The following is a 56,416-nucleotide window of genomic DNA, read 5'->3' on the forward strand; positions in this document are numbered from 1 at the left end:
AAACGCCCGGTTACATTCCGAACCCGGAAGCTAAGCCTTACAGCGCCGATGGTACTGCAGGGGGGACCCTGTGGGAGAGTAGGACACCGCCGAACAATCTTTGGAGGACCCCTGGTCCCAGCGTTCAGCTGGGACCAGGGGTCCTTTTGTTTTTAGAATGCTTGCAGTACCGAAGACAGGAGTCACCATGTCCACCAACTCTCCCGACGACCGACCGGAGCGCGACCAGCGCCGACGGGACAGTGGTGACCGTGGCGAACGCGGCGGCTTCCGCCGCGACAACGACCGCGGTGGGAACGACCGTGGCGGCAATCGCGGTGGTGGTGACCGTGGTGACCGGGGTGGCTTCCGGCGCGACGACAACCGGGGCAGCAGCTACGCGCCGCGCCGTGATGACCGTGGTGGTGACAGCCGTGGTGGTGATCGCGGGGCTCGTCCTCCGTTCCGTCGCGATGACCGGCCGGCCGGGCCTCGTCGGGACGACCGTGACCGTGGGTTCAGGCGCGACGGCGACCGGCCCGCCTTCCGCCGTGACGACCGCGGCGAGCGCGGGGACCGTGGCGAGCGCGTAGAGCGCCGCGACGACAATCGTGGCGGCTTCCGCCGGGACGACAACCGTGGCAGCGGCTACGCGCCCCGCCGTGACGACCGCGGTGGTGACAACCGTGGTGGCTTCCGCCGTGACAACGACCGCCGCGATGACCGCCGTGACGACCGCCGCAGCGACGACCGCGGTGGCTTCCGGCGCGACGACAACCGCGGCGGCAGCTACGCGCCGCGCCGTGATGACCGTGGTGGTGACAGCCGTGGTGGTGATCGCGGGGCTCGTCCTCCGTTCCGTCGCGATGACCGGCCGGCCGGGCCTCGTCGGGACGACCGTGACCGTGGGTTCAGGCGCGACGGCGACCGGCCTGCCTTCCGCCGTGACGACCGCGGCGAGCGCGTAGAGCGCCGCGACGACAACCGCGGCGGCTTCCGCCGGGACGACAACCGCGGCAGCAGCTACGCGCCCCGCCGTGACGACCGCGGTGGTGACAGCCGTGGTGGCTTCCGCCGTGACAACGACCGCCGCGATGACCGCCGTGACGACCGCCGCAGCGACGACCGCGGTGGCTTCCGGCGCGACGACAACCGCAGTGCTGGTGGTGACCGTGGCGGCTTCCGGCGTGACGACAACCGCGGCAGCAGCTACGCGCCCCGCCGCGACGACCGTGGCCCCCGCAGGGATGACCGCGGTGGGCGGCCCGGTGGGTTCCGTGGACGGGACGACCGGCGCGGCGGCGACGACCGGCGGGGTGGAGGGCGTTTCCGTGACGAGCGGGACCGTGACCGCGAGCCGATCAAGCGGCTGCCGATCCCCGAGGACGTCACGGGCGACGAGATCGACAAGGACGTACGGCAGGAGCTGCAGAGCCTGCCGAAGGGGCTCGCGGAGGACGTCGCCAAGAACCTGGTGATGGTCGCCCGGCTCATCGACGAGGACCCCGAGGCCGCTTACGGCTACTCCAAGGTGGCCCTGCGCCTGGCTTCGCGTGTCGCCGCCGTACGGGAGGCGGCCGGGTTCGCGGCGTACGCCAGCCAGAAGTACAGCGAGGCGCTCGCCGAGTTCCGGGCCGCGCGGCGGATGACCGGGAACGTGGAGCTGTGGCCCGTCATGGCCGACTGCGAGCGTGGGCTCGGGCGGCCGGAGAAGGCGCTGGACATGGCCGGGGCGCCCGAGGTGCACAAGCTCGACAAGGCCGGGCAGGTGGAGATGCGACTCGTCGCGGCCGGTGCCCGGCGTGACATGGGGCAGCTGGACGCGGCGATCGTGACGCTGCAGAGCCCCGAGCTGGCCTCCAACTCCGTGCAGCCGTGGACCGCTCGACTGCGGTACGCCTACGCCGACGCACTGCTCGCCGCCGGGCGGGAGGGCGAGGCACGGGAGTGGTTCGCCAAGGCCGTGGAGTCCGACAAGGACGGCAGCACGGACGCCTCCGACCGGCTCGCCGAGCTGGACGGGGTCGAGTTCGTCGACGCCTTCGACGACGCCGAGGACGAGGCCGCCGAGAAGGTCGTAGAAGTCGTAGAAGTAGCAGAAGGAGAAGACGCGAAAGGCGAGGGCGTCGAGGACGACGAGGACGTCGAGGACGTCGAGGACGATGGCCTCAAGGACTGACACGCGCGAGCGGTAGCAAGGGGCGGGATCCCGGGATCCCGCCCCTTGTCGCGTTATACGTCCAGTGCGCGCAGGACGAGGCCCGACGCCGGTTTCGGGCCGAACGACGTCGACTTGCGGGGCATCGTGACGCCCTGGCGGGCGAGGTCGCGGACGACCTCCTCGCGGACCGGGTGCATCAGGACAGCCGTGCCGCCGTCGCGTTCGGCCTTCTCGACCGTGGCGGCAGTGTCGTGGATGTAGGCGATGCGGGCGGGGTCGTCCTCGGGGACGTGCCAGATGTGGGCGAGGAGCGTGGCGTGCAGGACCGTGGCGTCCAGGGTGCGCCAGGCGGCGGGGCGGTCCGTGGGGATCGTGCGCGACAGGAGGTCCCGGTCCGGGCGGTCCACGAGGTGGAAGGCGCCGTCGCCGGCCAGGAGGAAGCCGTTGCCCGCGCAGGCCGCGTCGGCGAGGGTGTCCAGGGCCTCGGGCAAGGGCACGTCGAGGCGTCGTACGCGGAAGAGGCCTTCGAGGAGTGCCAGGGAACGGGCCACCGGGATGCCGTGCAGGAGGCGGTGGATGGCTCGGACGCGCAAGGGGTAGCGGGCCGTGTCGACGAGGAGGACCAGGCCGTGGTCCCAGGGGCTGGGGGAGGGGTGCTCCGCGCGTAGACGGCGGTAGGTCGCCCAGCGGTGGTGGCCGTCGGCGATGAGGGCCTGGTGCTGGGCCAGGTCGGTCTGGATGCGGGCCACTTCGGCCGGGTCGGTGATCGACCACAGGCGGTGGCTGTAGCCGTCCTCGGTGGTGGTGGCGAGGAGCGGGGGCTGCTCGGCCGTGCGTTCGACCACGGTCGTGGTGATCGACTGTGAGCCGTTGCCGCGGTAGGTGAGGAGCAGCGGCTCCAGGTTCGCCGAGGTGGCGCGCATCAGGGCCGCACGGTCGGCGACCACATGCGGCATGACGTCCTCGTGGGGCAGGACCACACCCTCTGACGGCTCCGACAGGCGCAGGGTGCCGATGAGTCCGCGCTGGAGCAGGCCGGCGCCGTCGTGCTGTTCGTAGACGTACAGGCCGGGCTCGGGGTCGGCGGCCAGGATGCCCTCGGAGAGCCAGCCGCGCAGGGTGCGGGCCGCCTGTTCGTTGCGTTCGGCCGGAGTCGTCGCCTGCGGGAGGATCAGCCGGACGATGTTGTACGGGTCGTTGGACTGGAGCTGGTGCAGGCCGTCGGGGCGGACCACGACGTCGTACGGCGGTGATGTCACGGCGGCCAGGCTGCCGACCCGGTCGGGGTTGTAGCGCAGACCTCGGAACGGGGTGAGTTCCAGGCCTCGGCGCGCCGTTGCTTCCGGGTGACCTGCTGTGTTCATCCCGGCATCGTACGGGTGTCAGTGCCATGGGGGATGATCGGGGGAAAGCCGTCGAACGAGGAGCGATGCGGAATGAGCCAGGGCGCGAGGACGAGGCCCGAGGGTAGTGGGCAGGCCTTGAGCGAGGCGTACGACACCGCCCTGCTCGACCTCGACGGGGTGGTGTACGCGGGAGGGAGCGCGATCGCGCACGCCGTCGAGTCGCTGGCCACCGCGCGTGAGGGGGGCATGCACCTCGCCTACGTCACCAACAACGCGCTGCGGACGCCTGACACGGTGGCCGAGCACCTCACCGAGCTGGGGATACCGACGGGGGCCGATGACGTCATCACCTCCGCGCAGGCCGTCGCCCGGCTGATCAGCGAGCAGGTGCCGGCCGGGGCGCGGGTGCTCGTCATCGGGGGCGAAGGGCTGCGGGTGGCGCTGCGGGAGCGTGGTCTCGAGCCCGTGGAGTCCGCGGACGACGATCCGGCTGCGGTCGTGCAGGGCTTCGGTGGGCCGGATCTGCCCTGGGGGCGGTTCGCCGAGGCCAGTTACGCCGTCGCGCGTGGGGTGCCGTGGTTCGCGTCCAACACCGACCTGACGATTCCGAGCGGTCGCGGGATCGCGCCGGGCAACGGCGCGGCGGTGGAGGTCGTGCGGATAGCGACCGGTGCCGAGCCGCAGGTCGCTGGCAAGCCGTTGCCTCCCATGCACCGGGAGACGATCCTGCGGACCGGTGCGAAGCGGCCGTTGGTGGTCGGGGACCGGCTGGACACCGACATCGAGGGCGCGTTCAACGGCCAGGTGGACTCGCTGCTCGTGCTCACCGGCGTCACCGACGGCGCCCAGTTGCTGGCCGCGCCGCCGCAGCACCGGCCCACCTATGTGGACGCGGATCTGCGGGGAATGCTCACCGGTCAGCCCGAGGTCACCGAGGCGGGAGACGGCTTCCGGTGCGGGGGGTGGACCGCGAAGGCCGGGAAGGAGCGGCTGGAACTCGACGGTGACGGCGAGGCCCTGGACGGGCTGCGGGCGCTGTGCGCGGCGGCCTGGACGGCGGCCGGGGAAGGTGTGTGCGAGCTGGATGGGGGGAAGGCGCTGGCCAGGCTGGGGCTCTGAGGCGTCGGCCGCAAGGGGAGTCCTGAGTGTCCGCGGACATTCGGTCCTCGGCTTCCTGGCTGGTTGGCAGGGTAGGCTAACCTAACTGCGTGTTGGTCGACAGTCCTCCCGAACAGCGCGCGGAGACCGCCCCCGCGCCCCCAACCCGCCGGGCGATACGAGCTCTTGGGCTCCTCGTCTCCGTGGCGATCCTGTTGGCCGTCGCGGTGGCGAGCATCGCGATCGGTGCGAAGGGGCTGACCGTCGGGCAGGTCTGGCACGGTCTCTTCCACGACACGGGAACCTACGGCGACGTCGTGGTGGCCGACCGGTTGTCGCGGACGATCCTCGGGCTGCTCGCCGGCGCCGCGCTGGGCCTGTCCGGGGCGGTCCTCCAGGCGCTCACCCGCAATCCGCTGGCCGACCCGGGACTGCTCGGCATCAACGCGGGCGCGTCCGCCGCGGTGGTCACCGCGATCACCTTCTTCGGCGTCACCTCGCTCAGCGGCTATGTGTGGTTCGCCTTCCTCGGCGCCGCCACGGTGGGTGCCCTGGTCTGGTTCCTCGGCGGCAGCCGGGGCGCCACCCCGGTGCGGCTCGCGCTGGCCGGTACGGCGATCAGCGCGGCGCTGTACGGCTATCTCCAGGCCGTGATGATCACCGACGACCAGGCGCTCAACAAGATGCGCTTCTGGACGGTGGGTTCGCTGTCCTCGGCGAGCAACTCGACCATCATGCAGGTGCTGCCGTTCCTCGCGGCCGGCTCGCTTCTCGCCCTCGGGCTCGCCCGGCCGCTCAACGCGATGGAGATGGGCGACGACACCGCCAAGGCCCTCGGCGCCAACCTCAACCGCACCCGGGCGCTGGCCATGCTCTCGGCGACGGTGCTGTGCGGGGCCGCGACCGCCGCCTGCGGACCGATCGTCTTCGTCGGCCTGATGGTGCCGCACATCGTGCGCTCCTTCACCGGCCCCGACCTGCGCTGGATCCTGCCGTACGCGACCGTCCTGTCGCCCGTGCTGCTGCTCGGCTCCGACGTGATCGGGCGGATCGTGGCCAGGCCCGCGGAGCTCCAGGTCGGCATCGTCACCGCGATCATCGGCGGGCCGGTCTTCATCTTTCTCGTACGACGGCGGAGGACGGCCCAGCTGTGAGGACCAACCGTGCCATCAGGACCCCCGGCGGGCTCTCCGTCCGGCTGGACGTCCGGGCCACCGTCGTCGTCGCCCTGATCCTGCTCGCCGCGCTCACCGCGAGCGTGGTGCTGATCGGTACCGGCGACTTCCCGATCCCCGCCGGGGACGTGCTGAAGACGCTGCTCGGCAACGGCAACGCGGGGCAGGAGTTCATCGTCAACGAGCTGCGGCTGCCGCGGGTCCTCGTCGGGCTCCTGGTCGGTGCCTCGCTGGGGCTCGGGGGCGCGCTGTTCCAGGCCATCTCCCGCAACCCGCTGGGCAGTCCGGACGTGCTCGGGCTCAGCCAGGGCGCCACGGCCGGGGCGCTCACCATGATCGTGCTGTTCTCCGGGAGCGCGACCCAGATCACCCTCGGAGCGCTCGTGGGCGGACTCGTGACCGGGCTCGCCATCTATCTGCTCGCCTGGAAACAGGGGGTGCACGGGTACCGGCTCGTCCTGGTCGGCATCGGCGTCTCCGCGATCGTCACCGCGGTCAACGGCTATCTGCTGACCCGGTCCACGCTCACCGAGGCCGCCCAGGCCGTCGTATGGATGACCGGCTCCCTCAGCGGCCGGGACTGGACGCAGGTGTGGCCGCTGCTGTGGCTGTGCGCGGTCCTCGTCCCGCTCGTGCTCGCCAACGGGCGCGGCCTCAGGATGATGGAGATGGGCGACGACGTCTCCAACGCCCTGGGTGTGCGGGTCGAGCGCGTACGGCTGCTGCTCCTGGTCGCCGCCGTCCTGCTCACCGCCGCTGCCACCGCGGCCGCCGGACCGGTCAGCTTCGTCGCGCTCACCGCCCCGCAGCTGGCCCGCCGCCTCACCCGCTCGCCCGGTCCCAACCTGCTGCCGTCCCTGTGCATGGGCGCCACCCTCCTGGTCACCGCCGACTGGGTCTCGCAGAAGGTCTTCGGCGCCGACCAGCTGCCCGTCGGCGTGGTCACCGGAGTCCTCGGCGGGGTCTATCTGCTGTGGCTCCTGGTCACCGAGCGCAGGGCTGGCCGGATATGAGCGCCGAGACGACCCTCACCAGCGGACTGAACAACCCTAGGAGCACCGTGAACCGACTGTCCGCCGACGCCGTCACCCTCGCCTACGACCAGCGCGTCATCGCCGAGCAGTTGTCGGTGGAGATACCCGACCACTCCTTCACGGTGATCGTCGGCCCCAACGCGTGCGGCAAGTCCACCCTCCTGCGGGCCCTCTCGCGCATGCTCAAGCCCAGCCAGGGCAGGGTGCTGCTCGACGGGCAGGTCATCCAGTCGATGCCGGCGAAGAAGGTCGCCCGGACCCTCGGCCTGCTCCCGCAGTCGTCGATCGCGCCCGACGGGATCACCGTCGCCGACCTGGTCGGCCGCGGCCGCTACCCGCACCAGGGCATCCTGCGCCAGTGGTCCACCGAGGACGAGCGGGTCGTCCAGGAGTCCATGCGGCAGACCGGGGTCGCGGAACTCGCCGAGCGGTACGTCGACGAGCTGTCCGGCGGCCAGCGGCAGCGGGTGTGGATCGCGATGGCGCTCGCCCAGCAGACCCCGCTGCTGCTCCTGGACGAGCCCACGACCTACCTCGACATCCAGCACCAGATCGACGTCCTCGACCTCTGCGCCGAGCTGCACGAGGAGCAGGGCCGCACCCTGGTCGCCGTCCTGCACGACCTCAACCACGCGGCCCGGTACGCCACGCATCTCATCGCGCTGAAGAGCGGGAGGATCATCGCCGAGGGCGCCCCGAACGACATCGTCACGGCCGAGCTGGTCGAGGAGGTCTTCGGGCTGCGCTGCCAGGTCATCGACGACCCGGAGACGGGGACGCCGCTGGTGGTGCCGGCCGCGCGCAAGGCACGCACGCGCGTGGAGGCCGGCGGCGAGACCGAGACGGTGGGCGCTACAGAAGCTTCCTGAGCTGGAGCAGGTCGCGCAGGCCCGCCTCCAGCTTCACCCGGCCCGAGCCCCAGGCCTTGGCGAAGTTCAGTTCGCCGTTCACCAGGGCCACCAGGTCGTCGCCTGCCATGGTCAGCCTGATCTGGGCCTTCTCCTTCGGAGGGCCTTGCAGGGTGTCGTGCACCACGATCCGGCCGCCGGTCATGCGGCCGACGAAGGTGACGTCGAGGTCGGTGATACGGCAGCTCACCGAGCGGTCCATGGACGCCGCCGCGGCGACGTCCCCCTCGGCGTTGCGCATGTTGTCGGAGAGCTTCTCGAGTGCGGCGCGGCACTCCTCTGTCGTGGCCATCGCGATCGACGGTACCCCAGCGGTTCGGGGTAGCGTCTGGGCATGAGCGACGCTGTTCCAGAGCCTTCACATGAGGCCGTGGCCGGATCCGAGTACGACCCGGCCGCCCCCGCGCCTCTCACCGTGCCCCGCACCCCCACCGGCAACGCCGAGGTCGACGCCCACCTGGAGCGGCTGGGCGACGCCGACCACCTCGCCACGGACGGGCACATCGAGGTGTACGAGGATGTACACCGGGGGCTGCGCGACGCGCTCACCGCGCTCGACGCCCGCCCGGGACCTCCGGCGCCCTCACCCTCGTACGACCAGAGGGCGCCCTCACCCTCGTATGGCACTAGGAGCTGAACCGAACGTGGCAGGAGTCGCACGCCGTCGGCTGGACGCGGAGCTGGTCCGGCGGAAGCTGGCGCGCTCGCGTGAGCATGCCGGGCAGCTGATCGCGGCCGGACGGGTCACCGTCGGCAAGACCGTCGCGACCAAGTCCGCCACCCAGGTGGAGACCGCGGCCGCGATCGTGGTGCAGAGCGACGACAGCGATCCCGACTACGTGTCCCGCGGCGGGCACAAGCTCGCGGGCGCCCTTCAGGTGTTCGTGCCGCAGGGGCTGGCCGTCGAGGGGCGGCGGGCGCTGGACGCCGGGGCCTCCACCGGCGGTTTCACCGATGTGCTGCTGCGGGCGGGGGTCGCGCACGTGGTCGCCGTCGACGTCGGTTACGGACAACTCGCGTGGTCTCTCCAGAGCGATGAACGCGTCACCGTCAAGGACCGTACGAACGTACGCGAGTTGACGCTCGAAGCGATCGATGGGGAACCAGTGGATCTTGTCGTGGGGGATCTGTCCTTCATCCCGCTCGGACTGGTACTGCCCGCCCTGGTGCGGTGCGTGAAGCCGGACGCCGATCTGGTGATGATGGTGAAACCGCAGTTCGAGGTGGGGAAGGAACGGCTGGGCAGCGGGGGAGTCGTACGGAGCACGCAGCTGCGGGCGGAGGCCGTGCGGGGAGTGGCCGAGAAGGCGGGGGAACTCGGACTCGGGGTGAAAGGCGTGACGGCAAGCCCGTTGCCCGGACCCTCGGGCAATGTCGAATACTTTCTGTGGCTGCGTGCCGGGGCGCCCGCCCTGGACCCGGCCGACGTCGACCGTGCAGTGGCGGAGGGGCCCCGTTGAGCCAGAACCGAGCTCGTACTGTTTTCCTGCTCGCCCACACCGGGCGGCCCGCGGCCATTCGCAGTGCCGAGCTCGTGGTGAAGGGGCTCCTGAGCTCCGGCATCGTCGTGCGCGTACTGGAGTACGAGGCGGCCGACCTGCCGCTGCCGCCCGAGGTGGAGCTCGTCAAGGAGGCGACACCGCAGTGCCTCGAAGGGTGCGAGCTGCTCATCGTGCTCGGCGGTGACGGGACGCTGCTGCGCGGCGCCGAGTTCGCCCGGGCGTCCGGGGTGCCGATGCTCGGCGTCAACCTGGGCAGTGTCGGATTCCTCGCGGAGGCCGAGCGGGACGACCTCGACAAGGTCGTCGACCGGGTGGTGACCAAGTCGTACGAGGTCGAGGAGCGGATGACGGTCGATGTCGTCGTTCACCGGAACGGGGACATCGTCCACACCGACTGGGCGCTGAACGAAGCGGCTGTGCAGAAGGCGGGCGCGGAGAAGCTCCTCGAGGTCGTACTGGAGATCGACGGACGGCCGGTCACGGGGTTCGGGTGTGACGGGATCGTGCTGTCCACGCCCACCGGGTCGACGGCGTACGCGTTCTCCGCGGGCGGGCCTGTGGTGTGGCCCGAGGTGGAGGCGCTGTTGATGGTGCCCATCTCCGCGCATGCGCTGTTCGCGAAGCCGTTGGTGACCTCGCCGAACTCTGTGCTGGCGGTGGAGTTGTTGCCGCATATCCCGCCGGGGGTGTTGTGGTGTGACGGGCGGCGGACCTTTGAGTTGCCGCCGGGGGCGCGGGTGGAGGTGCGGAGGGGGGCTGTGCCGGTGCGGTTGGCTCGGCTGCACCATGCGTCGTTCACAGACCGGCTTGTGGCGAAGTTCGCGTTGCCGGTTTCCGGGTGGCGGGGGGCGCCTCACTAGCCAGCTGTGGGGGCTGGTTGCGGAGCGTCGGCGGGTGCGGGTGGTTTGTGGTTGCTCGCGCAGTTCCCCGCGCCCCTGAAGGCCTGACACTCCCCCGGGTGACAAGGGCACCTCGCACTCGGCCGCCCCGACCTCGTAAGGTCTTCACCGTGCTGGAAGAGATGCGGATACGGTCGCTCGGAGTCATCGATGACGCCGTTGTCGAGCTGTCGCCCGGGTTCACCGCTGTCACGGGTGAGACGGGCGCGGGCAAGACCATGGTGGTCACCAGCCTGGGGCTGCTGCTCGGTGGGCGGGCGGACGCGGCGCTCGTGCGGATCGGGGCCGAGAAGGCGGTCGTGGAGGGGCGCATCACCGTGTCCCCGGGCGACTCCGTCGTCGTACGCGCCGAGGAGGCCGGGGCCGAGCTCGACGACGGGGCGTTGCTGATCAGCCGTACCGTTTCCGCCGAAGGGCGCTCCCGGGCGCATCTGGGCGGGCGGTCGGTGCCCGTGGGGGTGCTCGCCGAGCTCGCCGACGAGCTGGTCGCCGTCCACGGGCAGACCGATCAGCAGGGGCTGCTCAAGCTGAACAGGCAGCGGCAGGCGCTCGACCGGTACGCGGGGGACGCCGTCGCCGTGCCGCTGACCAAGTACACCGAGGCCTACCGGCGGCTGCGGGCCGTCTCCGCCGAGCTCGACGAGATCGTCACGCGCGCGCGTGAGCGGGCCCAGGAAGCCGACATGCTCCGGTACGGGCTCGACGAGATCGCCGGCGTGGAGCCGCGGGCCGGTGAGGACGTCGAGCTGGCGGAGGAGGCGGAGCGGCTCGGGCATGCCGAGGCCCTGGCATCCGCCGCTACGGCCGCACACGCCGCCCTTGCCGGGAACCCCGAGGATCCCGAGGGCATCGACGCCGCGACGCTCGTGGCGGGCGCTCAGCGGGCTCTGGAGGCGGTGCGGTCGTACGACCCCGCCCTGGCCGCGCTCGCCGACCGGATCGGGGAGATCGGGATCCTGCTGGGCGACGTGGCCGGGGAGCTGGCGGGATACGCCGACGACCTGGACGCCGATCCGCTGCGGCTGTCGGCCGTCGAGGAGCGGCGGGCCGCGCTCACCGCGCTGACGCGCAAGTACGGCGAGGACGTGGCCGCCGTGCTCACGTGGGCCGAGCAGAGCGCCGCGCGGCTCACCCAGCTCGACGGCGACGACGAGCGGATCGGTGAGCTGACCGCCGAGCGGGACGCACTCAGGGCCGAACTGGGCGGGTTGGCGCAGGCCTTGTCGGACGCGCGAACCGAGGCCGCGGAGAGGTTCGCGGCGGCGGTGACGGCAGAGCTGGCCTCGCTGGCGATGCCCCACGCGCGCGTGTCCTTCGCCATCCGGCAGACCGAGGACCCGGACGGCGTGGAGGTCGGCGGGCGCGCGGTCGCCTACGGCCCGGCCGGTGTCGACGAGGTCGAGCTGCTGCTCGCCCCGCACCCGGGCGCCCCGGCGCGGCCCATCGCCAAGGGTGCGTCCGGTGGTGAGCTCTCGCGCGTGATGCTGGCCGTCGAGGTCGTGTTCGCGGGGACCGACCCCGTGCCGACGTACCTCTTCGACGAGGTCGACGCCGGCGTCGGCGGCAAGGCGGCGGTCGAGATCGGGCGGCGCCTCGCGCGGCTCGCGAAGACCGCGCAGGTCGTCGTGGTGACGCACCTGCCGCAGGTCGCGGCGTTCGCGGACCGGCAGTTGCTGGTCGAGAAGACGAACGACGGGTCCGTCACCCGGTCCGGTGTGAAGGTGCTGGAGGGCGAGGACCGGGTGCGGGAGCTGTCCCGGATGCTCGCCGGGCAGGAGGACTCGGAGACGGCCCGGGCGCACGCGGAGGAGTTGCTGGCGACGGCTCGGGCGGACGCGTGAGGGGTGCGTCCCCGGGGCTCGCCGCATCGCTCGGGCTCGCCGTGTCGCTGGGGCTCACAGCGGCCCTGACACGCGCCGGTACAGCCGTCCTTCGCGCCGAGGCGCCGGGCGGCCGGGAGCGGTGGGAGCGGACGAACTACGCCGGGCGGACGGTCGAGTTGTACGCCGGGCCCGCGTGTGCGCTGGCCGCTTCGGCCGGGGCTTGGCGGGTCCGGCCCGCCGCGGGGGTGGCCGTCGCCGTCGCCGGGCTCTGCGGGGCGTACGACGACCTCGCGGGGGACCATCGGCGGGGGTTCCGGGCGCATATGGCGGCGCTGCGGGAGGGTGAAGTCACCAGCGGTGCCGTCAAGTTGTTCGGGATCTCGGCCGCTGGGCTGGTCGCGGGCGCGCTGATGAAGGAGCGGGCCGTCGACAGGGTGCTGGCGGGTGTCGTCATCGCCGGGGCCGCGCATGTCGTCAACCTCGTGGACGTACGGCCCGGTCGGGCGGCCGGTGCGGTGGTCGCGCTCGGGGTGCCGGGGATGGTGCGGTCGGAGTTGGCCGCGGTGGCTGTGGGTGCGGCGGCAGCCGTGTTGCCGGATGACTTCTCCGAGCGCGTGATGATCGGGGACGTGGGGGCGCATGCGGTGGGGGCGGCGCTGGGAGCCGCTGTCGTCGAAGGGAACGGGAGGGCCGGGCTCCTCGCGCACGCGGCCGCGGTGGTGGCTGCGGCTGTCTGCGGGGACCAGGTGAGTCGTATGTCGGCCGCGGGCCGGTGGGGCTTCTCGCGCCCACGCGGCGGTAGCCGCACATACGGCACAGCCCCGCGCCCCTTCAGGTCGGGCACCGCCAGGCCGGAAGAAGGGTCACGTCACTCTTGTGAGTGACCCCGACTCGCCGCGCACGCCGTTCCCCCGTTCTCCGCATGCGCGGAACACCCGTGCGTGCTGGCATCCTTGGCAGAGAACCCATCACGCGTAGGAAGCGCGCGGTACACCCCTCCGCTCGATACCTTCTGTACGTTTCCTCGTGACCGTCCGACCCGAAGCAGGAGCCCCGGCCACGTGACCCCCGTGAGCAGCCACTCACCGCACGGCCAGTCGCCGCTGCGCACCGTGCAGGTGCTGGGCGGAGGCAATGCCGGCAGCAGCGCGCATGTGCGCTCCCTGACCTCGGGGCTTGTCGCGAGGGGCGTGCGGGTCACGGTGTGCGCCCCCGCCGAGGCGGATCGCGCCTACGACTTCTCCGGGGCCGGCGCCGAACACGTGCACGTGCCGCGCAGCAGTGATCCCACCTCCGTGGCCGTGCTGCGGGCCGCGTGTGCGGACGCCGACCTGGTCCACGCGCACGGGCTGCACGCCTCGTTCCGCGCGGTGCTGGCGCTCAGCGGGCGGCGCACACCGCTGGTCGTGACCTGGCACGACCGGGCGTACGCCGAGGGCGCGCGGGCTCATTTCGTGCGCCTTCTGGAACGCCGGGTTGTCAAGGCCGCTTCGGTGGTGCTCGGGTCGACCTCGGCACTCGTGGACCGCGCGCGCAGGACCGGTGCCCGGGACGCCCGCCTCGCCGCCGTGGCCCTGCCCGGGCCGCGCGGGGTCGTCGAGCAGGACGATCCCGACCGGATGCGGCCCAAGGTGCGGGCCGAACTCGGCGCCACCGGGCGCCCGTTGCTGATGGCGGTCGGCGCCCTGGAGCGGCACAAGGGCTACGAGACGCTGCTGGACGCCACTCGCGCGTGGCGTCTCCTCGACCCCGTGCCGCTGGTCGTCGTCGCGGGGGAGGGACCGCTGCGGGCGGTCCTGCAGAGCCGTATCGAGGAGGAAGGGCTGCCCGTTCGCCTGCTCGGGCGGCGTGACGACCTCCCCGAACTGCTCGCCGCCGCCGATCTCGCGCTCCTGCCCAGCCGTTGGGAGGCGCGCTCGGTGCTCGCCCAGGAAGCCCTCCACGCGCGTGTGCCGCTCGTCGCGACCGAGGTCGGCGGCGTCCCCGAACTCGTCGGCGACGCGGCCGAACTCGTCCCGTACGGCGACCCGGAGGCCCTCGCCGAAGCCGTCGTAAGGCTGCTCGGTGATCCCGAGCGGCAGGAGCTGCTGAGGGAGCGGGGTGTGCGGCAGGCGGCCACTTGGCCCACGGAGGACGAGACCGTGGCGCAAGTGCTCAGCGTCTATGACGAGTTGACCCAGCCCCGGCCCCTCATCTGACAGCTACGGCACGTGTCTGCGTGCGCGCAGGGCCAGGCTCAACGCCAGTACCGTCTGCGGGTCGTCGAGGTCGGTGCCCAGCAACTCGCCGATGCGGGCGAGGCGGTTGTAGAGGGTCTGCCGGTTGAGGTGGAGTTCGCGCGCCGTCTCCGCCTTGCGGCCCGCGTGCGCCAGGTAGGTCTCCAGGGTCGGCAGCAGGGGCGGCTTGGAGCGGTTGTCGTGGGCGCGCAGCGGGCCGATGGCGCGGTCCACGAACGCGGCGAGGTCCGGGTGGTCGCGCAGCCGCCACAGCAGCAGGTCGATGTCGAGGCGGCGGGCGTCGTACCAGGGGCGGTCCGACAGGCCCTGCGCCGCCGTCGCCGTCTCCGCCGCGTGCCGCAGGCCCGCCGAGGCGGCCGCCCAGCCGCCGGCGACCGCGACGACCACCACCGGCGGCTGGGCGCCCGGGCGTTGCATCCCGGCCCGCTCCACGCCCGCCCGCAGGGCCGCCGCGACCCGGTCCGCGACCGCCGCCCGCTCCGACTCCGCGCGCAGCCCGAGCAGGACGAGCACACGGCCCTCGACGGGCCGTACGCCGAGCAGGACGGGCACGCCGACCGAGGCCAGCTCCTCGGAGACCGCACGGGCGAGCACCGCCCAGCCGCCGCCCGAGGAGCCGAGGTGCATCACCACGGGCAGCAGCGGGCCGGTGCCCGGCCGGAAGCCCAGCACGCGCGCCTGTGCGGGGGCGTCGCCGGCGGTGATGCGACCCTCGGCGAGGTCGGTGAGGAAGTCGCCGCGGCCACGTGCCGCGAGCTCCTCCTCCTGGCGGGCCTGCATCAGGACGACGGCCAGGATGCCCGCCGCGCGTTCGGCCGCCATCCGGTGCACGGGCGCGAGCGGGGCCCGTACGGGAAGCAGGACCAGCCGCGCCCGTACCGAACCCGCGCCCGGCCCGCCCCCGGGGACGTCCACGAGGACCGAGCCGGACGGCGGGGTGTCCTTGTGCTGGCCGCGCAGCCCCTCCCACACCTGGAGCGGGTCGGCGCCCTCGGGGCCCTCCCCGGCGGCGTACAGGAGACGGCCGTCCGTGGTCTCCAGGAAGACCGGGTTGCCGCCGAAGTCGGCCAGGATGCCGAGGACCTGCGGGACCCCGCCGCCGCCCAGCAGGGCCTCGGTGCAGCGTCGGTGCACCTCCTCGGCCCGTTGGAGCAGCGCGTAGTGGCCGTTGACGATCTCGGTGTGGATCTCCTCGGTGACCGCCACGAACGCCACCTCGCGGTGCAGCTGGACCAGCGGGAGGCCGGTCGCGCGGGCCGTGTCCACGAGGGCCGCGGGGAGGCGGGTGAAGCGCGGGCCGAGCTCGACGACCAGGGCCGCGATCCCGCGCTCGGCCAGGGTGCGCACGAACGCGCGCTGTTCGGCCGGGCGGGTGCCGAGCCCGTAGCCGGTGGTCAGCAGCAGCTCCCCGCCCTTCAGCAGGGAGGCGATGTGCGGCACCTCGCCCGCGTGCACCCAGCGCACGGTCCGGTGCAGCCGGTCCGCGCCCGCCAGGATCTCCGGGAGCCCGCTGCGCAGACCGGGCAGCTCCAGCGCGCGCTGCACGGTGATCCCGGCGCCCTGGGTGTCGAAACCGCTGTTCGTAGCGCTGTCCATGAGCCGGACGCTACCCGAGGCGTGCCCGGTGCCGTGCCGGGGTAACGGCCGGGACATGGACGTCAGCGTGGTGGCCGTGGCCAGGGAGGACGACAGCCCCGTCGAGGAGCCGGTACGGGTGGCGGTGGCCGCCGACCGGCTCGGGTACCGGGAGGTGTGGGCGGGGGAGGGCCCGACGTGGGACGCCTTCGTCCTCGCCACCGCGATAGGGCGGGCCACTGAGCGGGTCGCGCTGGCGGCGGGGCCGGTCCCGGTGAACGTGCGCGACGCGTACACCACGGCCCGGGGCGCCGCGTCGGTCGCGGCCCTTGTCGGCCGCCGGGTCGGGGTGGCCCTCGGCACGTCCAGCAAGCGGGTGGTGGAGGGCGTGCACGACCGGCCCCGGGTGCGGCCCGCCGCCGTACTGGAGGAGCAGGCGGCTGCTCTACGACGGCTCCTGCACGCTTCCCCGGGCGAACCGGTCGTGCCCGGCAGCGCCTTCCGCCGGCGTCTGCCGCCGCCCGGCGGGCCCCTCACGGTGGCCGCGTTCGGGCCGCGCGCGATCGCCACGGCCGCCGCGCACGCCGACCGCATGCTGCTGGACGTGGTCTCCCCGGACCAGGTGCGGGCGCTCCGCGCGGAGCTGGACGGGGCGGCCCGGAAGGCGGGCCGTACGCCGCCCGCGCTCGCCGCCTGGCTGCCGGCCGCCGTCGACCCCGACCCGCGGTCGCTCGCGCAGGTGCTGGGCAGCATCGCCGGATACCTGACCGTGCCCGGCTACCGCGAGGTGTTCACCGAGGCGGGGTTCGAGGAGGCGGTGCACCTCGCCGCGAGCGGGGCGGACCGGGAGGCCCTGGTGCGCGCCCTGCCCGCGGCGGCCGCCGGCACGGTCGGGCTGGTGGGCGACCTGGACGCCGTACGGGCGCGGATCGGCGAGTACGCCGACGCCGGTCTCGACGAGATCGCCCTGGTGCCGGCCACGGCCGGGGACCCGGGCGGCGAACGGACGCTGACCGCGCTCAGGCCGGCCTGATGTTGACGCCGAAGTTCCCGCCGCCGCCGTGCAGACCCCAGAACAGCTCGGGGTACCGTCGGCGGTGACCAGCTCGGCGCCGAGGAGGTTGTCCACGGCCGGCCCGCACGAGCGTCATAGCCAGCCGCTGCCGCCGCCCAGGACGAAGCCGCCCACCCCGGTCGTGGCGGGGCCGTACGGCTCGCAGGTGCGGTCCAGGTCGCTCATCGTGGCGCCGCCCGCGACGCGTACCGCCCGGGCGTCCGGATCCACGGTGACCGCGCGCATGTGACGCAGGTCGACGACCACTCCGCCGTCGTTCAGCGCCATGCCCGCCACGCAGTGCCCGCCGCCGCGCACCGCGATCGGCAGGTCTGCCCGGATCGTCGGGGCGAACACGTCGCCGGCCAGATCCTCGCGCGGCGCGGAGAGTGCCGCGCCCGCCTCCGACGGGGATGCCATGGGTCGCCCCCTTCCGTGCAGGGGCTGTGGGATCCCAGCCTGGGCGGGCGTGGCGCTCAGGTCCTGTTCCGCCGCCGGTCGTCACCAACCGGTAGGACTCAGCCTCCGTACGCCCCGGACGCCGTCAGACGCAGGGCGGTGTCGATGAGCGGGACGTGGCTGAAGGCCTGCGGGAAGTTCCCGACCTGGCGCTTGAGGCGCGGGTCCCACTCCTCGGCGAGCAGACCGAGGTCGTTGCGGAGCGAGAGGAGCTTCTCGAAGAGCTTCCTCGCCTCGTCAACCCGGCCGATCATCGCGAGGTCGTCCGCCATCCAGAACGAGCAGGCCAGGAAGGCCCCTTCGTCGCCGGGGAGGCCGTCGACGTTCTCCTCACCGCTGGAGGTCGGGTAGCGCAGGATGAAGCCGTCCGGGGTGGACAGCTCGCGCTGGATCGCCTCGATGGTGCCGATCACGCGCTTGTCGTCCGGCGGCAGGAAGCCCATCTGCGGGATCAGCAGCAGGGAGGCGTCCAGCTCCTTCGAGCCGTAGGACTGCGTGAAGGTGTTGCGCTCCTTGTCGTAGCCCTTCTCGCACACGTCCCGGTGGATGTCGTCGCGCAGTTCGCGCCACTTCTCCAGCGGGCCGTCCGCGTCACCGGACTCGATGAGCTTGATGGTGCGGTCCACGGCGACCCAGGCCATCACCTTGGAGTGCACGAAGTGGCGGCGCGGGCCGCGCACCTCCCAGATGCCCTCGTCCGGCTCGTCCCAGTGGTCCTCCAGGTAGCGGATCAGCTTGAGCTGGAGCAGGGAGGCGTAGTCGTTGCGGGACAGGCCCGTCATGTGGGCCAGGTGCAGGGCCTCGGTGACCTCGCCGTACACGTCGAGCTGGAGCTGGTGCGCGGCGCCGTTGCCGACCCGGACCGGGGCGGAGTTCTCGTAGCCGGGCAGCCAGTCCAGCTCGGCCTCGCCCAACTCCCGTTCGCCCGCGATGCCGTACATGATCTGCAGGTTCTCGGGGTCGCCCGCGACCGCTCTGAGCAGCCACTCGCGCCAGGCGCGGGCCTCCTCGCGGTAACCGGTGCGCAGCAGCGAGGACAGGGTGATGGCCGCGTCACGCAGCCAGGTGTAGCGGTAGTCCCAGTTGCGGACGCCGCCGATGTCCTCGGGCAGCGAGGTCGTCGGGGCCGCCACGATGCCGCCGGTGGGGGCGTACGTCAGCGCCTTGAGGGTGATCAGCGAGCGGATCACCGCCTCGCGGTAGGGGCCGTGGTACGTGCAGTGCTCGACCCACTCGCGCCAGAAGTCCTCGGTGGCCTCCAGCGACTGCTCGGGCTCCGGCAGCGGGGGCGGCTGCTTGTGCGAGGGCTCCCAGGAGATGGTGAAGGCGATCCGGTCACCCGGGGCGACCGTGAAGTCCGAGTACGTCGTCAGGGACTTGCCGTACGTCTCGCAGTCGGTGTCGAACCACACCGAGTCCGGGCCCGCCACGGCGACCGTGCGCCCCTCGTGCTTGTGGACCCACGGGACGACCCGGCCGTACGAGAAACGCATCCGGAGGGCCGAGCGCATGGGCACGCGGCCCGAGACGCCCTCCACGATCCGGATCAGCTGCGGGGCGCCGTCACGCGGGGGCATGAAATCGGTCACCCGGACCGTGCCGCGTGAGGTGTCCCACTCCGATTCCAGGATCAGGGAGTCGCCGCGGTAGGTGCGCCGGGCCGCGGTGGGGGGCTCGGCGTCGGCCGCGTGGGCGGGGCCCAGGCGCCAGAAACCGTGCTCCTCGGTGCCCAGCAGGCCGGCGAAGATGGCATGCGAGTCGAAGCGGGGCAGGCACAGCCAGTCCACCGTGCCGTCCCGGCAGACCAGGGCTGCGGTCTGCATGTCTCCGATGAGTGCGTAGTCTTCGATGCGCCCGGCCACGTGCAACTCCAGTCGAACGGCCACGTCACCCCCTCAGGGAAAAAGGGGGCTGTCGCTTGGTGCGGTCAAGGGGGTCGTTGTAAAGCGTCGTTGAGCGGTGAAGCAAAACAGTCCTGCTGCTGTGAGGCAAAACGACAACTGTTGCTCAACGAACTGACGAGCTCTCGTTGTTCCGGGGCCTACGGGTGGGGTGGTCCCGTGTTTCCGGCCTGGCTCGGCAGTGAGTGTCCGAGCAGGATACGACGCACGTAGATGATCTGTGTGCCGCTCCGGGCAACGCGGCTGGGCCGAACGGGTGAGCAACGGGTGAGAAACAGGTGTCCTCGTGTGCGTCCGTGTCGGCGTGTGTGCGGAGCGTGGCCGGAAGCCATCTCCCCGAGGCGCTGATACCCTGGTAGCCCGTGGACCGGTGGGCGTCTGACCCCCGAACCGCACCTCAAGATCGCGACCACGGGAGCCCCCTCTTGGCCATGACCGCTGCTTTTCGAAACAGCACAGCCACGACGACCAAGCACATCTTCGTCACTGGGGGTGTCGCCTCCTCGCTCGGCAAGGGACTGACGGCCTCCAGCCTCGGCATGCTGCTCAAGGCGCGGGGCCTGCGCGTCGTGATGCAGAAACTCGACCCGTACCTCAACGTCGACCCGGGCACGATGAACCCCTTCCAGCACGGTGAGGTGTTCGTCACCAACGACGGCGCCGAGACCGACCTGGACATCGGCCACTACGAGCGTTTCCTCGACCGTGACCTCGACGGCTCCGCCAACGTCACCACCGGCCAGGTCTACAACACGGTGATCGCCAAGGAGCGCCGCGGCGAGTACCTGGGCGACACCGTGCAGGTCATCCCGCACATCACCAACGAGATCAAGCACCGCATCCGGCGTATGGCGACCGACGAGGTCGATGTCGTCATCACGGAGGTCGGCGGCACGGTCGGCGACATCGAGTCGCTGCCGTTCCTGGAGACGGTCCGCCAGGTCCGTCACGAGGTCGGCCGTGACAACGTCTTCGTCGTCCATATCTCGCTCCTGCCGTACATCGGCCCCTCGGGAGAGCTGAAGACGAAGCCGACCCAGCACTCGGTTGCGGCCCTGCGCAACATCGGTATCCAGCCGGACGCCATCGTGCTGCGGTCCGACCGCGAAGTACCGACCGCCATCAAGCGCAAGATCTCGCTGATGTGCGACGTCGACGAGGCCGCCGTGGTCGCCTGTCCCGACGCCCGCTCGATCTACGACATCCCCAAGACCGTGCACAGCGAGGGCCTGGACGCCTATGTCGTCCGCAAGCTGGACCTGCCGTTCCGGGACGTGGACTGGACGACCTGGGACGACCTGCTCGACCGCGTCCACAACCCCGACCACGAGATCACCCTCGCCCTGGTCGGCAAGTACATCGACCTGCCCGACGCCTACCTCTCGGTCACCGAGGCGCTGCGCGCGGGCGGCTTCGCCAACAAGGCCCGCGTCAAGATCAAGTGGGTCACCTCCGACGACTGCAAGACCCCGGCCGGCGCGAAGGCGCAGCTCGAGGACGTCGACGGCATCTGCATCCCGGGCGGCTTCGGCGACCGCGGTGTGCTCGGCAAGGTGGGCGCGATCAAGTACGCCCGCGAGAACAAGATCCCGCTGCTCGGTCTCTGCCTGGGCCTGCAGTGCATCGTGATCGAGGCCGCGCGCAACCTCGCCGACATCCCGGACGCCAACTCCACCGAGTTCGACTCGGCCACCGGCCACCCGGTCATCTCCACCATGGCCGAGCAGCTCGACATCGTCGCCGGTGAGGGTGACATGGGCGGCACCATGCGGCTCGGCATGTACCCGGCCAAGCTCGCCGAGGGCTCCATCGTCCGCGAGGTGTACGACGGCAAGGAGTACGTCGAGGAGCGGCACCGGCACCGCTACGAGGTGAACAACGCCTACCGCGCGGAGCTTGAAAAGAAGGCGGGCATCCTGTTTTCCGGCACCTCGCCGGACGGCAAACTCGTCGAGTACGTCGAGTACCCGCGCGACGTCCACCCGTACCTGGTCGCCACGCAGGCCCACCCCGAGCTGCGCTCGCGTCCGACCAGGCCGCACCCGCTGTTCGCCGGCCTGGTGAAGGCGGCGGTGGAGCGGCAGAGTTCCAAGTAGCACGACAGTTGTACGGTGGCCGGGGCGCGCGCATTCAAAGGCGGGTGCCCCGGCTTCTTTTATGCACGTGGGGAAGGACAGGGCATGACGATCAAGGACGCTCCCGAGGAGTGGGAGATCCGGGCGACGAAGACCCCCTTCGTGGGCAACAAGACCTCCGTGCGCACGGACGAGGTGGTCATGCCCGACGGCTCGGTGGTCGGCCGCGACTACCAGGTCCACCCCGGGTCCGTGGCCGTCCTCGCCCTCGACGACGAGGACCGGGTCCTGCTCATCCGTCAGTACCGGCATCCCGTACGGCAGAAGCTGTGGGAGATCCCGGCGGGGCTCCTCGACGTGCCGGGGGAGAACCCGCTGCACGCGGCCCAGCGGGAGCTGTACGAGGAGGCGCACGTCAAGGCGGAGGACTGGCGGGTGCTGACGGACGTCTACACCTCGCCCGGTGGCTGTGACGAGGCGATCCGGATCTTCCTCGCCCGGGGACTGTCCGAGGCGGACGGCGAGCGCTTCGAGGTCGAGCACGAGGAGATCGACCTGGAGTACGCGCGCGTGTCCGTGCCCGAGCTTGTGCGGGGGGTTCTGGCGGGGGAACTCCACAACAACTGCCTGGTGGTGGGGGTTCTGTCGTTGGTCGCGGCGCGGGCCTCCGGCGGGTTGGACGGGTTGCGGCCGGCTGAGGCGGAGTGGCCTGCGCGGCCGTTCGAGGCGTGACCGTTGCTCGGGTCGCGCCGTTGCTCTTGCGGTTCGTCGCGGGGTGACGGTCGCGTTGTGGCTCGTCGCGCAGTTCCCCGCGCCCCTGAGTAGGTCCTACGATCTGTTGATCCGATCAGGGGACTCTGTACCCGTCACCGCCGCGCTCTGCCAGGAACGTTGCACAGGGTGAACTAGGCTCTGAAAGGCCCGAACCGGGGTCACCGGCGGGCTTTGCGCGTGCGGTGGGACGGGAGTGTGGCCCGTGACGGATCAGGCGGTGGACGCAGGCGGCGTACGGCTGTCCGGCGAAGGCCAGTTCCTGGGGCGGACGCGGGAGTTGAAGGAACTGCTCGCCGACATCGAGCGGGCGGGACTGGACACGCTCTCCGGCCGGAAGGCACCCCGCGCGCGTGTGCTGCTCATCGCGGGGCGCCCCGGCTCCGGCCGGACCGCGCTCGCCGAGGAACTCGTCCGGACGGTCGCTGAGCGTTACGACGACGGGGTGCTGCGCGTCCGGCTGAGCGAGCCCGACGGCACCCCCGTACCGGTCGCGGACGCCGCCCGTGAACTGCTCGCCGCACTCGACGTGCCGGCACCCGCCGGAGCCGCCGAGGACGACCTCACGGCGGTGCTGCGCGAGGCCCTGGCCGACCGGCGCGCCCTCGTCCTGCTCGACGACGCGGTGGCCGCGGAACAGGTGGACGCCCTGCTTCCGGATACCCCGGAGTGCCTGGTCGTGGCCGTTTCGGGAGGTCCGCTGACCGGGATCACGGACGTCCGGCCGTGCACGCTCGGCGGGCTGGACACCAAGTCCGCGCTGGAGCTGCTGACCCGGCACACCGGGTCGGTCCGCATCACCGTCGACCCGCGTGCCGCCGAGAGTCTCGTCGAGGAGTGCCAGGGACACACCGCCGCGCTGATGCTGGCCGGGGGCTGGCTCGCCGCCCGTCCCCAGGCGGCCGTCGCCGATCTGGGCAAGCAGCTGCATGCGGAGAGTGACGAGACCGGCCCGCTCAGCCGGGTCTTCAAGCTCGTCTACGCCTCTCTGCCCACCCCTGCCGCCCGGATGCTGCGCCTGCTCTCCCTCGCGCCGGCCGGCCTCGTCGACCCGCACACCGCCTCCGCGCTCGCCGGCTGCTCGGTGGACGGCGCCCGCTCCACCCTGGACGACTTCGTCGCCCTCGGCCTGCTGCACGCCGTGGACTCACCGCTGCCGCAGTACGAGGTCCCGGGCTGCCTGTACCCCCTGCTCAAGGCCCTCGCGGACACCCAGGACCGGCCGGCCGAACTCCAGCTGGCCCGCGCCCGCATGCTGGAGCGGACCGTACGGCTGCTCCAGTCCTCGCGCGCGATCACCGAGACCGACAGCCCCGACGCCCGCGAGAAGCTCCAGGGCATGCCGCCCTCCGTGCGCTTCCCGACCCCCCGGGCCGCCGAGGACTGGCTGCGCATCCGCAGGCCGGCCCTGCTCGCGGCGGCCCGCCTCGCGGTCGCCGACGGGGAGCTGGACACCCTCGCCCGGCGCCTGATGTCGCAGCTCGTGCGGACGATGGTGGCCCACTTCGGCATGAAGGCCGCCGCCCCCGACCTCTACGGCATCCACGGCCTCGTCCTCGACGTGGCCGAGCGGCGCGCCCTGCCCCGGGAGAAGGCCGCCGCCCTGCTGAACCTCGCCGACCTGGACGCCCAGACCGGCCGCACCCGGGAGGCGCTGGCCCGCTACCGGGCGGCCCTGGACGCGGGACGGGAGGCGAACGACCCGTATGCGGCCGCCCGCGCGATGGAATCCGTAGGCGGCGCGCATCTGGAGCTCGGGGACTACGACCGGGCCGCCGACTGGTTCGGCCGGGCCCTCGCCCAGCGGCTTGCCCGGGACGAGCGTGCCGAGGCCGCCCGGCTGTACGGCCGTATCGCCGCCGCGCACACCTACGCCGGCCGCTACGGCGAGGCGGTGAGGAACTGGCGGGCCGCCCTCGCCGGGCACCGCAAGAACGGTGATGTCGGGGCGCACGCACGGGCGTTGAGCGAGCTCGCCCGGGTCCAGGAGTACGCCGGACGCCCGGAGGAGTGCCTGCGCACCTGCCAGGAGGCCGTGGACTGGGCGAGGCGCGCCGAGGACGTCCGGTTGCAGGCCGCGCTCCAGTTGCGGCTCGCGGACACGCTGGACCGCCTGGGCGATCCCGCCGCCGCCCAGCTGCACCGCGGCGCCGCCGAGCGGCTGCTGGGGGAGGAGCTTTCCCAGGAGGAACCCGGGGCGGAGCAGGCCGAAGACCCGAAACACGATGCTGACGCCTGCGAAATCCGTAGTACACCCGCTGAAGATTGATGCAATGAAAGGCTAGACAGCGGGAACACCTTCATTAGACTGGCTCTGCCGCACCTTCTCCTGCGGTGTCTCCTGGTGTGCTCACGCATGCCCGGGTATGTGTTGTATTGCCCCACACACTCTGAGCCAAGGACCGTGATCCACGTGAAGGTCGGCATCCCCCGCGAGGTCAAGAACAACGAGTTCCGGGTGGCCATCACCCCCGCCGGTGTGCACGAGCTGGTGCGCCACGGCCACCAGGTCGTCATCGAGCGGGGCGCCGGCGTCGGCTCCTCCATCCCGGACGAGGAGTACGTCGCCGAGGGCGCTCAGATCCTGGACACCGCCGACGAGGTGTGGGCCACCGCCGACCTGCTGCTGAAGGTCAAGGAGCCCGTCGCCGAGGAGTACCACCGCCTCCGCAAGGACCAGACGCTCTTCACCTACCTGCACCTGGCCGCCTCCAAGGAGTGCACCGACGCGCTCATCGAGTCGGGCACCACCGCGATCGCCTACGAGACGGTCGAGCTGCCCTCCCGCGCGCTCCCGCTGCTCGCCCCGATGTCCGAGGTCGCGGGCCGGCTCGCCCCGCAGGTCGGCGCCTACCACCTGATGCGCTCGGTCGGCGGCCGCGGTGTCCTGCCCGGCGGCGTCCCCGGCACCCAGCCCGCGCGGGCCGTCGTCATCGGCGGCGGTGTCTCCGGCTGGAACGCCACGCAGATCGCCGTCGGCATGGGCTTCCACGTCACGCTGCTCGACCGCGACATCAACAAGCTCCGCGAGGCCGACAAGGTGTTCGGCACCAAGGTCCGGGCGATCATGTCCAACGCCTTCGAGTTGGAGAAGGCCGTCCTGGATGCCGACCTCGTGATCGGCGCGGTGCTCATCCCGGGCGCCAAGGCCCCGAAGCTGGTCACCAACGAGCTCGTCTCCCGGATGAAGCCCGGAAGTGTCCTTGTCGACATCGCGATCGACCAGGGCGGCTGCTTCGAGGACTCCCGGCCGACCACCCACGCCGAGCCGACCTTCCAGGTGCACGACTCGGTCTTCTACTGCGTCGCCAACATGCCGGGCGCGGTCCCCAACACCTCCACCTACGCGCTCACCAACGCGACCCTGCCCTACATCGTCGAACTCGCCGACCGGGGCTGGGTGGAGGCGCTGCGCCGCGACCCCGCGCTGGCGAAGGGCCTCAACACCCATGACGGCAAGGTCGTTTACCGGGAGGTCGCGGAGGCGCACGGTCTGGAGCACACCGAGCTCGAGACGCTGCTCGGCTGAGTCCGTGACCTGGGCTGATAGCTAAGTCACCTTTTCGTAAAGGCGATACGTCAACAAGGCGCGTCAACGAGGCACATGCGGCCGGACCTTGCCCCACAAGGTCCGGCCGGATGTGTGTATGGTCACTTTGCGACTCTCGGTCAACTCGCGTCGAACGTAACCCTTGAGCCGATTCGTACACCGGCGAAACCTGCCGTGCGACTGCCGTACGCCCTTGACAGCGGGATGTTTCATTGCCGACACATCCTGCCGGGTCCGGCGGATTGTGTTGCTGTGAACACCCGACACGCCATAGAGTCGCCAACCGTCGGCACGGTGCCACGCTGACCTTGTCTAGAAGTTTCCTGGTCACCAAGGAGGTAAGACGACTTGTGAATGAGTCGACATTTTCTCCCGGGGGTGGTCAACCAGGAATGCCTGCCGGGGCCCAGAGCCCCGCAGGGTTCGAGGCTGTCGGCTCCGTCGCGGTGCGCACCTTCGCAGCCCACCAGAGTCCGCAGACCGTGCGGACAGCACACCACAGCATGGATGGCCATCACGTGAACGCCATGGCCGGCGACGGAAGTGGCGCGCCCCACAACCACTTCGCCGACTACGACGAACTGCCCGAGGGGCACTTCTACGACCCCGACGCCGAGTACGAGCCGGATCCGGAGTACGCGGCCACGCTCGCGCCCGACGCGGCCCGCCAGCGCCGTGAGCGCGTGGGCCCGACCGGACGCCCGCTGCCGTACTTCCCGATCCCGGGCCCGCTGACCGATCACGGCCCCGCGAAGATCATCGCGATGTGCAACCAGAAGGGCGGCGTGGGCAAGACGACGTCGACCATCAACCTGGGTGCCGCGCTCGCGGAGTACGGCCGGCGTGTGCTGCTCGTGGACTTCGACCCGCAGGGCGCGCTGTCGGTGGGTCTCGGTGTCAACCCGATGGAGCTCGACCTCACCGTCTACAACCTGCTCATGGAGCGGGGCATGGCGGCCGACGAGGTCCTGCTGAAGACCGCGGTCCCCAACATGGACCTGCTGCCCAGCAATATCGACTTGTCGGCGGCGGAGGTCCAGCTGGTCTCCGAGGTCGCCCGCGAGTCGACATTGCAGCGGGCCCTGAAGCCGCTCATGGCCGACTACGACTACATCGTGATCGACTGTCAGCCCTCGCTCGGCCTGCTCACGGTCAACGCCCTGACGGCCGCGCACAAGGTGATAGTGCCTCTGGAGTGCGAGTTCTTCGCCCTGCGTGGTGTCGCACTGCTGACGGAGACCATCGAGAAGGTCCAGGAGCGGCTCAACCCTGAGCTGGAGCTCGACGGGATCCTCGCCACGATGTACGACTCTCGCACGGTCCACAGCCGTGAGGTCCTGGCCCGTGTGGTCGAGGCGTTCGACGACCACGTCTACCACACGGTCATCGGACGCACGGTGCGCTTCCCGGAGACCACGGTCGCCGGTGAGCCGATCACCACGTACGCCTCCAACTCCGTCGGTGCCGCCGCCTATCGCCAGCTCGCCAGGGAGGTGCTCGCCCGGTGTCACGCCGAGTGAGTCTGCCGGGGGCCGACGAACTGTTCCGTACGACAGGGGGGATGGCGCTCCAGGCGTCCACTCCCCGGCGGGGGGCCAACGGCGAGGCCCGGGTGCCGGCTCCCGCGGGGGAGTCCGACGCGGTGGCGGCCGAGGACGCGCCGCAGTCCGTGCCCGCACAGGGCGGGGACGGCGACGGCGCCGAACATGTGGCGGCCGACGCCGACGGCTCCGAGGAGGGCGAGTCCCGCAGCCGGGCCGCGGAGCGCTCCGCGCGTGGTCGAGGGGCGCAGGAAGGTTCTGCCTCCGAAGCCGGGCAACCCCGGGGCAAGCGCGGACGCTCTCCCTCGCGGCGGCCCAGTGGGCGGGAGCGGCACGACGAGAAGATCACCGTGTACGTCTCGGCCGAGGAGCTCATGGATCTGGAGCACGCGCGCCTGGTGCTCCGGGGTGAGCACGGGCTGGCGGTGGACCGCGGGCGGATCGTGCGCGAGGCGGTCGCCGTGGTGCTGGCGGATCTGGAGTCCCGCGGGGACGCGAGCATCCTCGTACGCCGACTGCGTGGGCGGTAGCGGTAGCCTGCGAGGGCTATGACCTCGAACGACGTTCCCCCCGGCCCCGGCGCTGCTGCCGGCCGCCGGCGTGTGCTGGGGCGGGGCGCTCCGCGGGTCGAGCCGGTCACGGAGGCGGAGGTCGAGGCCGGGCCGGTCTCGGAGCAGCCGGAGATCGAGGCCGCGGAGATTGAGGGCGCCGAAGCCGAGGTCGTGGTGGCTGAGGTTGCGGAGACCGAGTTCGCGGGAGCGGCGGCTGGGGTCGCGGGCATCGGGGTCGCGGAGACCGAGGGCGCGAATGCCGAGGTCGCGGAGGCTGAGGGCTCGGAGGTCGAGGCCGCAGAGACCAAGCTCGCGGGTACCGAGTCCGCGGAGGCTGGGGTCGCGGAGGTCGAGCCCGCGGATATCGAGTCGGCGGAAGGCGCAGCCGCTTTGGCTGAGTCCGCGTTGTCTGGGGTCGCGGAGACCAAGCTCGCGGGTACCGAGTCCGCGGAGGCTGGGGTCGCGGAGACCAAGCTCGCGGGTACCGAGTCCGCGGATATCGAGTCGGCGGAAGTCGCAGCCGCTTTGGCTGAGTCCGCGTTGTCTGGGGTCGCGGAGACCAAGCTCGCGGGTACCGAGTCCGCGGAGGCTGGGGTCGCGGAGACCGAGCCCGCAGAGACCAAGCTCGCGGGTACCGAGTCCGCGGAAGCTGGGGGCGCGGAGGTCGAGTGCGCGGAAGCCGAGGTCGCGTCGGCCGCGGGTGCGGAGACCGAGCCTGCGGGGAGCGAGCCTGCGGGTACCGAGTCCGCGGCGGCTGCGGGCGCAGAGATCAAGGCCGCGAGAGCCGCAGCCGCGTTCGCTGAGGTTGCGGAAGCCGAGGCTGGCGGCGCGGAGGGCGAAGCTGCGGAGGCAGGGACGATTCCACCGGAGGACAGCGAGTCCGGCGGGGTGTTCAAGGTTCGGCTCGCCAACTTCGAGGGGCCCTTCGATCTGCTCCTCCAGCTGATCTCCAAGCACAAGCTGGATGTGACCGAGGTCGCGCTCTCCAAGGTCACCGACGAGTTCATGGCGTACATCCGGGCCATGGGGCCGGACTGGGACCTGGACGAGACGACCGAGTTCCTCGTCGTGGCCGCCACCCTCCTCGATCTCAAGGCGGCTCGGCTGCTGCCCGCCGCGCAGGTGGAGGACGAGGCCGACCTGGCGCTCCTCGAAGCCCGGGACCTGCTCTTCGCGCGGCTGCTCCAGTACCGCGCGTACAAACAGATCGCCGACATCTTCAACCGGCGGCTCGACGAGGAGGCCCGGCGTTACCCCCGTACCGTCGGACTGGAACCGCACCACGCCGAGCTGCTGCCCGAGGTCGTCATCAGCATCGGGCCCGAGGGGTTCGCGAAGCTCGCCGTGAAGGCGATGCAGCCCAAGCCCAAGCCGCAGGTGTACGTCGACCACATCCACGCGCCTCTGGTCAGCGTCCAGGAGCAGGCGGGGATCGTGGTCGCACGGCTCAGGGAGCTCGGTGAGGCCAGCTTCCGCCTGCTGGTGGAGGACGCCGACGGCACCCTGACCGTCGTGGCCAGGTTTCTCGCGCTGCTCGAGCTGTACCGGGAGAAGGCCGTGGCGCTGGACCAGGAGACCGCGCTCGGGGAGCTGATGGTGCGGTGGACCGGTGGCGCGGGCGAGGCCGAGCCGATGGTGACCGACGAGTTCGACCGAGCGCCAGAGCCGCCCAAGGAGGACAAGGCGTGAGCGAGGAGACCACCGAGGTCCCGGCGGGGCTGCCGAGCGTCGCCGACCTCGAACTGAAGCCGGCCCTGGAGGCCGTCCTGATGGTCGTGGATGAGCCCGCGACCGAGGAGCACCTGGCGAAGATCCTGGAGCGGCCCAAGCGGCAGGTCACCAGGGCGCTCAGGGAGCTGGCGGGCGAGTACGCCGCTCAGGGGCGCGGTTTCGAGCTGCGGCACGTCGCGAACGGCTGGCGTTTCTACTCCCGGGCCGCGTACGCCCCGGCCGTGGAGCGGTTCGTCCTGGACGGGCAGCAGGCCCGGCTCACCCAGGCGGCGCTCGAGACGCTCGCGGTGGTCGCCTACCGCCAGCCGGTCAGCCGAAGCCGGGTCTCCGCGGTGCGCGGAGTGAACTGTGACGGTGTGATGCGCACCCTCCTCCAGCGGGGTCTGGTGGCGGAGGCGGGCACGGAACCCGAAACAGGTGCGATCCTGTACGTGACGACGAACTACTTCCTGGAGCGGATGGGCCTGCGCGGTCTGGACGAGCTCCCGGAGCTCGCGCCCTTCCTCCCTGAGGCGGAGGCGATCGAGGCCGAGACCCAGGAAGCCGTACCGTCGTTCGATCCGGACGCTCCGGATTCCGAGGACACAGACGACGACTAGACGGAAACTTGATGCGAAGCAGCAGCGGCAGGAACAGCAGCGGAAACAACGGCGGGAGCCGTGGTGGCAACAGCGGCGGCCGCGGCGGGAGCAGCGGTGGGCGTGGCGGCAGCACCGGTGGTCGCGGTAATTACCGCGGTGCCGGCAACGACCGCGACGACAAGCAGGGCGGCCGGCCGAAGAAGCCCCGCCCCGAGGAGCGCCGCTACGACGTGGGCCCCGGCGGCACCCACGAAGGACCCAAGTCCGGGCGTGGTGCCTCCGCGCGGGGCGGCGCCAAGGGCGGCCCGAAGCAGGGCCAGGGCACCGGGCGCGGACGTACGGCGCCGGCGAGTTCCCGTGAGTACGACGCCCGCGCCGAGGAGCGCAACCGGGAGCGGTACGCCGGCAAGAAGGACGTGAAGCTCCCCAAGACCTTCCCGGGCGCCGAGCAGGAGGGCGAGCGGCTCCAGAAGATCCTCGCGCGCGCGGGCTACGGCTCGCGGCGGGCCTGCGAGGAGCTCATCGAGCAGGCGCGGGTCGAGGTCAACGGCGAGATCGTGCTGGAGCAGGGCAAGCGGGTCGACCCGGAGAAGGACGAGGTCAAGGTCGACGGCCTGACGGTCGCGACGCAGTCGTACCAGTTCTTCTCGCTGAACAAGCCCGCCGGTGTCGTCTCCACGATGGAGGACAACGAGGGCCGGCAGTGCCTCGGGGACTACGTCACCAACCGGGAGACGCGGCTCTTCCACGTGGGGCGGCTCGACACCGAGACCGAGGGCGTCATCCTGCTCACCAACCACGGTGAGCTGGCCCACCGGCTGACCCACCCCAAGTACGGCGTGAAGAAGGTCTACCTCGCGCACATCGTGGGCCCGATCCCGCGTGACCTGGGCAAGCAGCTCAAGGACGGCATCCAGCTGGAGGACGGGTACGCGCGCGCGGACCACTTCCGGGTCGTCGAGCAGACCGGCAAGAACTACCTCGTCGAGGTCACCCTCCACGAGGGGCGCAAGCACATCGTCCGCCGGATGCTCGCCGAGGCCGGCTTCCCGGTCGACAAGCTGGTGCGGGTCGCCTTCGGCCCCATCACCCTGGGCGACCAGAAGTCGGGCTGGCTGCGGCGGCTGTCCAACACCGAGGTCGGCATGCTGATGAAGGAAGTCGACCTGTAGTCCCGCCTCCCTACGCGTGTGCGTGCGGCCGGTTCCGGAGTTCTCCGGAACCGGCCGATGCGTTTTCGCCCTCCCGGCGGTCTGTCTCCGTGACGGAGGGAGTGGGGATGGACGCGAGAACCGGGATCGGTGAGCAGAGGCGTTCGGCAGCGCTGGAGGGCCCTGTGCGGCCTTCGCGGCCCATCGGGGCCCCCGGGGCCCGGGAGGTCCCCGCGAGGCCGCCGAGGGGCCTCTGCGGCGGTCCGGCGGCGGTGCTGTCGTGAGCGCGGGGGAGCTGCTGGAGCGCTCGCTCGCCTACGCGCTGGGCAGTGTGGCGGAGGCGCGGGAGGTGGGCCTCGGCAGGGGCACCCCATGCGGCGAGTGGAATCTGGGCGAGCTGCTCGGTCATCTCGACGACTCCCTGGACGCGCTGTACGAGGGGCTGAGCGGCGGCCGGATCGGGCTGCTCCCGCACACCGACCGGGTCTGCGGCTTCCGTACGCGCGCGCGTGCCGTGCTCGGCGCCTGGGCCGCCGGGCCGCCCGAGGACGTGCTGGTGGGTGAACGCCCGCTGGACGTGCGGGTGATGGCCGCGGTCGGCGCGGTCGAGATCACCGTGCACGGGTGGGACGTGGCCCGGTCCTGCGGACGGCCCCGGCCCGTTCCGGACGGCCTCGCGGCCGAACTCCTCGCCGTCGCCCGGTGCGTGGTGGGCGAGGAGGACCGGGGCGTGCGGTTCGCCGAGCCGGTCGCCGTGCCGTCCCGTGCGCCCGACGGGACCCGGCTGCTCGCCTTCCTGGGCCGGCGCCTCTGAAGACTTGTGGAACACTGGCGCGCTCTTTATAGTCGTCATGACTATTAGTCCTGGCGACCATGAAGGGGGCGAGTGCGGTGGATTACGACAAGTACGCCCACGAACCCTTCGCCGTCACGGTCGACCTCGCCGTCCTCACCGTCGACGAAGGCGCCCTGCGTGTGCTGCTCGTGGAGCGGGGGCAGGAGCCGTACGCCGGACGCTGGGCACTGCCCGGCGGCTTCCTGCACCCGGACGAGTCCGCGGAGACCGCGGCCCGGCGCGAACTCGCCGAGGAGACCGGGCTGCCGGACCTCTCCGGGCTGCATCTGGAGCAGCTGCGGACCTACAGCGAGCCCGACCGCGACCCCCGGATGCGGGTCGTCTCCGTCGCGTTCGCCGCACTGCTGCCCGACCCTCCCCGGCCGCACGGCGGCGGCGACGCGGCCGACGCCCGCTGGGTGCCGTACGACCAGGCGGGACCGCTCGCCTTCGACCACGACCGCATCCTGGCCGACGCCCACGAACGCGTCGGCGCCAAGCTCGAGTACAGCTGCCTGGCCACCGCCTTCTGCCCGCCCGAGTTCACCCTCGGCGAGCTCCAGCAGGTGTACGAGACCGTCTGGGGCACCGCCCTCGACCGGCCCAACTTCCGCCGCAAGGTGCTCGCCACGCCCGGCTTCGTCGAGGCCGTCCCCGGCGCCGCGCGGCTGACCGGAGGCCGCGGCAAACCGGCCGCGCTCTACCGTGCGGGACCCGCCACCACCCTGCACCCCCCTCTCCTTCGACCGTCCCCGGAAGGACGCCCCGCATGACCACCATCGCGACCCAACGCGCCGCAACCGGAACGCTCGTCGGCCTCGCCCTCGGGGACGCCCTCGGTTTCCCGACCGAGTTCAACGACGTGCCGTCGATCCTCGCCAAGTGCGGCCCCTGGCGGGAGATGGAGCTGCGCACGCCCGCCGTCGTCAGCGACGACACCCAGATGACGCTGGCCGTGGGCAGAGGGCTGCGGGCGGCGATGGACCGGGGGGTGCTGGGGCCCGAGATGGCGGAGCCGCTGCGGCGGGAGTTCATCGCGTGGAACCGCTCCCCGGAGAACAACCGGGCCCCCGGCAACACCTGCCTGCGGGCCTGCGACCTGCTGGAGCGCACCGATCTGGCCTGGCAGCAGGCCAGTCAGATCGGCTCCAAGGGCTGTGGCGCCAACATGCGCGTCGCGCCCGTCGGGCTCGTCCCCGGGCTCAGCGACGAACAGCGCGCGGGCGCCGCCCAGTTGCAGTCCGCGCTCACCCACGGCCATCCGACGGCGCTCGCCGCGTCCGACCTCACCGCGCGTGCCGTACGGCTGCTCGCGCAAGGTGCCGGAGCGGGCGAACTGGTCGGGCTGCTGCGGTCGTACGCCGTGGTGAACCGGGGCCGCTACCACGACCGCTGGCTCGGCGACCTGTGGACGCGCAGCCAGGACGCGACGCCCGGGCAGTTCATGGCGCGTGGCTGGGACGAGTGCCTGGCGGTCCTCGACCGGCTCGACGACGCCGTGCGCACCGCCTCGCCGGAGGAGGACCCGTGTCTGGCCACCGGGGCCGGCTGGATCGCCGAAGAGGCCCTGGCGACCGGGCTGTTGTGCTTCCTGCAGTTCCCCGAGGAGCCGCTGACGGCCCTGCGGCGGGCCGCGTGCAGCTCCGGCGACTCCGACTCGATCGCCTGTCTGACGGGCGCCTTCGCGGGCGCCCACCTGGGCGCGGACGCCTGGCCGGTCGAGTGGGCCGACCGGATCGAGTACGGCAGCGAGCTGGTGACGCTCGGGGCGCTCTGGGACGCCTAGGCGAGCTCGATCGAGTCCCCGCTGACCTTGATCCGCTGCTCCGGCAGCGGTTCGGCGGCCGGCGGGTTGGCCACCGAGCCGTCCGTGATGTTGAACTTGCTGCCGTGGCACGGGCAGTTGATGGTGCCGCCGGACACGCTCGTCACCGCACAGCCCTGGTGGGTGCAGATGTTCGAGAAGGCCTTGAACTCACCCTTCTTCGGCTGGGTGACGACGACCTTCTCGTCCTTGAAGATCTTCCCGCCGCCGACCGGGATCTCGCTCGTCTTCGCCAACTCGGTGCCGGCCGAGGCCTCCACCGAGCTGGACCCGGAGTCGCCGCTGTCGCCGTACTTGCTGCAGCCGACGGTCAGCGGGACCGCGCCCGTCGCGAGAAGGAGCGTGCGCCGCGTCGGGCTGTGCGTCATGTCGTGACTCCGAAGGTGCGGAAGAACCAGAGGGCGGAGGTCAGCCAGAGGATCGTGAGCGCGGTGAAGACGAGCCCACCGACGATCGGCAGCAGCCACCCCGGAAGGCGCTCCGAACGGAGCAGCAGCATCTTGGCACTGAAGGCACCGAAGAAGAAACAACCGAAGAGCGAGTGCCACAGAACGCGTGATGCGTACGACTGGAAGCCCAGCGCGTACAGACAGTGCACCGCGACCGGGACCGCCACCAGGAAGGCCGCACGGCCGGACCAGCGGTGCAGGGTGGACGACCAGCGCGGGCCCGGCAGCTTGCCGTACACCATCAGGGCCGAGACGAGCTGCACGAGCGCGAAGAAGAACGCGACCGTCGCGAGCCAGGACTTCACCGCGCCGGTGCTGCTGAAGCCGGCCAGATTGAAGGCCGTCCCGGCCGGGTCGTGGATCTTGCCGTAGGCGCCCAGGGCGACCGCCACCGCGGCGGCGACCAGGGCCGGGATCAGGAAGCGGGCCGGGCCTGGGCCGCGCTCGGGTTCGGGGGAGGGCCAGCTCTGGGTGGCCGCGTTCGGGTCGACGGTCATGATCGGCTCCCTCGGGCGGAGGTCAGGGGGTTACCGGGCGGGCCGTGAGCCGCTGTCCGTCGACCGTCACCGCACCGGTCTCCGGGTCGATCACGGGCGCGGGGGAGGGCTTGCCGTCGCGCTTGAGGATGCCGACCTGCTCGCCGTCCGGAAGGACGATCCAGCCGCCCTCGATCCTCGCGCCGGCCACCGTGCTGTTCGCCCGGTAGAGCCCGGACGACTTCTTCGACTTGCCGATGGTGAAGGCGTAGCCCCCGCTGCCGACATGGGCCGTGCCGCGGATCTCCTTGGTCCCCTCGACCCTGCCGTCCAGGCTCGCGCCGCCCTTTCCGGTGAGCCGCAGACTGCCGTCGGCCTTCACATCGCCCTGAAGCCACGACTCGATGTTGTGGCCGTCGCAGACGTACGCGATCGCCTTGTCGTCCCGCACTGTGATCGCGACCGCGGACGAGTCGTCGTCGGTACGGCCCGTGTAGACGCCCTCGGGCACGGGCGTCGCCGACGGTGTGGGGCTGGGTGGCGGGGTCGTCCGCGTGGGCGCCGTGCTCGGTGACGCCTTGGTGCTCGGCGACTGCTTCACGTAGGACGACGTGGGCTTCTCACCCGTGGTGGCGTTGAGCGACAGCATGAACAGGCCGACCAGCAATCCCGCGAGCAGTGTCAGCAGCGGTCCGGAACGCTTCATGTAAGGGGCCTCCCCCGAGGCGGGTTTCCTGCCATCACAGCGGACCCGGGGCCCCGAGTCCAGAGGCGCACGGGTGTGTTTTCACCCCAAGTAGCGGGACTGTGACATTCGGGTGACATTGGCACGGTCTGGGAAGCCATCTCACGGGACGGGCGCCGCGCCCCCGGCCAGGACGGGCTGACTAGGCTGGTCGTGCACAGAGCCGGGCAGTACATCAGCAAGGAGCATGTCGTGGCGGTACGAGCGGTCCGGGGCGCCGTCCAACTCGAACAGGACGAGGCCGGCCACATGGACGAGCAGGTCGGAGCGCTGCTCACCGCCATCATGGAGCGGAACGAGCTGACCGCGGACGACCTGATCAGCATCTGGTTCACGGCCACACCCGACCTGCACAGCGACTTCCCGGCCGCCGCCGCCCGCAAGCTCGGCATCGTCGACGTCCCCCTGATCTGCGCCCAGGAGCTCGACATCGAGGGCGCCATGCCACGGGTCGTCCGGGTTCTCGCGCACATCGAGTCCGACCGGCCCCGCGCCGACATCGCGCACGTCTACCTCGGTGCCGCGGCCGCCCTCCGCAAGGACATCGCCCAGTGAGGACCGCACTCGTCATCGGGACCGGGCTCATCGGGACGTCCGCCGCGCTCGCGCTCGCGGGGCGCGGAGTCGCCGTGCACCTCGCCGACCACGACCCCGAGCAGGCCCGTACGGCCGCCGCGCTCGGCGCGGGCACGGACGAGGCGCCCGCCGGACCCGTGGACCTCGCGATCGTCGCCGCGCCGCCCGCGCACGTGGCCGGGGTGCTCGCCGACGCCATGCGCCGGGGTGTCGCTCGCGGGTACATCGACGTGGCCAGCGTGAAGGGCGGGCCCCGGCGGGAACTGGAGGCGCTGGGACTCGACCTCTCCTCGTACATCGGTACGCATCCGATGTCCGGGCGGGAGAAGTCCGGCCCGCTGGCCGCCACCGCGGACCTCTTCGAGGGGCGGCCGTGGGTGCTGACCCCCACCCGGGACACCGACACCGAGGTGCTGAACCTCGCCCTGGAACTGGTCTCGCACTGCCGCGCGGTGCCGGTGGTCATGGACGCCGACGCCCACGACCGTGCCGTGGCGCTCGTCTCGCACATGCCCCACCTCGTCTCCAGCATGGTCGCCGCGCGTCTGGAGCACGCCGAGGAGGCCGCCGTACGACTGTGCGGGCAGGGCATCCGGGACGTGACCCGGATCGCCGCGTCCGACCCTGCGATGTGGATCGACATCCTCTCCGCGAATCCGGGGCCGGTGGCCGACCTGCTGACCGATGTCGCCGGGGACCTGGAGGAGACCGTGCGGGCGCTGCGGGCGTTGCAGTCGGCCGACGAGGCCAAGCGGCTCGAGGGCACCTCCGGGATCGAGGACATGCTGCGGCGCGGGAACGCCGGGCAGGTGCGGGTGCCGGGGAAGCACGGGTCCGCTCCCCGGGCGTACGAGGTCGTGGCCGTGCTCATCGACGACCAGCCGGGACAGCTCGCCCGGATCTTCGCGGACGCGGGGCGGGCCGGGGTCAACATCGAGGACGTACGGATCGAGCACGCGACCGGGCAGCAGGCGGGTCTGGTGCAGCTGATGGTGGAGCCGTCGGCCGCGCCGGTGCTGTCGGCGTCGCTGCGGGAGCGGGGCTGGGCGATCAGGCAGTGATCCGCCGGATCATCCGTCTGTAAGACGGGGTCCGGGGAGCCAGTAACCTTGTCCGGGGCACAGTCGCGCCCCCACACCACTCGCCAGACCGCACCCGAAAGGTGTCCCCCCGTGGAAAACGGCGCCGCCCAGCCCGTGATTGTCGCCATCGACGGCCCCTCCGGCACGGGCAAGTCGAGCACCTCGAAGGCTGTCGCCGCGCAGCTGGGGCTGAGCTACCTGGACACCGGGGCCCAGTACCGGGCGATCACCTGGTGGATGGTGACCAACGGGATCGACATCGACGACCCGACCGCGATCGCCGCCGTCGCGGGGAAGGCGGAGATCGTCTCCGGCACCGACCCCGAGAACCCGACGATCACGGTCGACGGGACCGACGTGGCCGGCCCGATCCGGACCCAGGAGGTCACCTCCAAGGTCAGCGCCGTGAGCGCCGTACCCGAGGTGCGGGCCCGGATCACCGAGCTCCAGCGGTCGCTCGCCGCCTCCGCCGAGAAGGGCATCGTCGTCGAGGGGCGAGACATCGGCACGACCGTGCTGCCCGACGCCGACCTCAAGATCTTCCTCACCGCCTCGCCGGAGGCCCGCGCCGCCCGTCGCAGCGGTGAGCTCAAGAGCGCCGACGTCCAGGCCACCCGCGAGGCGCTGATCAAGCGGGACGCGGCCGACTCCAGCCGGAAGACCTCGCCGCTCGCCAAGGCGGACGACGCGGTCGAGGTGGACACCACCGAGCTCACCCTCGCGCAGGTCATCGAGTGCGTCGTGACCCTTGTCGAGGAGAAGCGGGCCGGGAAGTGAGCGAGCTGCCTTCGGGGCGGGGTGCCGAGGTCGGGCGGCGGATCGGCGTCGGGCTGATGTACGGGCTGTGGAAGCCGCGGGTGCTCGGCGCCTGGCGGATGCCCGCGACCGGGCCCGCGATCCTCGCCGTCAACCACTCCCACATGATCGACGGCCCGATGGTCATGGGCGTGTCACCCCGGCCGACGCACTTCCTGATCAAGAAGGAGGCGTTCGTCGGGCCGCTGGATCCCTTCCTGACCGCCATCGGGCAGGTCAAGGTGGACCGCTCCGGCGCCGACCGCGGCGCGATCACCCGGGCGCTCGACGTCCTCAAGGCCGGCGGGGTTCTCGGTATCTTCCCGGAGGGCACCCGGGGCGAGGGCGACTTCGCCTCCCTGCGGGCCGGGCTCGCGTACTTCGCGGTGCGCAGCGGGGCGCCGGTCGTCCCGGTCGCGGTGCTGGGAAGCTCCGAGAAGCCGGGCCGGTTGATAAAGGGGCTGCCTCCGCTGCGCAGCCGGGTCGACGTCGTCTACGGCGACCCCTTCGAGGCGGGCGACGGCAGCGGACGGCGCACCCGCAAGGCGCTGGACGAGGCGACCGAGCGCATCCAGAAGCAGCTGAGCAGTCACCTGGAAAACGCCAGGCGCCTGACCGGGCGCTAGGCGACACTGAGTAGTGGATCAAACCGGACACACCGGAGACTCCACCGATCACCACGATGAACGAGGTACGGACTTCATGAACGACCACATCCACTCCGAGGGCTCGGGCGAGGAGCACGACCACGGGGCGCTTGGCGATGCCGAGTACGCGGAGTTCATGGAGCTCGCCGCGGAAGAGGGCTTCGACGTCGAGGACGTCGAGGGTGCCATCGAGGCGGCCGGCCACGGTCCGCTGCCCGTGCTCGCCGTCGTCGGCCGCCCCAATGTCGGCAAGTCGACTCTGGTGAACCGCATCATCGGGCGCCGCGAGGCCGTCGTCGAGGACAAGCCCGGCGTCACCCGCGACCGGGTCACCTACGAGGCCGAGTGGGCGGGGCGCCGCTTCAAGGTCGTGGACACCGGGGGCTGGGAGCAGGACGTCCTCGGCATCGACGCCTCCGTCGCCGCGCAGGCCGAGTACGCGATCGAGGCCGCCGACGCCGTCGTGTTCGTCGTGGACGCCAAGGTGGGTGCCACCGACACCGACGAGGCGGTCGTACGGCTGCTGCGCAAGGCCGGCAAGCCCGTGGTGCTGTGCGCCAACAAGGTCGACGGGCCGAGCGGTGAGGCGGACGCCTCCTACCTCTGGTCCCTCGGGCTCGGCGAGCCGTACCCCGTCTCCGCGCTGCACGGCCGGGGTACCGGCGACATGCTCGACGCCGTCCTGGAGGCGCTGCCGGAGGCGCCCGAGCAGAGCTTCGGCACCGGGATCGGCGGCCCCCGCCGGATCGCGCTGATCGGCCGCCCGAACGTCGGCAAGTCCTCGCTGCTGAACAAGGTGGCCGGTGAGGAGCGCGTCGTCGTCAACGAGATGGCCGGCACCACCCGCGACCCGGTCGACGAGCTGATCGAACTCGGCGGTGTCACCTGGAAGTTCGTCGACACCGCCGGTATCCGCAAGCGGGTCCACCTCCAGCAGGGCGCCGACTACTACGCCTCGCTGCGCACCGCCGCCGCCGTCGAGAAGGCCGAGGTGGCGGTCATCCTGATCGACGGCTCCGAGTCCATCTCGGTGCAGGACCAGCGGATCGTCACGATGGCCGTGGACGCGGGCCGCGCGATCGTCCTCGCCTACAACAAGTGGGACACCCTCGACGAGGAGCGCCGCTACTACCTGGAGCGGGAGATCGAGACCGAGCTCGGCCAGGTCGCCTGGGCGCCCCGGGTCAACGTCTCCGCGCGCACCGGCCGGCACATGGAGAAGCTGGTCCCGGCGATCGAGACGGCACTGGCCGGCTGGGAGACGCGGGTCCCCACCGGCCGGCTCAACGCCTTCCTCGGTGAGCTCGTCGCCGCCCACCCGCACCCGATCCGGGGCGGCAAGCAGCCGCGCATCCTCTTCGGCACCCAGGCCGGCACCAAGCCGCCGCGGTTCGTGCTCTTCGCCTCCGGGTTCATCGAGGCGGGCTACCGCCGCTTCATCGAGCGCCGGCTGCGCGAGGAGTTCGGCTTCGAGGGCACACCGATCCATATCTCGGTGCGGGTGCGCGAGAAGCGCGGCGCGAAGAAGAAGTGACGCACGCATGAGGAAGGGCGGCCCCGAGCGGGGCCGCCCTTCCTCATGTCCCGGAACCTCTGCTCTCAGTTCCCTCTGCGGGGGCCGGGGGGCAGCGCGGCCGGGACGTGGTGCATCCCGGTGTGCTGCTGCCCGATGTGTCCCACCCGCTGCCACTGCGACTGCTGGCGGGCGCTGAACGCCCCGGCGCTGTAGGCGCTGTACGAGCTGCTGAACGAGCCCGAGGCGTGCGGGGTGTTCCCGAACGCGGTGAAGCCCAGCTCCTCCTCGCCGCTGCGGTCACCCGGCAGCGAGCGGAAGGTCTTGACGTACTCGGAGTAGAGCGCGTCGTAGATCGGCGTGGCCGATGGTCCGCCGGAGAACCGGCGTGGAGCGTCGTATGGGTGCACGTATGTCCAAACGACACCGGGACCTCGGGGATGCGGTCCGGCGTGATCCTTCAGCCGGTTCTCACGTCCCCGCGAGCGGCATCGCGGCCGCGACCAGCTTGCCGTTCGCCGCGGCCTTGTCCAGGGCATCCCGCAGCAGGTCCTCCCGCGGCTGGCGCCCGATGGACCCGACCGGCGCGGCGAACATCAGCACCTGCTGGTGCTTGTTGGCCGCGGCCCGCCAGCTCTCCGTCACCTGGAGCGGCTGGTGCGCCTGCCACCAGGCCACCGGCTGCCCGCCGTTCGCCGACGGCTGGAGCACCGCGTGCAGCTGGCCCACCGCCAGCAGGACCGACCAGCCGTGCAGCACGGACGGCACCGACTCGATCGCCGTCAGCGGCATGAACCCCTGCTCGATCAGCAGCGGCAGGAAGTCGTCGCCGACTCCCGTCGCACCCGGCCGCGCGATCGGCCCGGTCGGCTCCACGACCAGGGCCGGGTGCAACTCCCCGGCGATCAGGACGAGTCCGCTGGTCACCCCGAGCACCGCCTGCTCGGGTACGACCTTGTCCGGGTCCAGGTCGACGGTGTCGCCGGTGATGGACTTCACCGCGCCCCGCAGCTGCTCCTCGGTGACCTGGACGACCTGGGAGGGCAGGCAGGTGGCGTGGGCGAAGGCCAGGACGGCCGTCTCGTCGCCGATGAACAGGACGGTGCTGGTGCGCTCCTGTTCGGAGTCGCCCTGGGTGCGGCAGGACGTGCAGTCGTAGCTGCCGGGGGCGTTCTCTCCGGCGAGCAGCCGGTCGGCTTCTTCGTCGCCGATCTCGGCGCGTACCTCGTCGCTGACGTCGAGCATGCGCGGCACGGGTGACTCCCTCAGGATGCGGTGCCCGGGTGGATCCCGGGCTCATGAAGAGGACAACGGCAGATCTGCGGCGGGAGTCACGCCCCAGGGCGAACGGAATCGAACCATCCACCGCGGGGTCTGCTCAGGCTCGCGCCGAGCGCAGTTCGGCCGCTTCGCCGCTGAACACGACCGCGCCGCGCCGCAGTTCGTACACGATCGCCGTACGGTCGTGCAGCGCGGGCGGCAGCCGCTGTTCGGCCACGACCACGCACGCGTCCAGGGCGGCGAGGAGTTCGTACGTGCGGGCGGCGACCGTGGGGGACATGCCCTGCGCGGGCTCGTCGACCAGGACCACGCGCGCGTGTGCCGACAGGGCCCGGGAGAGGGCGAGCATGCGCTGCTCACCGCCGGACAGGGTGCCGGCGCGGCGGGGGAGCAGGGGAGCGAGCTGCGGGTAGGCGTCCAGGGCCAGGTCGTGGTCGGGCGCTGCCAGTTCGAGGTTCTCGCGCACCGTGAGGGAGCCGAACACCGCCTGGCGCTCCGGGACCAGACACAGACCGCGGCGGACCCGCTCGTACGCCGGTACCCGCGTCACGTCGGTGCCGTCCCACACCACGGCGCCGTCGGTGAGCGGCACCGTCCCGGCCAGGGCGCGCAATGCCGTCGTACGGCCGGAGCCGTTGCGGCCCAGCAGGACGGTGAGGCCGGGGCCGGGCGCGGTGAGGGTGATGCCGTGCAGGGCCTCCAAGGGGCCGTAGCGCACGCGCGCGTGGCGCAGCGAGATGGTCGTCCTCGCTGTCATACGGCCCCCTCCCGGGCGTCGAGTGTGTCCAGCACGTGGGCCGGGGGGCCGGAGGCGATGACGCGGCCCGCGGTCATGACGTGCACGACGTCCGCGAGGTCGGCGACCAGGTCGAGGTCGTGCTCGACGACCAGAAGGGCGGTGCCGTCCGCCGCGAGGGCCTTGAGGACGCGGGCCAGGGCGGTCACCTCGGCGGTGTCGAGGCCGGCGGCGGGCTCGTCCAGGAGCAGGACGCTCGGGGAGCCGGCGAGGGCTCTGGCGAGTTCCACGCGGCGGAGGGTGCCGGTGGGGAGGCCGGCGGCGGGGGCGTTGCGCAGGGGGCCGTCGAGGTGCAGGAGTTTCAGGGCCCGGTCCACCGCGGTGGGGTCTTTGATGTGGCCCTGTTCCGCGCCCACCTGGACGTTCTCGGCCACGGTGAGGGTCGGGAAGACGGCCAGTTGCTGGAAGGTGCGGGCGATGCCGAGGCGGGTGCGGGCGTGGGGGGAGAGGTGGGTGATGTCGCGGGTTCCGTGGCGGACTTGGCCGTGGGAGGGGCGGAGGGTGCCTGCGAGGCAGTGGAAGAGGGTTGACTTTCCTGCGCCGTTGGGGCCGATGACCGCGGTGATTCTGCCGGGCGGGACGGTGAGGTCGACTCCGTCGAGGGCGGTGAAGCCGTCGTAGCGGGCCTGGAGGCCGTGGGTGGTGAGGACTGCCCGGCCTTCGGCCGGGTTCGTGTTCCCACCCGCACCACCCGTCTCGCTTTCGCTTTCGTTGTCGGGCGCGGGCGCGGGCGCGGGCGCGGGCGCGGGTGCGGGTGCGGGTGCGAGGGAGGGGGAGGGGGAGGGGGAGGACGGGGGCGTGCGGAGGGATGGAGCGTGCAGGCGTTGTCTCGCCTGGGCTCCCAGGGGGGTGAGGGCTGCCGGCCTGTTCGGCCTCAGCCGGCCCGCTGCCGTCCGTACCGCCTCGTACGGGCCCCCGGGGAAGCGTCCGACCAGCACCGCCAGCACGCCGATCAGCGCCGCGGCCACCCCGCCCCGTGCCCCCGCGTCCAGGCCGACCAGGAGGGCCGCCGCGCCCAGGGCGCCCAGGGTGCTGTCGGCGCCCAGGACGACCACCGCGGCGAACCAGAGGAGGCTGCGGACGGGGTCGTAGGCGGTGGGGTCGAACGCGCGCAGGCCCATGCCGAGCATTCCGCCGCCCAGGGCGGCCAGGGCGGCGCCCGCGACGAAGGCGAGGAGCTTCAGGGCGGGCACCCGGACGCCTGCCGCCGAGGCACCGGACTCGTGGTCGCGCAGGGCGGCCAGGGCCCGGCCCGTGCGGCCCCTGCGCAGGGCGCGGGCGGTGAGGAGAGCGAGCGTCAGGAGGGCCAACTCCAGGACGTAGTACGCGCGGTCGCCGTCGAAGCCCGCCGGGCGGCCCAGGGACAGGCCCGACGTGGCGTACGGCTGGGCGAAGACGAAGCGGCTCACGCCCACGCCGACCGCGAAGGTCGCGAGGGCCAGCGCCAGGCCGCGGCGGGTGATCGCCGGCCAGCCCGTGAGCAGGCCCAGGGGGGCGACCAGGAGCACCGCCACCGCCAGCGCGGCCAGCTCCGGCAGGCGTGGGAGGCCGGGGAAGCGGCCCGCCGCCAGCAGGGCCGTGAAGAGGGCGCCGAGGCCCGCGTAGGCCGCCTGCCCGAGGGAGATCTGGCCGCCCCTGCCCGTCACCACCACCAGGGACAGGAGCACCACACCCAGCGCGGGAACCTGCACCGACGTGTGCAGGTCCGTGCCCGCGAAGCCCAGGGGGAGCAGGAACAGGACCGCCGCCACGATCCACGCGCCCTGCGGGGTCGGCACGCGCGCGGTGGCCGTGCGGGGGAGGACGTCCCGGGTGCCGAGGCGGGGCAGTGCCAGGGCCGCGAGGAGGAGGGCCACGACGAACAGGTTCGCGCCCACCGCCTGGAGCAACGGCTCGGCCCAGCCGCGCGGGTGCAGCCTCGTCAGCTGGCTCTGGGCCACCGCGATCGTCAGCGCCGTCAGCACCGCCACCGGCAGGCTCCGCATCCGCGCGGCCACCGCGACCGCGACCACCTCCATGACGAGCAGCGGGAGGCCGTACGGGTCGAGGCGGACGTACGGGGCCAGCAGCACGCCCGTCAGGCCCGCCGTGAACGACCCGAACGCCCAGCCGGCCGCCGCCACCCGGTCGGCGTCGATCCCGCCGAGCACCGCGAGCCCCCGGTCGTCCACGACGGCCCGCAGCTCCCGTCCGAAGCGCGTCCAGCGGATCATCGCGCCGACGCCCGCGGCCAGCACCAGGACGACCGCCAGCCGGCCCCACGGATCCTCCGACACCAGCTCCGGGGCGTCGTCCCGGGCGCCCTGGCCCCACAGCAGCGCGGCCCCGCCCACCAGCAGCACGAACACACCGATGGAGGCCACCAGGGTCTGGGCCGGATCGCCGCCGAGGACGGACAGGGGCCGGAAGACGAAACGCTCCAGCACCACACCCAGGGCCGGTGCGAGGACGAGCAGCGTCAGCACCGCCCCGGCCCACAGCGGCCAGCCCCACTCCACCACGCACTGGCGCAGCACGAACGCGCACACCATCGCGACCGCCCCGTGCGCGAAGTTCAGCACCCCGGTCGCGCGGTACGTCACGATCAGGCCGATCCCGGTGAGCGCGGCCGCGCCGCCGACCGACAACCCGGCGAGGGTGAGGTCGTAGGTCAGCGAGGACATCAGTCGGTTTCCTCGACGGGCTCGCAGATCGGGCAGGGGCCCAGCTCACCGCTCGCCAGGAGCTTGGCGTCCACCGGGACCGACTCCACCTTCCCGGCGACCAGCGGACAGTCCGCGCGGTGCCAGAGCGTGCCGCCGGGCACCATCAGCAGGTCCCCGCTGACCGCCAGGGGCGCGCCGGCCGCGGTACCGGACTCCTCGGCCTCGGTCGGTTCCGCGGCGACCAGGAGGCCGTACAGCTCCTCCACGCGCGCGGCGGCGAGCGCGTCCCGGCCGTGGGCGAGGAGCACCGCCCCGGCGACGATCAGCGCGGCTCCGGGCACCGTGCAGGAGGCCAGGTAGGGCAGCTGCCGCTCGGCGAAACGCTCGCCCGAGACGCCGTACCAGCCGAGGACGCACAGCACCGCGCCCGCGGCGAGCGCGGCCCAGCCGGCCCACAGGACGGGGTGCACGGTCCGCAGTCGGGCTGTCCGCATCTCTGGCTCCCACATGTCGCATGCCTGTCCATGTAAGCCAATCGCTTGCACTATGCCTTCTTGAAGCTGACCCTGAAAGCACCGGGCGCACGTGGCCCGGACCGACACCCGGTGGTGAGCCAGATGGTTCTCGGGAGCGACCGCACGTGGGGGAACGGCAGCCGGGGGCTGGTGGCGGTGGGCTTCGCCCTCGCCGTGGCCCTCACGGCGTGCAGCGACGACAGCGGCGGCGGCAGCGAGAGCCCGCCGCCGACGCCGTCCGTGGAGCGGACCGCCTCGTCCGCGGCCCCCTCGCCGAGCGGGCCCGCCGACGCGGCGGCGGCCGAGCGGGAGATCAAGACGAACTGGGAGAAGTTCTTCGACCCGAAGACCTCCACCAAGGACAAGCAGGCCGTCCTGGAGAACGGCGACGAGATGGGTCCGGTGCTGCGGGCCTTCAGCGGTGACCAGCGCGGCGGACAGGTGCAGGCGAAGGTCACGAAGATCGGGTTCACCAAGCCGACCGCGGCCGACGTGACGTACACCCTGATGCTCAACGGTGCCACCGCCCTGCCGGACGCCTCCGGAACGGCCGTCGAGGAGGACGGCACCTGGAAGGTGTCGGTCAACACCCTGTGCGCGCTGGTCCAGTTGAGCGGCAATGCCACGGCGTCGGCTCTTCCGGGCTGCTGAGGCCGCCCTCGCGGTCCTGCTGCTCGCGCCGGCCGCGGCGTGCGGCAGCAGGCTGCCGGAGAGCGACTTCGAGCACCGGGAGCGCGCGACCCAGGCCGAGGACAGCGCGCCGATCCGCGTCGGGATCGTCACCAGCGCCACCAGCCCGGTCGGCGGCACCGCCTTCACCGGCCCGCGCGACGGAGCCAGGGCGTACTTCGAGCGCCTCAACGCGCGCGGGGGCGTCGACGGCCGCCGGATCGAGGTGCGCGAGTGCGACGACGGCGGCAGCGGGGTCGGCAACAACACCTGTGTGCACCGGCTGATCGACGAGGACAAGGTGGTCGCCCTGGTCGCCACCACCGCCCTCGACTACGCCGGCGCCTCCCGCGTCTCCCGCGCGCGCGTGCCCGACATCGGAGGCCAGCCCATCGGCGCGGCCTACGACACCTGGCCGCACCTCTACGGCATCTACGGCAGCCTCGCGCCCCGCGACGGCACGACCGGTTGGGGCGGCGAGCAGTACGGGGGCACCGAGGTCTACCGCTACTTCAAACGCGAGCACGGGGCCCGTACGGCGGCCGTCGTGTCGTACAACCAGGCCGCCTCCGCCGCCTACGCCCGCCTCGTCGAGCAGGGGCTGAAGGCCGAGGGCTACAAGGTCGTCACCGAGCAGGTCGACTTCGCGCTGCCCAACTTCCGTGCCGTGGCGGCCGACCTGAAGGAACAGGGCGCCGACCTGGTCTTCGACGCCGTCGACAGCCATGGCAACGCCCAGCTGTGCGAGGCGATGGACGCGGCCGGTGTCGAGGTCACCGCCAAGGTCACCAACGTGCAGAACTGGACGTCCACCGTCCGCGACGACTACAAGGACGCCCCACGCTGCCGCAACGCCCTGTGGGCCACCGGGTCCAGCCGGAACTACGAGGACACCGGCGACGCGGCCGTACGGGAGTTCAGGGACGCTACCAAGGGCCTCAAGACGCACTCCCAGTGGCAGCTGGAGGGCTGGGCGGCCGCGATGTGGTTCACGGACGCGGCGAAGTCCTGTGCGCCGGCAGGCGTCACGCGCGCGTGCGTCGACGCCTATATGAACCGCAGCCAGGACTACACCGCGAACGGCCTGCTCGTCCCCGTCCGGTTCGAGCGCCTCGCCGAGCCGCCCAGGTCCCGCAGGACCTGTCTCTCGGTGGCCCGCTGGCAGGACGGCCGGGGCTGGGTCTCCCAGGGCGACATGAACCGCACGTGCTTCGACGTCCCGCAACTGCCGTATCAGCAGTGAGCGCCCGCCCGTCACCGCAGTGAGGCGAAGAACTCCCTCACGTCACCGGCCAGCAGGTCGGGCACCTCCAGGGCCGCGAAGTGGCCGCTGCGGTCGAACTCCGTCCAGCGGACGACGGTGTTGGCCTGCTCGGCCCAGCGGCGGATCGCCACGTCCTCGCCGAAGTTGGCCACCGCGGTCGGCACTCCGGAGGTCCGCGTCGGGAACCAGTCCGGCACATGGCTGTTCTCGTAGTACATGCGGGCCGCGGAACCGGCCGTGCCGGTCAGCCAGTAGAGCATCACGTTCGTCAGGAGCGTGTCCCGGTCGATCGCGTCCTCCGGCAGGGCGGCCGAGGAGTGGGTCCACGCCTGGAACTTCTCCATGATCCACGCCAGTTGGCCGACGGGCGAGTCGGTGAGGCCGTAGGCGAGGGTCTGCGGGCGGGTCGACTGGAGGGCGTTGTAGCCGAAGCCGTTGGTGGTGAAGTCGGCGATGCTCGCGAGGCTCCTCAGCTCACGGTCGGTCAGCCCCTGCCGTGCCTCCTCGTCGACCGGGCCGAGCGGGATGAAGCCGACCGAGGCGGCGTTCACATGGACGCCGACCACGGACTCGGGGGCGATGCGGGCGAGCGCGGGGGAGATCAGGGCACCCATGTCGCCGCCCTGGGCGCCGTAGCGCTCGTAGCCGAGCCTGCGCATCAGCTCGGCCCACGCGCGGGCGACCCGGTTGACGTTCCAGCCCTTGTCGCGGGTGGGGCCGGAGAAGCCGAAGCCCGGGATGGACGGGATCACCAGGTGGAAGTCCTCGCTCAGCGAGCCGATCACCCCGAGGAACTCCACGACCGACCCCGGCCAGCCGTGCGTGAGGATCAGCGGGAGGGCGTCCGGACGGGCGGAGCGGATGTGCAGGAAGTGCACCCGGGCGCCGTCGATCTCGGTGACGAACTGCGGGAGTTCGTTGAGGGCGGCCTCGTGCTTACGCCAGTCGTAGGCCCCGCGCCAGTACCCGGCGAGGTCCCGGAGGTACGGCAGGGAGGCACCGTACTCCCAGCCGGCGTCCGGGAGTTCGTCCGGCCAGCGGGTGAGGTCCAGGCGGGTGTGCAGGTCGTCGAGCTGCGCCTGCGGGATGTCGATCCGGAAGGGACGGATCTCATGGCTCTCATGGCTCTCACGGCTCTCTGCGGTCGCGCTGTTGTCTGCCATGAGTCCAAGGTAAGAGGGCTTGCGGACAGCTTCTGTCCGCAATGGCTGGCAGACTCGGCAGCATGTTGGAGACCTCGGCACGACTCCTGCGCCTGCTCTCGCTCCTGCAGGCCCACCGCGAATGGTCCGGCGCCGACCTCGCCGACCGCCTCGGCGTCACCCCGCGCACCGTGCGCCGGGACGTGGACCGGCTGCGCGAGCTGGGCTATCCCGTCAACGCCAGCCCCGGTACCGGCGGCGGCTACCAGCTGGGCGCGGGCGCCGAGCTGCCCCCGCTGCTCCTGGACGACGACGAGGCCGTCGCGGTCGCCGTCGGTCTGCGCACGGCCGCGGGGCAGGGCGTCGAGGGCATCGGCGAGACCTCGGTACGGGCTCTCGCCAAGCTGGAACAGGTCCTGCCGAGCCGGCTGCGGCGCCGGGTGAGCGCCCTGAACTCCTTCACCGTCCCGATGCTGCGCGGCCCGCGACCGGATGCCGTCGACCCCGCCGTCCTCACCGAGCTCGCCAACCTCTGCCGGGACGCCGAGCGGCTGCGCTTCGAGTACAGCGACCACGGGGGCACCCCCAGCCGCCGTACCGTCGAACCGCACCGCCTGGTGTGCAGCGAGCGGCGCTGGTATCTCGTCGCCTGGGATCTCGACCGGGACGACTGGCGGACCTTCCGGGCCGACCGGATCACCCCGAAGCCGCCGCACGGCCCCCGGTTCACGCCCCGCACCCCGCCCGCCGAGGACCTCGCCGCCTACGTCTCGCGAGGCGTCTCCACGCGCGCGTACGCCTCACACGCGGTGGTGCGGCTGCTGGTGTCCAAGGAACGGGCCGCCGAGCGGATCTCGCCGAGTGCCGGGGTGCTGGAGGACGAGGGGCCCGACAGCTGCATCCTGCGCACCGGGGCGTCGAGCCTCGACGTGATGGTGATCCACGTGATGATGACGGGCTTCGAGTTCGAGGTGCTGGAGCCGGCCGAGCTGACCGAGGCGATCAGGACGGCTAACGACCGGCTTGCTCGCTCTTTGGCTCGGGCTGCGAAGCCTCGGCCGCGTACTCCGGATGGTGCAGGTCGAACGCCGGGGACTCGGAGCGGACCCTGGGCAGCGTCGTGAAGTTGTGCCGCGGCGGCGGGCAGGAGGTGGCCCACTCCAGGGAGCGGCCGTAGCCCCAGGGGTCGTCCGTGTCGACCGGCACGCCGTACTTGGCGGTCTTCCAGACGTTGTAGAGGAACGGCAGCGTCGAGGCGCCCAGCAGGAACGCGCCGATCGTCGAGATGGTGTTCAGGGCGGTGAAGCCGTCCGCCGCGAGGTAGTCGGCGTACCGGCGGGGCATGCCCTCGGCTCCCAGCCAGTGCTGGACCAGGAACGTGGTGTGGAAGCCGACGAACAGCGTCCAGAACTGGATCTTGCCGAGTCGTTCGTCGAGCATCTTCCCGGTGAACTTCGGCCACCAGAAGTACAGCCCGCCGAAGATCGCGAAGACGACCGTGCCGAACACGACGTAGTGGAAGTGCGCCACGACGAAGTACGTGTCGGAGACGTGGAAGTCCAGCGGCGGCGACGCCAGGATCACCCCGGTCAGGCCGCCGAACAGGAACGTCACAAGGAATCCGCACGCCCACAGCATCGGCGTCTCGAAGGACAGCGAGCCCTTGATCATGGTGCCGATCCAGTTGAAGAACTTCACGCCCGTCGGGACGGCGATGAGGAACGTCATGAACGAGAAGAACGGCAGCAGTACCGCGCCGGTGACGAACATGTGGTGCGCCCACACCACGATCGACAGACCGGTGATCGCCATGGTCGCCGCGACCAGCGTCAGATAGCCGAAGAGCGGCTTGCGGCTGAAGACCGGCAGGATCTCCGTGATGATCCCGAAGAACGGCAGCGCGATGATGTACACCTCGGGGTGTCCGAAGAACCAGAACAGGTGCTGCCACAGCAGCGCCCCGCCGTTGCCCGCCTCGAAGACCTGTGAGCCGAAGCGCCGGTCCGCCTCCAGGACCAGCAGCGCCGCCGCAAGGACCGGGAACGCCATCAGGATCAGGATCGACGTGAACAGGGTGTTCCAGGTGAAGATCGGCATCCGGAACATGGTCATGCCGGGCGCGCGCATCCCGATGATCGTGGTGATGAAGTTGACCGCGCCGAGGATCGTGCCGAAGCCGGCCAGCGCGAGACCCATGATCCACAGGTCGGGGCCGACGCCGGGGGAGTGCGCGGAGTTGTTCAGCGGCGCGTAGGCGAACCAGCCGAAGGCGGCCGGACCGGACGGCACGAGCAGCGAACCCATCACGATCAGGCCGCCGAACAGGAAGAACCAGTACGACAGCATGTTCAGCCGCGGGAACGCCACGTCCGGGGCACCGATCTGGAGCGGCATCAGCTCGTTGGCGAAGCCCGCGAAACTCGGGGTGGCGAACAGCAGCAGCATGATCGTGCCGTGCATCGTGAACAGCTGGTTGAACTGCTGGTTGTCCACGATCTGCAGCCCCGGCCGGGCGAGCTCCGCGCGCATCAGCAGGGCCATGACCCCGCCGATCAGGAAGAACAGGAACGACGTGATCAGATAGAGGTGACCGATCTTCTTGTGGTCGGTGGTGGTCAGCCAGTCCACAACCAGTTGCCCGTGCCGCCTGGTCCGCACGGGTCGTGCCGTCGCCTGCACGGTCTGCGTCCCCATCGCTCGCCCCTTCGCTCGGCTCACGCCATGATGCTCGCGCCGTCGTGCGCGGCGACAGGGGGCGTAAGGGGGTTCTGTGCCGGAACCGTGTATTTCCTATGCGGTGTCAGCCTGCGTGGCCCTGTCCGGAATCGGTGGGCAAAGGGGCCCGGGCCAGTTCTCGGACAAGCCTTCTCACAGGGGCATTCGCGGAAGTCGTACGACACGCGGAAATAGCGTTCGAATACCCGCGGAAGGGCGAGGGAAACGCCCGTCCGTGTGACGCAGCGCGAGGGAAACGGGTGGCGTGATCCTGTGACAGAAGCGTGACAGGGGGCGTGCGGGATCCGGACTTCCGCGGCCGCGGGGCAGGGCCTAGCGTGGCGGTATGGCACCCATTCCGACACCGCCCGCCGAACCCCAGGACAGCCCCGACACCTATGTCGGCCTCGACTCCGACTCCGCCGAGCGGCTCGCGCGTGAGCGGGGCTGGTCGACGGTCCGGTCGCTGCCGCCGGGGGCGATCATCACGATGGAGTACCGCGCGGGCCGGCTGAACTTCGAGGTGAAGGACGGCCGCGTGGCACGGGCCTGGAAGGGCTGAACCACATGACGTGGGCCCCGGTTCCCTCACAGGGAACCGGGGCCCACGTCATGTCCGGGGTGGTGGTGCGTACCGGCCCCGTCGAGGTGGAGGCGGGTCAGCCGCCGGTCACCGGCCGGGTGGCCGGGGACGGCGTGCCGCGCACGGTCCGGTCCGGGTGCGGGTGCGGCGGGCGGCGGCTGCCGACCGGGGTGACCGGGGTGCGCTCCGAACGGCTGGTGTGCGGGCCGGGGGCCAGGTAGGCGGGTGACCTGGGGCCACGCGCCGGGGCGGTGGCCTCGCGGGCCGCCGTCTCGTTCTGCGGGGCGGTGAGCGGCTTGAGCCGGGCGGGCGCGGGCGCCGTGACGGGGGTGACCGGCGCCGGGACCTTCGCGCCGCCGCGGGCCCGCCAGCGGTCGCGCAGGTCGAAGGCGTAGTCCTCGGTACGGGCGATCAGCGGCTCGAACCAGGGCAGCGCGAGCAGGATCAGCAGACCGGCGACCCAGCCCAGCAGGACGTCGCTCAGCCAGTGCGTGCCGAGGTAGACGGTGGCCATGCCGACGCCCAGCGAGGTCACCGCGGAGATCGCGGACAGCCAGCGGCGGGCCCTCGGGGTGGAGGCCAGATACGCCAGGATTCCCCAGGTCACCACGGCGTTGGCGGTGTGGCCGCTGGGAAATATATCGCCGCCCAGGCCCATCTCGTTCGAGCCGATCACGGTCGCGTAGTGCGGTCCGAGTCTTCCCATGCCGTACTTGGCGGCGCCGACCGTGATGTTCAGCAGCAGCAGCGAGGCGCCCAGGGTCAGCAGCGGGCGCAGGGTGTGCTGGCGCCAGGAACGCCAGCCCAGCCAGGCCGCGACCATCACCGCGGTCGGGCCGCGCTGGCCCAGCACCACGTAGTAGTCGACGAACCAGTGGATGGACGCCCACTGCTGGTACGGCCGGAAGAACATGACCTGCCAGTCGAGGCGGACCAGCCATGAGGTGGTCACCACCAGCCACACGATCGCCAGGTAGAAGGCCAGGGCGGCGATCACCAGGACGGTCCGGTGTCGGCTCGCCCGGGGCACGCTGAGGTGGGCCGGTCGTTCCAGCTCACGGTCCAGCCTGGCGAACACCCGGTCCAGACGGGTGGGGTCTCGTTCGGTACGCACCCAATCGACGTTACAGCGAGTGAGCTCTGTTCCCTGTCGAATCAGCGGCTTTGTGATGACGATGTGATGTGGGATTCCTCTCAGGCGGCGGTTTATTTCCAGGGAATCCGCAAAGGCGGGTGGCGCCGTCCTTCAATTCCTTTGATCATTCCGGGTTGCGGTTTTATGGCCCTTATGAATTCGTTCACCGAATCATGGGGCGGAATTCTCCGGGCGCTCATCGGCGCTCCGGGGCCGGTCAGGGGGGACCGGAGCCGTTCAGCCAGAAGGCGCCGTACAGGGCGGAGGCGGTGGCGATGGACGCCAGGATCAGGGCTGACCTGCGGGTACCCGCGCGGGCGAGGGCCAGGGCGAGGGGGAGCAACAGGGGGAAGGCGGGCATCAGCAGGCGCGGTTTCGAGCCGAAGTAGCTCGACGCGCACAGGGCGAGCGCGGTGACGACCCCCGCGTACACCAGGAGGGACAGCGGTTGGCCCTGGCGCACACAGGTGACGTACAGCCACACCACCAGCCCGACGCCGACGATCAGCCCGACCCCGGCGAGGGCCGACGGGAACGACGTGAACTTGTCGGCGACGAACCGCGCGAAGGCGTACCCCCCGTCGAACCCGTTGCGCCAGCCCGCCTGGACGTCGAGATACCCGAACGGACCCTTGCCGGTGCGGCGGCCGACCCACAGGACGTAGGCGGCGGCGCCGAGGGGGGCGAGGGCCATGCCGAGGGCGCGGCGGGTGCGGGTGTGCCGGGCGGGCGTGGGGGCGGCCGGGCTGCCGGCGCCTGGCGGCTGGGCCCGGACGGGGGCGGCGCCCGGGTGCGGGGAGCGTGGCGGTCCAGGGGCGCCGCCGACGTCCGGTGGATGTCCGGCCGTGGAGAGGGGCCGGGGCGCGGGGGCCGGGGTGGGTGTGGGGGCGGGCGGATTGTCGGCGTTTGCGGAGTGGGCCCGGGCGGGGGCGGTGCCCGGGTGCGGGGAGCGTGGCGGTCCGGGGGTGCCGCCGATGTCCGGTGGATGTCCGGCCGTGGAGAGGGGCCCGGCCCCGGGGGCCGGTTCAGCAGCGTGGGCGTCGCCGGTGCCGGCCGCGGTCTCGTCCCGCACGGAAGAACCGGCGTCGCGGGTGCTCGGGTCGCGGACGGCCCGGGTGGCTCCGTACGGATCCGGGGCGCGGCGGGGCGGGGCCGTTTCTTGTGCGGCCGTGTTGCCCAGGTCCTGGGCGGGTACGGCGGCCGAGGCCGTGTCCCGTCGTTCCGCGGGCACGGCGGCCGAGGCCGTGTCCCGTCGTTCCACGGGCCCGGTGTGCTCCGTGACGCCCCCGAAGCCTTCTCGCGGCTGCCGGTCCCGCACGAACGCGGTGATCCCCGCCGCCCACACCGCCGCCACCACCGCCAGCCCCACCGGGCGGGTCAGGCCCGCCAGGGAGGCCAGCAGGCCCGCCGTCACCCAGCGGCCGGTCAGCACCGCGTACAGCGACCAGGCCGCCAGGGCCGTGAACAGGGACTCGCTGTACGCCATCGACTGGACGATCCCGACGGGCAGCACGGCCCACAGCAGAACCGCGCAGACACCCGCCCGACGGCCGTACACATGGTCCGCGACCGCGAAGACGCCCCAGGCCGCGGCGAGGGAGGCGAGCAGGGAGATCGCGAAGCCCGCGTCGGCGTACGACAGCGGGGTCACCGCCGACAGCAGCCGCTCCAGCCAGGGCAGGAGCGGGAAGAAGGCCAGGTTGGAGTGGACGTCGCCGTTGGGCAGCCGCACCTCGTAGCCGTACCCGAGTTCGGCGACCCTCGTGTACCAGAGCGCGTCCCAGCGGGCGGTCAGCAGGGTGTACGCGTTCTTGTCGCGCGCCGTGCTCCACAGGGCCAGCGTCAGGAGGCCCAGGGCGCGTACGGCCGCGTAGCCGAGCAGCGCCGGGGCGGCTCGGCACAGGGCCGGTTCGGTGCGCGTTCCAAGATCGGTCACGGGTCCGATTATCGACCGCCCCGCGGACCCGCCCGACCGCCGGGGCGTGACGAGGGGCGCGGAAAGTGGCGTACGCCACACGTGTTCGGTCCGAAGTGTGAGAGCTCCGCCACTGGGCCCGCGTACGAACTCGCGTACGCTGACGTGTCACCCGCCGTTCGCTGCGCGGGCCGGAGACCACCGCTCCTCTCCGGCCGAGATCATGGGGAGTCCCCACCCCGTGTGCCCGCCGAACGCGAGGGAACATCTGGGAGGTACGTACATGTCCGGGACGACCACGGCCGCCGCACTGCTGCGCCGTCGGGCGGCCGGGGCCGGTGCAAACCGCTGGGTCGTCCTCGTCGTCCTCTGCGTCAGCCTGCTCCTGGTCGCCCTCGACGCCACCGTGCTGCACGTGGCGGTACCCGCCGTCACCGAGGACCTCAAGCCCGGCGCGATGGAACTGCTCTGGATCGTCGACGTCTATCCGCTCGTCTGCGCCTCGCTGCTGATCCTCTTCGGCACGCTCGGCGACCGCGTCGGCCGCAGACGGGTACTCCTTCTCGGCTACGGCCTGTTCGGCGTCGCCTCCGCGGTCGCCGCCTTCGCGGACAGCGCCCAGGTGCTGATCCTCGCGCGGGCCCTGCTCGGCGTCGGCGGCGCGATGATCATGCCCGCGACCCTGTCGATCCTCCGCCAGGTCTTCCCCGACCGGCGTGAGCGGGCGCTGGCGATCGGCATCTGGAGCGCCGTCGCCGCGGTCGGCGCCGCGGTCGGGCCGCTGCTCGGCGGGTTTCTGCTCGAACACTTCTGGTGGGGCTCGGTCTTCCTCGTCAACATCCCGTTGATGCTGGTCAGCCTGCCGATCGGCCGACTGCTGCTGCCCGAGTCGAAGGGCACCGCCAAGGGCCCCTGGGACGTCGTAGGCGCGCTGACGGCGGCCGCCGGCCTGTTCGCCCTCGTGCTCGGCGTGAAGCGGCTCGGCGGCGGGGAACTCGACGTGTTCACCGCGGTGCCGCTGGTGCTGGGCGCGGCCCTGCTCGTCCTGTTCGTACGGCGGCAGCGGCGCCTCACGCATCCCCTGGTGGACCTGCGGATGTTCGCCCGCCCCGCGTTCAGCACCTCGGTCGGCTGCATCGTCCTGGCGATGCTCGCGCTGGTGGGACTCGAACTGATCGCGGCGCAGTACCTCCAGCTGGTCCTCGACCTGTCCCCGCTGGAGACCGGTCTGCGGCTGCTGCCGCTGACGATCGCCGCGATGGCCGCGGGACTCGCCGGGGCGCGGCTGCTGCGCCGGTTCGGGCCGCGCCGGATGGTGAGCGCCGGGTTCTGCCTCACGGCGCTGGCCGTGCTGCTGCTCACCGCGATGGGCGACGCGGACAACGCGGGCCTGCTGGTGTCCGGGTTCGTGCTGCTCGGGTTCGGTCTGGAGACGACGCTCTTCGGGGCGTACGAGTCGATGCTCAGCGAGGCACCGCCGGAGCAGGCGGGCGGGGCCGCGGCGATCGGCGAGACCTCGTACCAGCTCGGGGCGGGCATCGGGATCGCGCTGCTCGGCAGCGTGATGAACGCGGCGTACACACCCGGCCTCTCGGACGTGCCCGGTGTCCCGGACTCCGCGTCCAGGTCGGCCGGACACTCCCTCGGCGAGGCCTACGAGGTCGCCGGACACCTCGGCGGACCCGCGGGGGTGGCCCTGCGCCGGGCCGCC

50 protein-coding genes, 1 rRNA gene and 1 pseudogene (1 of these 52 cut by a window edge) are annotated in these 56,416 nt (G+C 71.9%); 35 read left to right on the forward strand and 17 right to left on the reverse strand.

Annotation, left to right across the window (positions count from 1 at the left end):
- Both rrf and ACFYZ8_RS24205 read left to right on the forward strand, forming a co-directional pair.
- Positions 1 to 95: ribosomal RNA gene (rrf, locus tag ACFYZ8_RS24200) — 5S ribosomal RNA — on the forward strand; the annotation flags it as partial.
- Positions 96 to 1,348: 1,253 nt separating this feature from the next.
- Positions 1,349 to 2,158, forward strand: coding sequence for a hypothetical protein (locus ACFYZ8_RS24205; protein ID WP_388536345.1), 810 nt, complete (start codon positions 1,349 to 1,351; stop codon positions 2,156 to 2,158).
- Between the two features lie 53 nt (positions 2,159 to 2,211).
- Here the strand turns inward: ACFYZ8_RS24205 and ACFYZ8_RS24210 are convergent, their stop codons facing one another.
- Entirely contained in the window at positions 2,212 to 3,504 is a 1,293-nt protein-coding gene (locus tag ACFYZ8_RS24210) for a DUF1015 domain-containing protein (protein ID WP_388536314.1), read from the reverse strand.
- 72 nt (positions 3,505 to 3,576) lie between these two features.
- On the opposite strand from ACFYZ8_RS24210, the gene ACFYZ8_RS24215 reads away from it, so the two are divergent.
- From ACFYZ8_RS24215 to ACFYZ8_RS24230, 4 genes are all read left to right on the forward strand, one after another.
- The gene (locus tag ACFYZ8_RS24215) at positions 3,577 to 4,605 is read left to right on the forward strand and encodes an HAD-IIA family hydrolase (protein WP_388536312.1); all 1,029 of its coding nucleotides are present in this window, start codon (positions 3,577 to 3,579) and stop codon (positions 4,603 to 4,605) included.
- A gap of 89 nt (positions 4,606 to 4,694) precedes the next feature.
- A complete protein-coding gene (locus ACFYZ8_RS24220; protein ID WP_388536311.1) occupies positions 4,695 to 5,738 on the forward strand; it encodes a FecCD family ABC transporter permease in 1,044 nt (347 codons plus the stop codon).
- A complete protein-coding gene (locus ACFYZ8_RS24225; RefSeq protein ID WP_388536309.1) occupies positions 5,735 to 6,772 on the forward strand; it encodes a FecCD family ABC transporter permease in 1,038 nt (345 codons plus the stop codon). Before ACFYZ8_RS24220 ends, ACFYZ8_RS24225 begins: the two co-directional genes overlap by 4 nt.
- The gene (locus tag ACFYZ8_RS24230) at positions 6,769 to 7,662 is read left to right on the forward strand and encodes an ABC transporter ATP-binding protein (RefSeq protein ID WP_359031872.1); all 894 of its coding nucleotides are present in this window, start codon (positions 6,769 to 6,771) and stop codon (positions 7,660 to 7,662) included. Before ACFYZ8_RS24225 ends, ACFYZ8_RS24230 begins: the two co-directional genes overlap by 4 nt.
- On the opposite strand, the gene ACFYZ8_RS24235 is transcribed toward ACFYZ8_RS24230, so the two are convergent.
- Complete coding sequence (locus ACFYZ8_RS24235) at positions 7,646 to 7,993, reverse strand: SCP2 sterol-binding domain-containing protein (protein WP_359031873.1); 348 nt, start codon at positions 7,991 to 7,993, stop codon at positions 7,646 to 7,648. The two genes, ACFYZ8_RS24230 and ACFYZ8_RS24235, sit on opposite strands and share 17 nt — an antisense overlap.
- Before the next feature lie 42 nt (positions 7,994 to 8,035).
- Between ACFYZ8_RS24235 and ACFYZ8_RS24240 the strand changes: the two genes are divergently transcribed.
- The 6 genes from ACFYZ8_RS24240 to ACFYZ8_RS24265 all read left to right on the forward strand — a co-directional run bounded on the left by ACFYZ8_RS24240 (position 8,036) and on the right by ACFYZ8_RS24265 (position 14,123).
- Positions 8,036 to 8,338: a hypothetical protein gene (locus ACFYZ8_RS24240; RefSeq protein WP_388536308.1), complete on the forward strand. Its 303-nt coding sequence runs from the start codon at positions 8,036 to 8,038 to the stop codon at positions 8,336 to 8,338.
- A 7-nt stretch (positions 8,339 to 8,345) separates the two neighbouring features.
- Positions 8,346 to 9,161, forward strand: a complete 816-nt coding sequence (locus ACFYZ8_RS24245; RefSeq protein ID WP_356112908.1) for a TlyA family RNA methyltransferase — start codon at positions 8,346 to 8,348, stop codon at positions 9,159 to 9,161.
- Entirely contained in the window at positions 9,158 to 10,063 is a 906-nt protein-coding gene (locus ACFYZ8_RS24250; RefSeq protein WP_359031875.1) for an NAD kinase, read from the forward strand. The genes ACFYZ8_RS24245 and ACFYZ8_RS24250 overlap by 4 nt, the downstream gene beginning before the upstream one ends.
- A gap of 161 nt (positions 10,064 to 10,224) precedes the next feature.
- Positions 10,225 to 11,943 carry a DNA repair protein RecN gene (gene recN / locus ACFYZ8_RS24255; protein ID WP_388536343.1) on the forward strand — a complete coding sequence of 573 codons (1,719 nt, stop codon included), beginning with the start codon at positions 10,225 to 10,227 and terminating at the stop codon, positions 11,941 to 11,943.
- A complete protein-coding gene (locus tag ACFYZ8_RS24260; RefSeq protein WP_388536307.1) occupies positions 11,940 to 12,809 on the forward strand; it encodes a hypothetical protein in 870 nt (289 codons plus the stop codon). Before recN ends, ACFYZ8_RS24260 begins: the two co-directional genes overlap by 4 nt.
- Before the next feature lie 177 nt (positions 12,810 to 12,986).
- Positions 12,987 to 14,123 (forward strand): glycosyltransferase family 4 protein, encoded by a 1,137-nt coding sequence (locus tag ACFYZ8_RS24265; protein WP_359031877.1) that lies wholly within the window; start codon positions 12,987 to 12,989, stop codon positions 14,121 to 14,123.
- 3 nt (positions 14,124 to 14,126) lie between these two features.
- On the opposite strand, the gene ACFYZ8_RS24270 is transcribed toward ACFYZ8_RS24265, so the two are convergent.
- The gene (locus ACFYZ8_RS24270) at positions 14,127 to 15,758 is read right to left on the reverse strand and encodes a PucR family transcriptional regulator (protein WP_388536305.1); all 1,632 of its coding nucleotides are present in this window, start codon (positions 15,756 to 15,758) and stop codon (positions 14,127 to 14,129) included.
- Between the two features lie 55 nt (positions 15,759 to 15,813).
- Between ACFYZ8_RS24270 and ACFYZ8_RS24275 the strand changes: the two genes are divergently transcribed.
- Complete coding sequence (locus ACFYZ8_RS24275; RefSeq protein ID WP_388536304.1) at positions 15,814 to 16,770, forward strand: LLM class F420-dependent oxidoreductase; 957 nt, start codon at positions 15,814 to 15,816, stop codon at positions 16,768 to 16,770.
- A 4-nt stretch (positions 16,771 to 16,774) separates the two neighbouring features.
- Here the strand turns inward: ACFYZ8_RS24275 and ACFYZ8_RS24280 are convergent.
- Positions 16,775 to 17,211: pseudogene (locus tag ACFYZ8_RS24280) on the reverse strand (FAD-binding protein); the annotation flags it as partial.
- Between the two features lie 98 nt (positions 17,212 to 17,309).
- Positions 17,310 to 19,112 carry a glycoside hydrolase family 15 protein gene (locus tag ACFYZ8_RS24285; RefSeq protein WP_359032040.1) on the reverse strand — a complete coding sequence of 601 codons (1,803 nt, stop codon included), beginning with the start codon at positions 19,110 to 19,112 and terminating at the stop codon, positions 17,310 to 17,312.
- Positions 19,113 to 19,582: 470 nt separating this feature from the next.
- Between ACFYZ8_RS24285 and ACFYZ8_RS24290 the strand changes: the two genes are divergently transcribed.
- From ACFYZ8_RS24290 to ACFYZ8_RS24345, 12 genes are all read left to right on the forward strand, one after another.
- Complete coding sequence (locus ACFYZ8_RS24290; RefSeq protein WP_359031880.1) at positions 19,583 to 21,247, forward strand: CTP synthase; 1,665 nt, start codon at positions 19,583 to 19,585, stop codon at positions 21,245 to 21,247.
- A gap of 84 nt (positions 21,248 to 21,331) precedes the next feature.
- Entirely contained in the window at positions 21,332 to 21,958 is a 627-nt protein-coding gene (locus ACFYZ8_RS24295) for an NUDIX domain-containing protein (RefSeq protein ID WP_388536302.1), read from the forward strand.
- 244 nt (positions 21,959 to 22,202) lie between these two features.
- A complete protein-coding gene (locus tag ACFYZ8_RS24300) occupies positions 22,203 to 24,266 on the forward strand; it encodes a tetratricopeptide repeat protein (RefSeq protein ID WP_388536300.1) in 2,064 nt (687 codons plus the stop codon).
- 144 nt (positions 24,267 to 24,410) lie between these two features.
- A complete protein-coding gene (ald, locus tag ACFYZ8_RS24305) occupies positions 24,411 to 25,526 on the forward strand; it encodes an alanine dehydrogenase (protein WP_388536341.1) in 1,116 nt (371 codons plus the stop codon).
- A gap of 413 nt (positions 25,527 to 25,939) precedes the next feature.
- Positions 25,940 to 27,067, forward strand: a complete 1,128-nt coding sequence (locus ACFYZ8_RS24310) for a ParA family protein (RefSeq protein WP_037899489.1) — start codon at positions 25,940 to 25,942, stop codon at positions 27,065 to 27,067.
- The gene (locus ACFYZ8_RS24315) at positions 27,052 to 27,618 is read left to right on the forward strand and encodes a hypothetical protein (protein WP_359031882.1); all 567 of its coding nucleotides are present in this window, start codon (positions 27,052 to 27,054) and stop codon (positions 27,616 to 27,618) included. Before ACFYZ8_RS24310 ends, ACFYZ8_RS24315 begins: the two co-directional genes overlap by 16 nt.
- Positions 27,619 to 28,407: 789 nt before the next feature.
- Positions 28,408 to 29,328, forward strand: a complete 921-nt coding sequence (locus ACFYZ8_RS24320; protein ID WP_388536339.1) for a segregation and condensation protein A — start codon at positions 28,408 to 28,410, stop codon at positions 29,326 to 29,328.
- Positions 29,325 to 29,969 carry an SMC-Scp complex subunit ScpB gene (gene scpB / locus ACFYZ8_RS24325; RefSeq protein ID WP_359031883.1) on the forward strand — a complete coding sequence of 215 codons (645 nt, stop codon included), beginning with the start codon at positions 29,325 to 29,327 and terminating at the stop codon, positions 29,967 to 29,969. Before ACFYZ8_RS24320 ends, scpB begins: the two co-directional genes overlap by 4 nt.
- 11 nt (positions 29,970 to 29,980) lie before the next feature.
- Complete coding sequence (locus ACFYZ8_RS24330) at positions 29,981 to 31,123, forward strand: pseudouridine synthase (RefSeq protein ID WP_359031884.1); 1,143 nt, start codon at positions 29,981 to 29,983, stop codon at positions 31,121 to 31,123.
- A gap of 259 nt (positions 31,124 to 31,382) precedes the next feature.
- Positions 31,383 to 31,916 carry a TIGR03086 family metal-binding protein gene (locus tag ACFYZ8_RS24335; RefSeq protein WP_388536297.1) on the forward strand — a complete coding sequence of 178 codons (534 nt, stop codon included), beginning with the start codon at positions 31,383 to 31,385 and terminating at the stop codon, positions 31,914 to 31,916.
- A 77-nt stretch (positions 31,917 to 31,993) separates the two neighbouring features.
- On the forward strand, positions 31,994 to 32,710 hold the full coding sequence (locus ACFYZ8_RS24340) for an NUDIX domain-containing protein (protein WP_359031886.1): 717 nt from the start codon (positions 31,994 to 31,996) through the stop codon (positions 32,708 to 32,710).
- Complete coding sequence (locus ACFYZ8_RS24345; RefSeq protein ID WP_388536295.1) at positions 32,707 to 33,723, forward strand: ADP-ribosylglycohydrolase family protein; 1,017 nt, start codon at positions 32,707 to 32,709, stop codon at positions 33,721 to 33,723. The genes ACFYZ8_RS24340 and ACFYZ8_RS24345 overlap by 4 nt, the downstream gene beginning before the upstream one ends.
- Here the strand turns inward: ACFYZ8_RS24345 and ACFYZ8_RS24350 are convergent.
- The 3 genes from ACFYZ8_RS24350 to ACFYZ8_RS24360 are packed head-to-tail and all read right to left on the reverse strand — an operon-like array spanning position 33,720 to position 35,393.
- Positions 33,720 to 34,130 (reverse strand): Rieske (2Fe-2S) protein, encoded by a 411-nt coding sequence (locus tag ACFYZ8_RS24350; RefSeq protein ID WP_388536293.1) that lies wholly within the window; start codon positions 34,128 to 34,130, stop codon positions 33,720 to 33,722. The genes ACFYZ8_RS24345 and ACFYZ8_RS24350 overlap by 4 nt on opposite strands.
- Complete coding sequence (locus ACFYZ8_RS24355) at positions 34,127 to 34,708, reverse strand: DUF6529 family protein (protein WP_388536291.1); 582 nt, start codon at positions 34,706 to 34,708, stop codon at positions 34,127 to 34,129. Before ACFYZ8_RS24355 ends, ACFYZ8_RS24350 begins: the two co-directional genes overlap by 4 nt.
- A 22-nt stretch (positions 34,709 to 34,730) precedes the next feature.
- Positions 34,731 to 35,393 carry a hypothetical protein gene (locus tag ACFYZ8_RS24360; RefSeq protein WP_388536290.1) on the reverse strand — a complete coding sequence of 221 codons (663 nt, stop codon included), beginning with the start codon at positions 35,391 to 35,393 and terminating at the stop codon, positions 34,731 to 34,733.
- 231 nt (positions 35,394 to 35,624) lie between these two features.
- On the opposite strand from ACFYZ8_RS24360, the gene aroH reads away from it, so the two are divergent.
- The 5 genes from aroH (at position 35,625) to der (ending at position 40,066) form a co-directional block, all read left to right on the forward strand.
- Positions 35,625 to 35,987, forward strand: coding sequence for a chorismate mutase (gene aroH / locus ACFYZ8_RS24365; protein WP_007381029.1), 363 nt, complete (start codon positions 35,625 to 35,627; stop codon positions 35,985 to 35,987).
- Entirely contained in the window at positions 35,984 to 37,069 is a 1,086-nt protein-coding gene (locus ACFYZ8_RS24370; protein WP_388536288.1) for a prephenate dehydrogenase, read from the forward strand. Before aroH ends, ACFYZ8_RS24370 begins: the two co-directional genes overlap by 4 nt.
- 111 nt (positions 37,070 to 37,180) lie before the next feature.
- Positions 37,181 to 37,867: a (d)CMP kinase gene (cmk, locus tag ACFYZ8_RS24375; protein WP_359031892.1), complete on the forward strand. Its 687-nt coding sequence runs from the start codon at positions 37,181 to 37,183 to the stop codon at positions 37,865 to 37,867.
- A gap of 56 nt (positions 37,868 to 37,923) precedes the next feature.
- A complete protein-coding gene (locus ACFYZ8_RS24380; RefSeq protein ID WP_356593081.1) occupies positions 37,924 to 38,511 on the forward strand; it encodes a lysophospholipid acyltransferase family protein in 588 nt (195 codons plus the stop codon).
- Positions 38,512 to 38,587: 76 nt separating this feature from the next.
- Positions 38,588 to 40,066 carry a ribosome biogenesis GTPase Der gene (gene der, locus ACFYZ8_RS24385; protein WP_389050101.1) on the forward strand — a complete coding sequence of 493 codons (1,479 nt, stop codon included), beginning with the start codon at positions 38,588 to 38,590 and terminating at the stop codon, positions 40,064 to 40,066.
- Positions 40,067 to 40,131: 65 nt separating this feature from the next.
- Here the strand turns inward: der and ACFYZ8_RS24390 are convergent, their stop codons facing one another.
- The 5 genes from ACFYZ8_RS24390 to ACFYZ8_RS24410 all read right to left on the reverse strand — a co-directional run bounded on the left by ACFYZ8_RS24390 (position 40,132) and on the right by ACFYZ8_RS24410 (position 45,261).
- The gene (locus ACFYZ8_RS24390; protein WP_359031894.1) at positions 40,132 to 40,455 is read right to left on the reverse strand and encodes a hypothetical protein; all 324 of its coding nucleotides are present in this window, start codon (positions 40,453 to 40,455) and stop codon (positions 40,132 to 40,134) included.
- 61 nt (positions 40,456 to 40,516) lie between these two features.
- Positions 40,517 to 41,299 (reverse strand): hypothetical protein, encoded by a 783-nt coding sequence (locus ACFYZ8_RS24395; protein ID WP_359031895.1) that lies wholly within the window; start codon positions 41,297 to 41,299, stop codon positions 40,517 to 40,519.
- A 124-nt stretch (positions 41,300 to 41,423) separates the two neighbouring features.
- The gene (locus tag ACFYZ8_RS24400) at positions 41,424 to 42,083 is read right to left on the reverse strand and encodes an ABC transporter ATP-binding protein (RefSeq protein ID WP_388536286.1); all 660 of its coding nucleotides are present in this window, start codon (positions 42,081 to 42,083) and stop codon (positions 41,424 to 41,426) included.
- Positions 42,080 to 44,785 (reverse strand): ATP-binding cassette domain-containing protein, encoded by a 2,706-nt coding sequence (locus tag ACFYZ8_RS24405; RefSeq protein ID WP_388536284.1) that lies wholly within the window; start codon positions 44,783 to 44,785, stop codon positions 42,080 to 42,082. Before ACFYZ8_RS24405 ends, ACFYZ8_RS24400 begins: the two co-directional genes overlap by 4 nt.
- A complete protein-coding gene (locus ACFYZ8_RS24410) occupies positions 44,785 to 45,261 on the reverse strand; it encodes a hypothetical protein (RefSeq protein ID WP_388536282.1) in 477 nt (158 codons plus the stop codon). Before ACFYZ8_RS24410 ends, ACFYZ8_RS24405 begins: the two co-directional genes overlap by 1 nt.
- Before the next feature lie 123 nt (positions 45,262 to 45,384).
- Between ACFYZ8_RS24410 and ACFYZ8_RS24415 the strand changes: the two genes are divergently transcribed.
- Positions 45,385 to 45,933, forward strand: coding sequence for a hypothetical protein (locus tag ACFYZ8_RS24415; RefSeq protein ID WP_388536280.1), 549 nt, complete (start codon positions 45,385 to 45,387; stop codon positions 45,931 to 45,933).
- Positions 45,902 to 47,194, forward strand: a complete 1,293-nt coding sequence (locus ACFYZ8_RS24420; RefSeq protein WP_388536279.1) for an ABC transporter substrate-binding protein — start codon at positions 45,902 to 45,904, stop codon at positions 47,192 to 47,194. The genes ACFYZ8_RS24415 and ACFYZ8_RS24420 overlap by 32 nt, the downstream gene beginning before the upstream one ends.
- Positions 47,195 to 47,205: 11 nt before the next feature.
- Here the strand turns inward: ACFYZ8_RS24420 and ACFYZ8_RS24425 are convergent, their stop codons facing one another.
- On the reverse strand, positions 47,206 to 48,378 hold the full coding sequence (locus tag ACFYZ8_RS24425; RefSeq protein WP_388536278.1) for an epoxide hydrolase family protein: 1,173 nt from the start codon (positions 48,376 to 48,378) through the stop codon (positions 47,206 to 47,208).
- Positions 48,379 to 48,440: 62 nt separating this feature from the next.
- Between ACFYZ8_RS24425 and ACFYZ8_RS24430 the strand changes: the two genes are divergently transcribed.
- Positions 48,441 to 49,481, forward strand: a complete 1,041-nt coding sequence (locus ACFYZ8_RS24430) for a helix-turn-helix transcriptional regulator (protein WP_388536276.1) — start codon at positions 48,441 to 48,443, stop codon at positions 49,479 to 49,481.
- On the opposite strand, the gene ctaD is transcribed toward ACFYZ8_RS24430, so the two are convergent.
- Positions 49,369 to 51,051 carry a cytochrome c oxidase subunit I gene (gene ctaD, locus ACFYZ8_RS24435; RefSeq protein WP_359031902.1) on the reverse strand — a complete coding sequence of 561 codons (1,683 nt, stop codon included), beginning with the start codon at positions 51,049 to 51,051 and terminating at the stop codon, positions 49,369 to 49,371. The genes ACFYZ8_RS24430 and ctaD overlap by 113 nt on opposite strands.
- 367 nt (positions 51,052 to 51,418) lie before the next feature.
- On the opposite strand from ctaD, the gene ACFYZ8_RS24440 reads away from it, so the two are divergent.
- Complete coding sequence (locus ACFYZ8_RS24440; RefSeq protein ID WP_359031903.1) at positions 51,419 to 51,634, forward strand: I78 family peptidase inhibitor; 216 nt, start codon at positions 51,419 to 51,421, stop codon at positions 51,632 to 51,634.
- Positions 51,635 to 51,731: 97 nt separating this feature from the next.
- On the opposite strand, the gene ACFYZ8_RS24445 is transcribed toward ACFYZ8_RS24440, so the two are convergent.
- Together ACFYZ8_RS24445 and ACFYZ8_RS24450 are read right to left on the reverse strand one after the other, a co-directional pair.
- On the reverse strand, positions 51,732 to 52,769 hold the full coding sequence (locus ACFYZ8_RS24445) for a phosphatase PAP2 family protein (RefSeq protein WP_359031904.1): 1,038 nt from the start codon (positions 52,767 to 52,769) through the stop codon (positions 51,732 to 51,734).
- Between the two features lie 238 nt (positions 52,770 to 53,007).
- Positions 53,008 to 54,726: a mannosyltransferase family protein gene (locus ACFYZ8_RS24450; protein WP_388536273.1), complete on the reverse strand. Its 1,719-nt coding sequence runs from the start codon at positions 54,724 to 54,726 to the stop codon at positions 53,008 to 53,010.
- Positions 54,727 to 54,988: 262 nt separating this feature from the next.
- Here ACFYZ8_RS24450 and ACFYZ8_RS24455 point away from each other — a divergent pair, with 262 nt between their 5' ends.
- Positions 54,989 to 56,416, forward strand: the 5' portion of a protein-coding gene (locus ACFYZ8_RS24455) for an MFS transporter (protein WP_359031906.1). Its footprint extends 174 nt past the window's final position; only the first 1,428 of its 1,602 coding nucleotides appear in the window; it begins with the start codon at positions 54,989 to 54,991; its stop codon lies off the right edge, out of view.

The organism is Streptomyces sp. NPDC001668 (assembly GCF_042893155.1).
GTDB lineage: Bacteria > Actinomycetota > Actinomycetes > Streptomycetales > Streptomycetaceae > Streptomyces.

What these genes read in the sequence shown, in the direction of transcription:
- ACFYZ8_RS24430 (WP_388536276.1), top strand. Translation starts at nt 48,441, where the DNA reads ATGTTGGAGACCTCGGCACGACTCCTGCGCCTGCTCTCGCTCCTGCAG.
- ACFYZ8_RS24440 (WP_359031903.1), top strand. Translation starts at nt 51,419, where the DNA reads ATGGCACCCATTCCGACACCGCCCGCCGAACCCCAGGACAGCCCCGAC.
- ACFYZ8_RS24210 (WP_388536314.1), bottom strand. Translation starts at nt 3,504, where the DNA reads ATGAACACAGCAGGTCACCCGGAAGCAACGGCGCGCCGAGGCCTGGAA.
- ACFYZ8_RS24400 (WP_388536286.1), bottom strand. Translation starts at nt 42,083, where the DNA reads ATGACAGCGAGGACGACCATCTCGCTGCGCCACGCGCGCGTGCGCTAC.
- ACFYZ8_RS24350 (WP_388536293.1), bottom strand. Translation starts at nt 34,130, where the DNA reads ATGACGCACAGCCCGACGCGGCGCACGCTCCTTCTCGCGACGGGCGCG.
- ACFYZ8_RS24215 (WP_388536312.1), top strand. Translation starts at nt 3,577, where the DNA reads ATGAGCCAGGGCGCGAGGACGAGGCCCGAGGGTAGTGGGCAGGCCTTG.
- recN (WP_388536343.1), top strand. Translation starts at nt 10,225, where the DNA reads ATGCGGATACGGTCGCTCGGAGTCATCGATGACGCCGTTGTCGAGCTG.
- ACFYZ8_RS24290 (WP_359031880.1), top strand. Translation starts at nt 19,583, where the DNA reads ATGACCGCTGCTTTTCGAAACAGCACAGCCACGACGACCAAGCACATC.
- ACFYZ8_RS24380 (WP_356593081.1), top strand. Translation starts at nt 37,924, where the DNA reads ATGTACGGGCTGTGGAAGCCGCGGGTGCTCGGCGCCTGGCGGATGCCC.
- ACFYZ8_RS24345 (WP_388536295.1), top strand. Translation starts at nt 32,707, where the DNA reads ATGACCACCATCGCGACCCAACGCGCCGCAACCGGAACGCTCGTCGGC.
- ACFYZ8_RS24295 (WP_388536302.1), top strand. Translation starts at nt 21,332, where the DNA reads ATGACGATCAAGGACGCTCCCGAGGAGTGGGAGATCCGGGCGACGAAG.
- ACFYZ8_RS24420 (WP_388536279.1), top strand. Translation starts at nt 45,902, where the DNA reads ATGCCACGGCGTCGGCTCTTCCGGGCTGCTGAGGCCGCCCTCGCGGTC.
- ACFYZ8_RS24415 (WP_388536280.1), top strand. Translation starts at nt 45,385, where the DNA reads ATGGTTCTCGGGAGCGACCGCACGTGGGGGAACGGCAGCCGGGGGCTG.
- ACFYZ8_RS24310 (WP_037899489.1), top strand. Translation starts at nt 25,940, where the DNA reads ATGCCTGCCGGGGCCCAGAGCCCCGCAGGGTTCGAGGCTGTCGGCTCC.
- ACFYZ8_RS24355 (WP_388536291.1), bottom strand. Translation starts at nt 34,708, where the DNA reads ATGACCGTCGACCCGAACGCGGCCACCCAGAGCTGGCCCTCCCCCGAA.
- ACFYZ8_RS24240 (WP_388536308.1), top strand. Translation starts at nt 8,036, where the DNA reads ATGAGCGACGCTGTTCCAGAGCCTTCACATGAGGCCGTGGCCGGATCC.
- ACFYZ8_RS24235 (WP_359031873.1), bottom strand. Translation starts at nt 7,993, where the DNA reads ATGGCCACGACAGAGGAGTGCCGCGCCGCACTCGAGAAGCTCTCCGAC.
- ACFYZ8_RS24270 (WP_388536305.1), bottom strand. Translation starts at nt 15,758, where the DNA reads ATGGACAGCGCTACGAACAGCGGTTTCGACACCCAGGGCGCCGGGATC.
- ACFYZ8_RS24230 (WP_359031872.1), top strand. Translation starts at nt 6,769, where the DNA reads ATGAGCGCCGAGACGACCCTCACCAGCGGACTGAACAACCCTAGGAGC.
- der (WP_389050101.1), top strand. Translation starts at nt 38,588, where the DNA reads ATGAACGACCACATCCACTCCGAGGGCTCGGGCGAGGAGCACGACCAC.
- ACFYZ8_RS24360 (WP_388536290.1), bottom strand. Translation starts at nt 35,393, where the DNA reads ATGAAGCGTTCCGGACCGCTGCTGACACTGCTCGCGGGATTGCTGGTC.
- ctaD (WP_359031902.1), bottom strand. Translation starts at nt 51,051, where the DNA reads ATGGGGACGCAGACCGTGCAGGCGACGGCACGACCCGTGCGGACCAGG.
- ACFYZ8_RS24425 (WP_388536278.1), bottom strand. Translation starts at nt 48,378, where the DNA reads ATGGCAGACAACAGCGCGACCGCAGAGAGCCGTGAGAGCCATGAGAGC.
- ACFYZ8_RS24410 (WP_388536282.1), bottom strand. Translation starts at nt 45,261, where the DNA reads ATGCGGACAGCCCGACTGCGGACCGTGCACCCCGTCCTGTGGGCCGGC.
- ACFYZ8_RS24405 (WP_388536284.1), bottom strand. Translation starts at nt 44,785, where the DNA reads ATGTCCTCGCTGACCTACGACCTCACCCTCGCCGGGTTGTCGGTCGGC.
- ACFYZ8_RS24275 (WP_388536304.1), top strand. Translation starts at nt 15,814, where the DNA reads ATGGACGTCAGCGTGGTGGCCGTGGCCAGGGAGGACGACAGCCCCGTC.
- ACFYZ8_RS24330 (WP_359031884.1), top strand. Translation starts at nt 29,981, where the DNA reads ATGCGAAGCAGCAGCGGCAGGAACAGCAGCGGAAACAACGGCGGGAGC.